The 42,446-nt window shown below is 39.0% G+C and carries 40 protein-coding genes; 17 read left to right on the top strand and 23 right to left on the bottom strand.

Features of this window, described 5'->3' with window-relative positions; genetic code table 11:
- Positions 1-116 precede the first annotated feature (116 nt).
- From RI561_RS09750 to RI561_RS09735, 4 genes are all read left to right on the top strand, one after another.
- Positions 117-494 carry a hypothetical protein gene (locus tag RI561_RS09750; protein ID WP_395080045.1) on the top strand — a complete coding sequence of 126 codons (378 nt, stop codon included), beginning with the start codon at positions 117-119 and terminating at the stop codon, positions 492-494.
- A 108-nt stretch (positions 495-602) separates the two neighbouring features.
- On the top strand, positions 603-1,172 hold the full coding sequence (msrB, locus tag RI561_RS09745; protein ID WP_395080044.1) for a peptide-methionine (R)-S-oxide reductase MsrB: 570 nt from the start codon (positions 603-605) through the stop codon (positions 1,170-1,172).
- A 93-nt stretch (positions 1,173-1,265) separates the two neighbouring features.
- Positions 1,266-1,796 carry a PH domain-containing protein gene (locus tag RI561_RS09740; protein ID WP_395080043.1) on the top strand — a complete coding sequence of 177 codons (531 nt, stop codon included), beginning with the start codon at positions 1,266-1,268 and terminating at the stop codon, positions 1,794-1,796.
- Between the two features lie 41 nt (positions 1,797-1,837).
- Positions 1,838-3,316 (top strand): phytoene desaturase family protein, encoded by a 1,479-nt coding sequence (locus tag RI561_RS09735; protein ID WP_395080042.1) that lies wholly within the window; start codon positions 1,838-1,840, stop codon positions 3,314-3,316.
- Positions 3,317-3,333: 17 nt separating this feature from the next.
- Here RI561_RS09735 and RI561_RS09730 read toward each other — a convergent pair whose 3' ends face one another.
- Positions 3,334-3,849 carry a metallophosphoesterase family protein gene (locus RI561_RS09730; RefSeq protein WP_395080041.1) on the bottom strand — a complete coding sequence of 172 codons (516 nt, stop codon included), beginning with the start codon at positions 3,847-3,849 and terminating at the stop codon, positions 3,334-3,336.
- Positions 3,850-3,936: 87 nt separating this feature from the next.
- Between RI561_RS09730 and RI561_RS09725 the strand changes: the two genes are divergently transcribed.
- On the top strand, positions 3,937-4,953 hold the full coding sequence (locus RI561_RS09725) for a glycosyltransferase family 2 protein (protein ID WP_395080040.1): 1,017 nt from the start codon (positions 3,937-3,939) through the stop codon (positions 4,951-4,953).
- 185 nt (positions 4,954-5,138) lie between these two features.
- On the opposite strand, the gene RI561_RS09720 is transcribed toward RI561_RS09725, so the two are convergent.
- Positions 5,139-7,100, bottom strand: a complete 1,962-nt coding sequence (locus RI561_RS09720) for an aconitate hydratase (RefSeq protein ID WP_395080039.1) — start codon at positions 7,098-7,100, stop codon at positions 5,139-5,141.
- 73 nt (positions 7,101-7,173) lie between these two features.
- On the opposite strand from RI561_RS09720, the gene RI561_RS09715 reads away from it, so the two are divergent.
- Together RI561_RS09715 and RI561_RS09710 are read left to right on the top strand one after the other, a co-directional pair.
- Positions 7,174-7,791, top strand: coding sequence for a hypothetical protein (locus RI561_RS09715; protein ID WP_395080038.1), 618 nt, complete (start codon positions 7,174-7,176; stop codon positions 7,789-7,791).
- 293 nt (positions 7,792-8,084) lie between these two features.
- Entirely contained in the window at positions 8,085-8,960 is an 876-nt protein-coding gene (locus RI561_RS09710; RefSeq protein ID WP_395080037.1) for a DUF58 domain-containing protein, read from the top strand.
- Between the two features lie 5 nt (positions 8,961-8,965).
- Here the strand turns inward: RI561_RS09710 and RI561_RS09705 are convergent, their stop codons facing one another.
- Entirely contained in the window at positions 8,966-10,255 is a 1,290-nt protein-coding gene (locus tag RI561_RS09705; RefSeq protein WP_395080036.1) for a peptidoglycan DD-metalloendopeptidase family protein, read from the bottom strand.
- Between the two features lie 147 nt (positions 10,256-10,402).
- On the opposite strand from RI561_RS09705, the gene RI561_RS09700 reads away from it, so the two are divergent.
- From RI561_RS09700 to RI561_RS09680, 5 genes are all read left to right on the top strand, one after another.
- The gene (locus tag RI561_RS09700) at positions 10,403-11,401 is read left to right on the top strand and encodes a hypothetical protein (RefSeq protein WP_395080035.1); all 999 of its coding nucleotides are present in this window, start codon (positions 10,403-10,405) and stop codon (positions 11,399-11,401) included.
- A complete protein-coding gene (locus RI561_RS09695; RefSeq protein WP_395080034.1) occupies positions 11,401-12,396 on the top strand; it encodes a VWA domain-containing protein in 996 nt (331 codons plus the stop codon). Before RI561_RS09700 ends, RI561_RS09695 begins: the two co-directional genes overlap by 1 nt.
- Positions 12,397-12,485: 89 nt before the next feature.
- Positions 12,486-15,827, top strand: a complete 3,342-nt coding sequence (mfd, locus tag RI561_RS09690) for a transcription-repair coupling factor (protein WP_395080033.1) — start codon at positions 12,486-12,488, stop codon at positions 15,825-15,827.
- Complete coding sequence (locus tag RI561_RS09685; protein WP_395080032.1) at positions 15,820-16,743, top strand: L-threonylcarbamoyladenylate synthase; 924 nt, start codon at positions 15,820-15,822, stop codon at positions 16,741-16,743. The genes mfd and RI561_RS09685 overlap by 8 nt, the downstream gene beginning before the upstream one ends.
- 185 nt (positions 16,744-16,928) lie before the next feature.
- Positions 16,929-19,043, top strand: a complete 2,115-nt coding sequence (locus tag RI561_RS09680) for a fasciclin domain-containing protein (protein ID WP_395080031.1) — start codon at positions 16,929-16,931, stop codon at positions 19,041-19,043.
- A 73-nt stretch (positions 19,044-19,116) separates the two neighbouring features.
- On the opposite strand, the gene RI561_RS09675 is transcribed toward RI561_RS09680, so the two are convergent.
- On the bottom strand, positions 19,117-20,199 hold the full coding sequence (locus tag RI561_RS09675; RefSeq protein WP_395080030.1) for a M20/M25/M40 family metallo-hydrolase: 1,083 nt from the start codon (positions 20,197-20,199) through the stop codon (positions 19,117-19,119).
- 120 nt (positions 20,200-20,319) lie between these two features.
- On the opposite strand from RI561_RS09675, the gene RI561_RS09670 reads away from it, so the two are divergent.
- Both RI561_RS09670 and RI561_RS09665 read left to right on the top strand, forming a co-directional pair.
- On the top strand, positions 20,320-20,760 hold the full coding sequence (locus tag RI561_RS09670) for an acyl-CoA thioesterase (RefSeq protein ID WP_395080029.1): 441 nt from the start codon (positions 20,320-20,322) through the stop codon (positions 20,758-20,760).
- Between the two features lie 138 nt (positions 20,761-20,898).
- Positions 20,899-22,149: an HD domain-containing protein gene (locus tag RI561_RS09665; protein WP_395080028.1), complete on the top strand. Its 1,251-nt coding sequence runs from the start codon at positions 20,899-20,901 to the stop codon at positions 22,147-22,149.
- On the opposite strand, the gene RI561_RS09660 is transcribed toward RI561_RS09665, so the two are convergent.
- From RI561_RS09660 to pfkA, 16 genes are all read right to left on the bottom strand, one after another.
- A complete protein-coding gene (locus RI561_RS09660; RefSeq protein ID WP_395080027.1) occupies positions 22,142-22,567 on the bottom strand; it encodes a response regulator in 426 nt (141 codons plus the stop codon). The two genes, RI561_RS09665 and RI561_RS09660, sit on opposite strands and share 8 nt — an antisense overlap.
- A gap of 157 nt (positions 22,568-22,724) precedes the next feature.
- Positions 22,725-23,195 carry a dihydrofolate reductase gene (locus RI561_RS09655; protein ID WP_395080026.1) on the bottom strand — a complete coding sequence of 157 codons (471 nt, stop codon included), beginning with the start codon at positions 23,193-23,195 and terminating at the stop codon, positions 22,725-22,727.
- Positions 23,192-24,040: a thymidylate synthase gene (locus RI561_RS09650; protein ID WP_395080025.1), complete on the bottom strand. Its 849-nt coding sequence runs from the start codon at positions 24,038-24,040 to the stop codon at positions 23,192-23,194. Before RI561_RS09650 ends, RI561_RS09655 begins: the two co-directional genes overlap by 4 nt.
- A 14-nt stretch (positions 24,041-24,054) precedes the next feature.
- Positions 24,055-25,437: a magnesium transporter gene (gene mgtE / locus RI561_RS09645; protein ID WP_395080024.1), complete on the bottom strand. Its 1,383-nt coding sequence runs from the start codon at positions 25,435-25,437 to the stop codon at positions 24,055-24,057.
- Positions 25,438-25,538: 101 nt separating this feature from the next.
- Positions 25,539-26,285: a ribonuclease III gene (rnc, locus tag RI561_RS09640; protein WP_395080023.1), complete on the bottom strand. Its 747-nt coding sequence runs from the start codon at positions 26,283-26,285 to the stop codon at positions 25,539-25,541.
- A 5-nt stretch (positions 26,286-26,290) separates the two neighbouring features.
- Entirely contained in the window at positions 26,291-27,535 is a 1,245-nt protein-coding gene (gene fabF / locus RI561_RS09635; protein ID WP_395080022.1) for a beta-ketoacyl-ACP synthase II, read from the bottom strand.
- A gap of 28 nt (positions 27,536-27,563) precedes the next feature.
- The gene (locus tag RI561_RS09630) at positions 27,564-27,803 is read right to left on the bottom strand and encodes an acyl carrier protein (RefSeq protein ID WP_290874718.1); all 240 of its coding nucleotides are present in this window, start codon (positions 27,801-27,803) and stop codon (positions 27,564-27,566) included.
- Positions 27,804-27,900: 97 nt separating this feature from the next.
- Positions 27,901-28,650: a 3-oxoacyl-[acyl-carrier-protein] reductase gene (gene fabG / locus RI561_RS09625; RefSeq protein ID WP_395080021.1), complete on the bottom strand. Its 750-nt coding sequence runs from the start codon at positions 28,648-28,650 to the stop codon at positions 27,901-27,903.
- Positions 28,651-28,660: 10 nt separating this feature from the next.
- The gene (gene fabD / locus RI561_RS09620) at positions 28,661-29,548 is read right to left on the bottom strand and encodes an ACP S-malonyltransferase (protein ID WP_395080020.1); all 888 of its coding nucleotides are present in this window, start codon (positions 29,546-29,548) and stop codon (positions 28,661-28,663) included.
- A 1-nt stretch (position 29,549) separates the two neighbouring features.
- Entirely contained in the window at positions 29,550-30,542 is a 993-nt protein-coding gene (locus RI561_RS09615; RefSeq protein WP_395080019.1) for a beta-ketoacyl-ACP synthase III, read from the bottom strand.
- Positions 30,543-30,558: 16 nt separating this feature from the next.
- Complete coding sequence (plsX, locus tag RI561_RS09610) at positions 30,559-31,542, bottom strand: phosphate acyltransferase PlsX (protein ID WP_395080018.1); 984 nt, start codon at positions 31,540-31,542, stop codon at positions 30,559-30,561.
- Between the two features lie 11 nt (positions 31,543-31,553).
- Positions 31,554-31,733, bottom strand: a complete 180-nt coding sequence (gene rpmF, locus RI561_RS09605; RefSeq protein ID WP_390300750.1) for a 50S ribosomal protein L32 — start codon at positions 31,731-31,733, stop codon at positions 31,554-31,556.
- An 18-nt stretch (positions 31,734-31,751) separates the two neighbouring features.
- Positions 31,752-32,255, bottom strand: a complete 504-nt coding sequence (locus RI561_RS09600; protein ID WP_395080017.1) for a YceD family protein — start codon at positions 32,253-32,255, stop codon at positions 31,752-31,754.
- 53 nt (positions 32,256-32,308) lie between these two features.
- Positions 32,309-32,947: a deoxynucleoside kinase gene (locus RI561_RS09595; protein ID WP_395080016.1), complete on the bottom strand. Its 639-nt coding sequence runs from the start codon at positions 32,945-32,947 to the stop codon at positions 32,309-32,311.
- A 16-nt stretch (positions 32,948-32,963) separates the two neighbouring features.
- Positions 32,964-34,250, bottom strand: coding sequence for a glucose-6-phosphate isomerase (locus tag RI561_RS09590; RefSeq protein ID WP_395080015.1), 1,287 nt, complete (start codon positions 34,248-34,250; stop codon positions 32,964-32,966).
- Positions 34,251-34,252: 2 nt separating this feature from the next.
- Positions 34,253-35,242: a 6-phosphofructokinase gene (pfkA, locus tag RI561_RS09585; RefSeq protein WP_395080014.1), complete on the bottom strand. Its 990-nt coding sequence runs from the start codon at positions 35,240-35,242 to the stop codon at positions 34,253-34,255.
- A 97-nt stretch (positions 35,243-35,339) separates the two neighbouring features.
- Here pfkA and RI561_RS09580 point away from each other — a divergent pair, with 97 nt between their 5' ends.
- From RI561_RS09580 to RI561_RS09570, 3 genes are read left to right on the top strand one after another with little or no spacing between them, the layout of a single operon-like run.
- The gene (locus tag RI561_RS09580; protein WP_395080013.1) at positions 35,340-36,359 is read left to right on the top strand and encodes a polyprenyl synthetase family protein; all 1,020 of its coding nucleotides are present in this window, start codon (positions 35,340-35,342) and stop codon (positions 36,357-36,359) included.
- A gap of 4 nt (positions 36,360-36,363) precedes the next feature.
- Entirely contained in the window at positions 36,364-37,137 is a 774-nt protein-coding gene (locus RI561_RS09575) for a UDP-2,3-diacylglucosamine diphosphatase (RefSeq protein WP_395080012.1), read from the top strand.
- Positions 37,138-37,142: 5 nt separating this feature from the next.
- Complete coding sequence (locus tag RI561_RS09570) at positions 37,143-39,482, top strand: penicillin-binding protein 1A (protein WP_395080011.1); 2,340 nt, start codon at positions 37,143-37,145, stop codon at positions 39,480-39,482.
- A 2-nt stretch (positions 39,483-39,484) separates the two neighbouring features.
- Here RI561_RS09570 and RI561_RS09565 read toward each other — a convergent pair whose 3' ends face one another.
- The 3 genes from RI561_RS09565 to RI561_RS09555 form a co-directional block, all read right to left on the bottom strand.
- On the bottom strand, positions 39,485-40,396 hold the full coding sequence (locus tag RI561_RS09565) for a hypothetical protein (RefSeq protein WP_395080010.1): 912 nt from the start codon (positions 40,394-40,396) through the stop codon (positions 39,485-39,487).
- A gap of 96 nt (positions 40,397-40,492) precedes the next feature.
- Complete coding sequence (locus RI561_RS09560) at positions 40,493-41,524, bottom strand: 6-bladed beta-propeller (RefSeq protein ID WP_395080009.1); 1,032 nt, start codon at positions 41,522-41,524, stop codon at positions 40,493-40,495.
- 12 nt (positions 41,525-41,536) lie between these two features.
- The gene (locus tag RI561_RS09555; RefSeq protein WP_395080008.1) at positions 41,537-42,058 is read right to left on the bottom strand and encodes a hypothetical protein; all 522 of its coding nucleotides are present in this window, start codon (positions 42,056-42,058) and stop codon (positions 41,537-41,539) included.
- Between the last annotated feature and the right edge of the window lie 388 nt (positions 42,059-42,446).

The following is a 42,446-nucleotide window of genomic DNA, read 5'->3' as shown; positions in this document are numbered from 1 at the left end:
CAATCATAACTTATATCACATATTGCTTAAACGACTCAGAGACGATCCGCTTTGACTCGTTTGCTTCATAAGACCCTACCTTATTAGATCGTGATGTATATCGTGTTGGCTTGGCTGTGGGACTTGAAAAAAACATCCAGGATTCGTTCAGAAATTGGAAAGATGAATCTATGTTTGTGAATCAGGAGTTTGCCGTGACGCATCAATTTGAAAATGAATGGTCTAAAGATCTAAACCTTATTTATAACTATAAATTTTTACTTGGAAAAAGATTAGCAAATGGATTTTCGATTTATGGTGGTCCCTCCTTCAATATGCAAGTATCGCGGGTAAACGGAGCTGAGGATTATTCATGGTACAGCTTATGGTCTCCGGAAAGAAAAGGACGAGAATATCAGTTTTGGGTTGGCTTCACAGCAGGAATACGATTATTTAAACAGAAAGCCCCGGCCCGATTTAAAGATGAGTTCAATAATTGGGATATAGACTGGTAATGTTTTAAAATACTGTGGATTATTTGGTCACAATCTAAACTATAATTGAATTCGTACTGTTTAGTGATGTGATTGTATTAATTGTCAAAATATCGAACATTACTAATTATGAAATACGCAGCCATATTTGGGATTTTATTCCTTACCACAGTACTTGTTATAGCGATTAATAAGCCCGATGATTCCATCAAAAAAGTCCCGGGAGTTCCTATTCATGCTACAGCGGTTAACATTGCAGATAATGACACACTTCCGGAAGGTGGAGGAGATTTTACTTTTAAAAGATCCGATACCGAGTGGAAAGAGATTTTAACTTCAAAAGAATATCGAATCTTAAGAGGCGGAGGCACTGAACTCCCTTATGTGAATGAATATGACAACAATAAGGAGAAAGGGATCTACGTATGTGCCGGATGTGGACAAAAACTATACAGCTCTGAGCATAAATATGACAGTGGAACCGGTTGGCCCAGTTATTGGCGTCCTATTGCAGATTCACTGGTGGAAGAGCGTATAGACAAAAGTTTCTTCATGACACGAATTGAGATCGTTTGTTCTAATTGTGGTGGACATCTTGGCCATGTTTTTGACGACGGCCCTCAGCCAACCGGACTTCGGTATTGCATGAATTCAGCCGCAATGGATTTCATTAAAGCTGAAGATGAACGTTCTAACTAAATTTTGTACGTATTGACAGATATTTTTAGCTAATGGATGATTTAGTAATAATGAAGTCTTTTTAAAATAAACTTATAACATATATCTGAACGAATGGAATCAAAGACAAGAGTACTTCAAAAGGCTGAATTCAATCCCAAAATCAAGACCTATATTCTTTGGTACGGAAGCTTAATTTGTCTGCTATCTATCTTTCTGATCCCGATCATTCCTTTCTGGTTGATTTTCGGTAAACTATACCTTAATCGCTATTTTGAGTTACTTGAATGTGAGTTAACCACTCGATCCCTTCGATTTAAAAAAGGATATCTGTTTCAAACGGAACGAACCATTCCACTTGACAAAATTCAGGATCTAACCTTTAAAGAAGGCCCGTTGCTGAAATATTTTGGTTTGAGTATTCTTAAAATTGAAACAGCAGGAAATACAGGACAGACTTCATCAGACTTATCTTTAATAGGTATAATTGATGCCTCTGAGTTCCGCAATAAAGTGTTTACTCAAAGAGATATTGTAACGGATATTCAATCTCCTGCAGCAGAATCAAGTGAATCTACTTCTGATCTTTTGGAACAAATCAGAAATTCATTAAAAAAGATTGAAAATAAAATCTTAGAAGAATAATAAATGGGGTTCCCTTCACTATTTAGAGTTTTAGGCTATCTATGAAAATTTCTGTAATTGGAGCCGGATTAGGGGGATTGGCTGTTTCATGTCTTATGGCTGCCAAAGGACACAAAGTCACTGTTTTTGAAAAGAACGAACAAGTGGGCGGTAAGATGAACCAAGTAACCTCAGGTCCCTTTCGTTTTGATACCGGCCCAAGCCTGCTGACTATGCCTTTCATACTTGAGAAATTGTTTCAGGAATGTGATGCCAACATGCATGATTATCTTGATTTAATGCCCCTTGAACCGATTTGCAGGTATTTTTACCCCGATGGTACTGTTTTCAATAATTACGATGAACTTTCCAGAACACTTCAAGAAATAAAAGGCTTTGCCCCGCAAGATTCCGAAGCATATATCGAATTTCTAAAATATGCTGAGAACCTATACGATAAAACAGCAGATGCATTTATTTTCAATCCTCTTTATGAATTTCAAGATCTAAAAGAACTTGATTTATTAAGTTTTTTCGGAATTGATGCTTTTTCCACCGTCAGCCAAAGAGTAGAAGAAAGGTTTCAGTCGTCCTACCTGCGCAAATTCTTTAAGCGTTTCACAACTTATAACGGCTCCTCCCCTTATCAAGCACCTGCAACACTGAATGTTATCCCGCATGTTGAAATTAATCAGGGTGGGTTTTACGTGAAAGGCGGATTATACAAAGTAGCCGAAGCATTACAGAAACTTGCAGAATCGTTGGGTGTTAAATTTGAATTTCAGTCTGAAATTAATTCAATATCAGTAAACAATAAAAAGGCAGCCGGAATAGAACTTTCGAACGGCTCTTGTATAAACTCAGATATCATTATTTCTAACAGCGATGCTACTGAAACCATTACGCATTTAATACCTCAAGAATTTCTCAGTTCACGGAAATTAAATAAAGCAAAGTCTATTGAACCCTCCTGCTCCGGTTTTGTTTTACTCTTGGGTATCAATAGAAGCTACGATAAGCTGGTACATCACAACATCTTTTTCTCAGATGATTATAGGAAAGAGTTTAGGCAAATTTTTGAAGAGAAGGTGATGCCGGATGATCCAACAATCTATATTGCCAATACCTCCTATTCTGATCCGGATCATGCACCCGAGAATGGTTCTAATTTATTCATCTTGATAAATGCTCCCTATTTATCAGAACAGTATAACTGGGATGAGAACGAACATTCTTATGGTGATAAAATAATAAAAGAGCTTGAAAAAAGAGGTTTAACAAATCTATCAAACCACATAGTGTACAGATCTTCCATTACACCTGTTGAATTTTATACTAAGTACCGTTCAAATAAAGGCAGCATTTATGGAACTTCATCAAATAGTAAAATTTCAGCATTTATTAGGCCTCGAAACAAGTCCGGGGAAATTGAACATCTATATTTTGTGGGAGGTTCAACCCATCCGGGGGGCGGAATTCCATTGGTAATACAATCAGCTTTTAATGCTATTACGTTAATCGAGAGGCACGAGGATAGATAGCAAAAGGTAAGTATTAACTATTCAGCAGCTTCTTCCTGTTCCACATCCAGGTTTATCACTTCAACATTGTGAATTTTCCCTTCAATTATTTCGAATCTTATTATAGTACGCTGCTTTTGAAACCCCTGTTTACCCGCTGCTCCGGGATTCATATATAACATCTTATCCAACTCCTGATCTCTCGATATTCTTAGTATATGAGAGTGCCCGCAAATAAAAAGTTGGGGCGGATTCTCTTCTAATTCTTTGCGAATTGGGATACAATAGCGTCCCGGTATGCCCCCAATATGAGTCATCCACACCGAAAGCCCTTCTCTTTCAAACCGCTGGTGCAGCGGATATTCTGACCTGATATCTTCTCCATCAATATTGCCATACACTCCAATCACAGGAGCTATTTCTTCTAACTTTTCAGCAATTTCCAAGCTTCCAAAATCTCCGGCATGCCAAATTTCGTCCCGATCTTTGAAATATTCAAAAACCTGTGGGTCAAGATAATTATGGGTATCTGAAATAAGCCCTATTTTGATCATACTTTTTGTATCATCTTAGACTGAAGGCAGCTATGAAAAACTACCAATTTATTAGCTAACAAATATTCACAAAACTTTATTCATTCGTTGAAAGGCTTTAGCATCATCATCGTAACCTGGAATGCACTCAATCATCTCAAGAATTACCTTCCGTCTGTAGTTGAAACTGAGTATCCTGATTTTGAAATCATCATTGCTGATAATGCATCTGATGACGGCTCCAAACAGTGGATCAAGTCAACCTATCCTGATGTTAAAATAGCAACCTTTGACCGAAATTACGGCTATTGTGGCGGAAATAACAGAGCTGTTCCTTTTACTGAAAAAGAAATTTTACTGTTTTTAAATAATGATGTACGCGTTGACAAAAACTGGCTTCATGGCATCAATAAGGCTTTTAAAGATGATATGACAGCAGCTGTTCAACCCAAAATGTTAAGTGATAAGGAACCTGAAAAGTTCGAATATGCCGGTGCAGCAGGTGGATTTATTGACAAGTATGGGTATCCATTTTGTCGGGGACGTATTTTTGAAGAAGTCGAAAAAGATGAAGGACAATATGACAACAATAGGAATCTATTCTGGGCATCGGGGGCAGCCTTAGCCATTCGTAAAGACTTATTCCGGGAAACCGGCGGTTTTGATGAAGATTTTGAATTCCATATGGAAGAAATTGACCTCTGTTGGAGGTTGCAAAACCTTGGATATCAAATTGGGTATGCCCCTGACAGCGTTGTGTATCATCTTGGAGGAGGTTCACTACCCATGGGTTCTCCACGTAAAGTGTATTATAATTTCCGAAATAGTCTCTTTATGCTTTGGAAGAATTATTCCTCTTTTAGTCTCAGAAAACGATTTGGTATTCGAATTCTTCTTGATATTGTAGCAGCCTGGAAAGCATTAGCCCAAGGAAAACCTAAAGAATGGTGGGCAGTTGCCAAAGCGCATCTTCATTTTCTGAAAGATCTCGGAAAAGTCAGCCGCAAAAGAGCTTATCTGCAAAAACAAAGGGTAAATAAAGATGACCCTGATGCAATGCTAAATTTCAGCATTATTTGGCAGCATTTTTTAAAGGCAGTTAAGAAATTCAAAAATCTTCCGTAACAACTCCGCCTCGCTCCTGACGCTCAGCGTCGGAGCGTATAAAGTTTTTTCAATCCATACGTGCCGACGCAGAGCGTCTGCACGAGTTGTTAGACGAGAATCCAATAAATCCATCACCCCGCCAGGAATCTTTTCCAAATCCCCAAACTTCTATTACAGGCAGAAAGATGGATTTCATAGATATATCAAGAAGCTTTCTTTTTTTTGAAGGTATTGATTACGCCACCATCCAGTAAAGCCTCACGCTGTCGGTCACTTAGCTGATGCCTCACAGTATATTCATTCCCCTTAGTCACGTTAATGAGTTTAGCAGTATCACCGCTTTCAATACTGGCTCGGATGTTTTGCGTTTTTAGAATGTCACCCTTATCTATGTCTTCGTAATCTTCGTCATTGATAAACTCAAATGGAGGAATTCCAAAATTCACTAAATTCTGCCAGCCAATACGTGCATAACTTTTAGCAATTACAGCTCGCTGACCTAAATAACGGGGTGCAATGGCTGCGTGCTCTCGGCTTGAGCCTTGTGCGTAATTCTCGCCGGCAACAACTACATGACCACCGTGGTCATCTTTAGCTTTTAGAGCTCGTTCGTGGAAGTTTTTGTCAACTACATCCAGTGTAAATTTACTTATTTCCGGGATATTGCTTCGAAAGGGTAACACTTCCGCGCCTGCTCTTAGTATTTCATCCGTAGATATATCATCATCCATCTTCAACAAAACGGGAACTTCAAAATCGCTTAATTCATCAAAATCCGGCATGGTTGAGATATTTGGTCCTTTCTTGATTTCGCCCCTTTCTTGCATTGGAACCGGCTCCGTTAACATTTCTGTATTAACGATCGGATTCTCAAGCTCTTCAAACTGAGGATATTCCATACCATAGAGTTCCTCCAGATCAGTTGGATCGGTTATCTTGCCTGTCAAAGCTGAAGCGGCAGCCGTTTCAGGACTTACCAGAAAAACTGAATCTTCTTTGGTACCTGATCTGTCTGGAAAATTTCGTGGAACAGTTCGCAAACTGTTTTGTCCTGAAGCTGGTGCTTGTCCCATACCAATGCAACCGTTACAACCTGCCTGATGTATTCTGGCTCCGGATTGTACAAGGTTAAACATCACATCATTCTTCACCATATTTTCGATAATCTGACGGGAAGTTGGATTGATATCCCAAGATACATTCTGATCTACAGTTCTACCCTTCACAATTTCAGAAGCCATCCAAAAATCTCTGTAACCGGGATTGGCTGATGATCCTACATATGCTTGGTAAATCGGTTTGCCTTCTACCTCCCGCACCGGAACTACGTTACCGGGACTGCTTGGGAGGGCAATTAATGGTTCTACATCATCCAGGATTAACTCTTCGTATTTATCATACTCAGCACCTTTATCGGCAATTAGCTCTACAAATTCATCGCCCCGACCTTGGGAAGTCATAAACCGCTTAATTTCCTCATCAGCTGGGAAAACAGTAGTTGTAGCGCCCATTTCTGTACCCATATTCGCAATCACATGTCGATCCATGGTGGATAAATTTTTCAGGCCTTCCCCGTAATATTCTATCACATAGCCGGTGGCTCCATCAACATCATAACGGCGAAGCATTTCAAGGACTACATCCTTGGCACTTACCCAATCAGGTAAATTTCCTTTCAATTCAACCCCCAATACTTTCGGCATTTTGATATGCATAGGCTCACCTGCTATCGCAAAGGCAACATCCAGTCCACCGGCTCCAAGGGCTAACATTCCCATACAACCTGAAGCGGGAGTATGACTGTCAGACCCGGCAAGCGTTTTTCCCGGAATGGCAAATCGTTCTGTTTCAATCGGGTGACTAACTCCATTACCCGGACGTGAAAACCACATACCGAAACGCTCAGCTGCAGATTTAAGAAATAAATGATCATCGGGATTTTTGAAATCAGTTTGCAGGAGATTATGATCTACATATTGGCACGAAAGCTCTGTCTTTGCATCATCCAGCTCCATAGCCTCAAGCTCCAACATCACCAAAGTACCCGTTGCATCTTGGGTTAGAGTTTGATCAATTCGAAGTCCAATTTCTTCTCCGGGAATCATTTCCCCTTCTACCAAATGATCTTTTATTAGTTTTTGCGTTACGTTAAGTGGTTTGCTCATGGTTACTAAGTATTTTATATCTTTTTAATTCTTAACATTACAACTCAATGGAAGCCCAAATGGTTCAGTTATTTTGAATTTTGATGTAGAAAAACAATTTCTTAAAGCATTGCCCCACATTAAGAAGTGGTGGTTTTCAGTAGTATGCATTCCCTTTTGCTGGGTATTAGCCGATCAGTTCTGGATGACCCTACAATGGGATATTACTTTCGCCTGGCTTTATGATTATCCTTCTTTACTCACTCCCTTCTTTTTTCTGATCGATAATTTTTTACTGATTGTTCACGAGGCCGGTCACACTTTCTTTGGTATCTTCGGCTCTCGTTTTATCGGAATTTTAGGGGGAACCTTATTTGAAATACTGCTTCCATTCTTGATTTTCATTTACGGATGGTGGAATTACAATCGAATAATTGCTCAATTGGGATTATTGCTAACTGCCTTTGCCTGGACCGAATCTTCTGCTTATGCCGCTGATGCTGTAGCCAGAAGAATGCCCCTTATTGGAAATCTTCCAAAATCAGCTCATGACTTTTATAATATGTTTACCATGAAGGGCGTCCTCGATGATCATATGTTTTATGCATGGAGTATGTACTGGATTGGAATTATTGTGCTTTTGGCATTTCTGAGCTATCCGGTATGGGAACCTAAGAAGTATAAATCTGCTGATATTGATATAGATTTATAATCCTATTTAGCTATTTGATTGCTATATAATACTATTAATTCATCTCGCTCCTGACGCTCCGCGTCGGAGCGTACTTTCAGTCCTCTTCATACGTCCAAACGGGACGCTTGAACGAGTTCCACAGATATATAAAACGACGTAGGGCAGATTTGCTATACCATAAGAATAAGGGTTTAATTCGAAATCAAAAGCCTATCCATCATGCCTCTAAATAATTTTCCCAAATATTTACGATTCCGGTTCTGTATTAAAAATCCCATTTCTTATCTTCGGTTGCACATAAAACAAACGCTATGATTCCTAAGGAAATACTTAAAAAAATTCGGAAGCTTGAAATTCAAACTAAAGGTATAGTCAATACCTTGTTTGGGGGCGAATATCAGTCGGCTTTTAAAGGCCGCGGGATGGAGTTTTCTGAAGTTCGTGCATACACTTACGGTGACGATATCCGGCAAATCGACTGGAATGTTACTGCTCGTACCGGAGATCCTTTTATTAAAGTATTTGAGGAAGAACGCGAACAAACATTGATGCTCTGCATCGACATCTCCCAAAGCGGAACCTTTGGAAGTCAGAGACAAAGTAAGATGGATTTAGCCATTGAGCTTTGTGCTGTATTAGCTTTTAGCGCCATTAAAAACAGTGATAAGGTTGGATTGGTATTATTTAGCGATCATATTGAAAAGGTAGTTCCTCCTAAGAAAGGCCGTACCCACGTACTTCGACTTATACGTGAATTATTTACCACCAAACCAACCGGCACAGGAACAGACATCGCTGATGCTCTCTCCTACATAAATCGCCTGTTAGACCGAAGAGCTATTGTAGTTTTGGCATCAGATTTTCAGGATGATAATTTTGAAAAACAGCTGCAAATTACCAATCAAAAGCACGATTTAGTAAGTATCATTATAAACGATAAGCTTGAAGATAAGTTACCTAATGTAGGATTGGTTAAAATCCGGGATGCGGAAACGGGGGCAGAGAAAATGATTGACACCTCAAGTAAAAAAGTTCGAAAAGCTTATAAAATTCGACGTATGGAACAGAAAGCTTACATCCACGACCTAATGCTCAAAAAGAAAGTGGATGCCATAGAAGTGCAAACCAATGAATCTTACGTTAAACCACTTATGAACTTCTTTACCCGCCGAAGTTCCAGATATTGATATCCCTACCTCTCTAAAGTAGCTACTGATTCTTCATTTTCAGCTTGATCCAACATCTCAATATATTGTTGGATGTGATCCTTAAATGGTTTCAGCTCTTGACTTTCCAGCCCCTCAGATGAAGGTAATTCAATAGTAAGTGGATTCACAGGTTGGCCATTTCTATACATTGTGTAATGCAGATGGACTCCTGTAACTCGTCCTGTTCTTCCAACATATCCAATAACCTGACCTTGCTTCACTTTTACTCCTCGTTTGATACCTGGCCCAAATCCATTTAAATGCAGATATGCAGTGGTATATGTGTCATTATGCCTAATTTTGACGATATTTCCGTTCGCACCTCGGTATTGAGATTCTACAATTTGGCCATCACCTACCGAAAGTACAGGCGTTCCAAGTGGCGCGGCATAATCGACCCCATAATGAGGACGACCCTCCTTTAAAACGGGGTGAAAACGATTATAAGAAAAGCCTGAACTAATACGATGTGAAAATTTAAACGGAGCTTTTAATAAAGCTTTCTGAACACCATTGCCTTCTGCATCATAAAACCCAAATTTCTCATCGGTTTCATAATAGAAAGCATCGTATGTCTGATTTCTGCTGGTGAATTCTGCAGCATGTATTTGTCCAACCCGAAATGGTTTTCCATCCACGAATTCTCTTTCATAGATTACCTTATAACTGTCGCCCGGATATAGCCTAAAGAAATCAATTTGCCAGGCAAATATTTCACTCAACCGAAGCCCTATCATCGTACTTCTGCCCTGCTTTATCAAAGACTCATAAAGAGAAGAATTAATAGTACCGGTAACAGTAACCAACTCTGATTCAATGGATTTCTGCTCTTTTCTAACAGTAATTTCATCTCCCCACTCAAAGACAAAATAGTTAAGAAGGTCCGTTTTTAGTACCAGTTTATTATAGGTTCCGGATTCTAAATCTTTGTATGCATAGTATGTTTGTCCCGGCTTAATATCTTTGTAACTGAATGTGCTCTTAGCCGTTTGGTTGATTTCATGAATGGTCAAAGGATCAAGTCCCAATGAACTCAGGATGATATAAAGGCTCTCATTTCTGCTGACTTTACCCTGTTTCCGTTCTGCGTTTAAAACATCAATGCCGAATTCATCTAAGTTTACATCTTCCTTAATCTCTTCAGTGTTTGATTCCGTGATAAGCAGAGGTTTAGGGTCTTCAGTTGATTGTCCGTCTGTGCTGTAGGCTATATAAAGCAGGAAAACAATCGAAAATAGTGCTAAGCTTATTAGGCTCGTTTTATTCTTGAACATATGACGTTTATAGATTTAGAATCGCAAAATGATAAGAAAATATGCCCTGTTTTCATAAAATGAAGATGCTTAGTTTTGCAAAATATTTACATCTCATTGTTATATTTTCAGTCTGTAATTTTAACCCAACCCATTTTCCAGAAATTAATGAAAATAAGCCTGTTAAAGCGTAGCGCTTTACATTTGTACATACTGTTATTTTCTTTTGTCTTCTCAGCAGACCTGTATAGTCAATCAGTTAGCACAAACGTAAACACCGATTCCCTTAAAATCGGGGATACATTTGAATATGCCCTAACGTTACAAACTGATCAGGTCTACGAAAATATAGTATTTCCTGACACCACTTCTTTTCCTTTAAGCATTGATTTAATTGACCGTCAGCAATATAAGTTATCAGAATTCAAAGATAGTTTGGTATATAATTTGCAGTTTTTCGGGAATGAAGATCTGCAAATTGATGAGCTTCCGATTGCATTGCTCTCGGAGGAAGATACTTCCACCATTTACACTGACCCTGTTCTTATAGGGTTTAAATCTGTAGTTGCGGCCGGCGATTCTACCCTGAAGCCCATGAAACCAATTTATAGCTTTCCAAGGGCATGGTGGCCTTGGATTTTAGTCTTGCTGATTTTGGCAGCATTTCTACTGTGGTGGTTTAAGTTCAGAGAACAACCTTCAGAAGAAACTGCTGAACCCGAACCGGAAATTGAACCTTTCTATCACCCCATTAAAGAACTTGAGAAAAAGCTTTATGGTATTAAAGAAGAATCTGATATTGCAGAAACCAAAGATTTCAAAGGATTTTACAGTGAAGTTGGGGATGCTATCCGTACTTATTTCGAAGTCCTATATAAAATCCCCGCTTTGGAATCTACGTCTACAGAATTAATTCGGTATTTAGATGCATATGGGGTTGATGACCTAATGATTGACAAAACAAGAACTGTATTACGAAAAGCGGATCTCGTTAAATTTGCCAAGTTCACCCCCACCCTTGACGATGCCTGGAAAACTTTTGAGGAAGCCGAAGAGTTTTTACAGAAGGCCAAGAAAGTGGATGCAGCAAGAGTTCGACGTTTAAAGAAAAAATACGATGATCAGTTCAAGCCAAAACCCTCAGATGTTAAAAAGGAGGACTCGTAATGGAATATGCTAATCCGGCCTGGTTTTGGGCGCTGCTAATACTGCCAATCATAATTGGACTCTACCTATACCGATACTTTGCGCATAAGGAAGCTACCTTCCTTTTTTCATCCATCGATCTTTTACAAGATGTGCCGGGCAACTGGAAAGCCCATTTGCATTGGGTACAAGCACTATTTATGTGGGGTGGTATTGTACTTTTAATAGTAGCTCTCGCTCGGCCCCAGGAACGACTTACAACCGTAGAACAAAACGCTGAGGGAATTGATATCGTCATGGTATTGGACATGTCAACCTCAATGCGAGCCGAAGATTTAAAGCCAAATCGGTTTGAAGCAGCCCGCGAAGTGGCTAAGGATTTTGTGGATCAAAGAAATACCGATCGCATCGGGTTGGTTACATTTGCTATGAAGAGCTTTACCGTGGTACCTCCTACCCTTGATTATCGCTTGCTTAAAGACCTCATTGATGATTTAGAAATGGGTGTCATTGAGGATGGAACGGCAATAGGAATGGGTATTGCCACTGCTGTGAACCGATTGAAAGAAAGTGAGGCAGAAAGCAAAGTCATAATTCTACTAACTGATGGACAAAATAATGCCGGTGAAATTGACCCGGTAACAGCTGCAGATTTAGCATTAACGTACGACATCAAAATATATACAATCGGAGCCGGTACCCGTGGAACTGCCCCTTACCCTATTCAAGATCCTATTTTTGGACGCCGTTATCAAAATGTACAAGTAAACATAGATGAAGAAATGCTTACAAGCGTAGCTGAATTAACGGGAGGCCAATATTTCAGAGCTACCGATACGGAGCAGTTAGAAAACATCTATGATGAAATCGACGAATTGGAAAAGACCGAAGTTGAAGAACTTATCTACACTGATTATGAAGATTTATATTCAAGATACCTCGCTTTGTCTTTAGTACTTTTATTTGCTGGGTTCTTAATTCAGAAGACCATTTTGAATGGAATTCAGAATACATAATCTCTGTTTTCCGATTCGAGGTATAATATCATCCCTTCTATAATCTGCGTATCTTAAAAGTCTGCATCAAAAAATATTCTTAGCTATTCATGAGCATTTCTTTTGTTAAAGAACAATTACAAAATTCAGGTCGCTTCGAGGAAGTCCGAAACCGACTCCAAAAGAGTAATAAACTTACCTTAAAGAAAAGCATTGGGGCTTTAAACAGTTTTCTCTTAGATGGCTTAGGAAGTCACTACAGCGATGTTTTGGTTATTTCTGAAAGTGATGAAGGCGCTCGGTTTTTAAAAGCTGATTTAGATGTTATATCCCAGGAAAAAGTCATTCTATTTCCTCCCTCGAACTCTAAACCATATGATCGACAACAGCTTACGGATACGGCCCTTTTAGTTCAGCGCTCTGAAGCTCTGCAAGCTATCACCGACCACGACTCAAAAATTGTAGTTACTTCGGTTGAAGCCTTGAGTAATAAAATTGCTCCACCGGAGGCTTTAAACGAGGTCAGCATCATCCTAAACAAAGGCGATGATGTGGACCTTGATGAGTTCAAAAAACAGTTAGCGGAACAAGGGTATAATCCCGTTAAATTTGTGGATGAACCCGGTGAATATGCCGTACGAGGTGGAATTTTAGATGTATTTCCCTATTCAGGTGAATACCCACTCAGGTTAGAATTCTTTGGTGACGAATTGGATACCATCCGCGAATTTGATACCGGTTCACAACGATCCATTTCATTTTTAAATCAGGCTCGGATCATTCCGGATCTTACAAATCTTCCTGAAAAACAAAAATCAGACTTCCTTACCTACTTTGATGAAAACACATTGCTAATCACTTCAAATCGTGATTTAGTAGTTAGTAAAGTTGGTGAATTATTTGAGCAAGCTGAAAAAGCATATGAAAGTCACGATAAAGCGGAGGAATTACTCACACCAGACGAACTTTATGTATCTGAACAAAAATTTGATAAAGAATTACAGAAGTTCAACCATCAAATTTATGTTGCCAATGTTGGAGCTTCTGATAATGACGAAGATACCTTTTCTTTTGAGGCTAAACCTCAACCGGATTTCCATGGTAATTTTAAACTCCTCAGAGAGCAGATCACTAAGAACTCTTCAGAAAATTTAACCACTGTTATTTTCTGTGATAATGAGGGACAGCGAGAGCGCTTTGAGGAATTATTGGGGGAAGCCAGCCAAGATTTTAAATACCGATTGGTGGTGCAATCTTTACATGAGGGATTTACTTTTAATCCCGCAGGAATTGCCCTTTATACCGACCACCAGATTTTTAACCGATATCATCGTCCTAAAACCAAGAGAAGACGATTTCATGGTGGGATTTCCTTCAAAGAACTGAAAGATCTAAGCATTGGTGATTATGTAGTTCATGTGGATTATGGAATTGGGAAATTCAGGGGCTTTAAGAAAATAAATGTTAAGAATACTGAACAAGAAGTTGTAGTACTTGAGTACAAGGAAAATTCAACGCTGTATGTGAATGTCACCAGCTTGCATAAGCTGCAAAAGTACTCTGGCAAGGAAGGAACAGCTCCGAGAATTACGAAGCTCGGATCAGGCTCATGGGCTCGCAAAAAGGCTCAGACAAAGAAAAAAGTAAAAGATATAGCAAGAGATCTAATTAAGCTATACGCCAAAAGGAAAGCACAGAAAGCCTACGAGTTTTCACCCGATAATGAGTGGCAAATTGAGTTAGAAGCCAATTTTGAGTTTGAAGAAACCCCCGATCAATATGAGGCCATAAAAGCTGTTAAAGCCGATATGGAAAGTGAGACCCCCATGGACCGTTTAGTTTGTGGAGATGTTGGATTTGGAAAAACAGAGGTGGCCGTACGTGCAGCTTTTAAAGCAGTATTAGACCATAAACAAGTGGCCGTGCTTGTGCCTACAACTATTTTGGCGGAACAGCATGCCAAGACATTCATTAAAAGAATGGAGAAATTTCCGGTTCGTATAGAAGCCCTCTCCCGTTTCAGAAGTACTAAGGAACAAAAAGAGGTAATTAAGAAGTTAGAAAATGGAGAGGTTGATATAGTTATAGGGACACACCGTCTCCTTTCCAAAGATGTCAAATTTAAAGACCTTGGCTTGATTGTAGTGGATGAAGAACAACGATTTGGGGTCTCAGCTAAGGAAAAGCTCAAGAATTTCCGTGCCTCAGTGGATGTTCTAACCCTCACAGCAACTCCTATTCCCAGAACGCTTCAATTCTCCTTGATGGGCGCCAGGGATTTAAGTGTAATTAACACCCCACCTCCTAACCGACAACCCGTTTACACTGAAATTCACAGCTTTGATGAAGAGTTAATTCGCGATGCGATTCTGCAAGAAATATCTCGTGGTGGACAGGTATTCTTCATTCATAACCGGGTAAAGAATATCGAGGAAATTGCAGAAATGATTCGCAAGCTGGTTCCTGATATCAGGGTTCGATTTGGGCATGGACAGATGTCAGGTTCGCAGCTCGAAAAAATTATAGGCGACTTCTATCTCCACAAATTTGATGTCCTTGTTTCAACAAATATTGTTGAAAATGGAATCGATATTGGAAATGCCAACACCATCATAATCAATCATGCTAACCATTTTGGGCTGGCAGAGTTACACCAATTACGTGGGCGTGTTGGAAGGTCGAACCGTAAGGCTTTTTGCTATCTTATCACCAATCCAATTCAAACGCTTAGTCCCGAAGCAAGAAAGCGCTTGATGGCTCTTGAGGAGTTTTCAGATTTGGGGTCTGGATTCAATATTGCTATGCGCGATCTTGACATCCGTGGAGCCGGTGATATACTTGGTGCAGAACAAAGTGGTTTTATCAATGATATTGGCTTCGACTTGTATACCAAGATTTTAAATGACGCTGTTAAGGAGCTTAAAGAGTCTGAATTCAGTGATCTGTTCGATAAGGTAGAGACTGAAGTTGAATACCCTGAAACAAATGTTGAGTTTGATCAAACAGCCCTCCTCCCTCAAAGTTATATATCTGACAGTGTAGAAAGACTTAACCTGTACCGTAAGCTATCAGAAGCCAAAACACCGGAAGAAATAGATGACTGGGAAGAAGAAATTGAAGATCGTTTTGGTCCTGCCCCTCAAGAAGCTCAATATTTGATCTTGGCAAGCAAAATTAAGCTTTTTGCTTCCCGAAACTTCTTTACTAAAGTTACCATCAGGGCAGACCGAATGTGGCTGGTGTGCCCTAAACAAGATTCTGAGTTAGGTGAGCAGTTTTTCGATTCCGGAAAATTTCAGGAGGTACTCGAAAAAATTGAAACTGAAAAACAGGATAATTTCCAGGTCATTCAGAAAAAAGATACCGTGCGTTTTGTAATTCAAGAAATCCCCGACATGCGAGCAGCACTTGAGTTTTTAAAAGTCTTAGTGTTGAGTGAGATTCATGCTTGATTTAAATCCGTATATCAGATTAATCAAATCAGGGGAAATAGTGGCCTTCCCTACTGAAACAGTGTATGGTTTAGGGGCTGATGCATGGAATCCTTCTGCAATTAAGAAAATCTTTGATGCTAAAGGCCGCCCTTCCGATAATCCACTTATCGTACATGTATCAAAAAAGGATCAGGTAAAAGAATTCACTACAAATATCCCAGAGTATGCAGAAATATTGATCAACAAATTTTGGCCTGGGCCCATAACACTTGTTCTAAATAAAAAACCTCATGTATTAGATGCTTTAACTGCAGGCTTAGATACTGTTGCCTTGCGGATGCCTGACCATACAATTGCTCTTGATTTCATAGAGCACACAGGTCCATTGGTTGCCCCAAGTGCTAATAAGTCAGGACGGCCGAGTCCCACAAAAGCAGAACATGTGAAAACAGATTTTGGAGAAGAATTCCTGGTAATAGACGGGGGTTCAACAGAGATTGGATTAGAATCTACAGTTTTAGATTTGACTTCTAAACACCCTGTGATATTACGACCCGGTAAAATTGGAAAAGATGAAATTGAACAAGTTTTGGGTACTGAGGTATATGTTAGTTCTTCAGATATTAAAAGCCCAAAAAGTCCGGGCCAAAAATATACTCACTACAAGCCACAGGCATCTGTTTTTTTAGGTGAAATTGACTCTTTAGAAGATAACACGCTGTACTTAACTCAGAATAAATATGCTAACTCCGGAAATTGTATTAATTATGCCGGGGACCTTCCTCTTCTCTCAAAAGAATTATATGATCGTTTTCGCCAAGCTGATATTGAAAAATATGAAGCTGTTTTCATCGAAGAATTTTCAGATTGGAAAAAAGATTATCCCTCTCTTTATGAGGCTCTGATCAATAGAATTCGAAAAGCATTATCTTAAATTTTCACATGTAAGCTTATCTACCGCAAAAGTTTAGGTTATTTAACATCCTTTATTAATTAACCTAACAAGATTATTTGTCTTCTTTATTTCTCCCCTTTTAGAAATCTAATAACAAATTTTAGGTACACAATAGAGTCTTTTTGAATTATGAATACGTCAATTATAATTAAAAATGACTATTCATGAAGACTTATAACTATTCATCAAGACTGACGTTATTTCTGTCTCTTCTGTTAATTTCTTCGCTTACATTTATCTCTTGCGGTAACGATAGCGACGATAATTCTAATGGAGTTGACGGTGAACTTAATATCGTAGAAACAGCTCAGGAAAGTGAGGACTTCACTATTCTTGCGCAATCAATCGAATCTGCAGGCTTAACTGCTGCATTAGAAGGAACAGGTCCATTTACTGTATTCGCTCCAACCGATGCTGCTTTTGAAGCTTTACCTGAAGGTACTTTATACAATTTAACCGATGATCAGCTGGCAGAAATATTACAATTTCACGTAGTTGAAGGCGCTGTAGCATCCGGGGATTTAGAGGCTTCTCAAGATGTTCAAACATTACTCGGAGAAGAAATACTGGTTGAATCCGAAGGTGGAGTAACCATTAATGGGTATTCCAATGTAGCTACCGCTGATATTGAAGCTACAAACGGAATCATTCATGCTGTAGATGCGGTATTACTTCCTGAAGGATACAGAGAAGCTAATATCATAGATCAAGCCAATGAGTTGGGTAATTTCACAACACTGACTTCAGCAGTAGAACAAACCGGTTTAACCTCGACATTAAAATATAAGGGAGATTTCACTTTATTCGCCCCCACTGATGATGCTTTTTCATCATTACCTGAAGGTTTACTGCAAAGCTTAAGTGACGAGCAACTAACCGAAATTCTGACTTATCATGTATTAAATGGCGAGATTTTTGCCGGTGATCTTAGCGCTGAACAAGCTGTAGGTTCCCTTGCAGGAGGTGAGGTTTTTGTTACTGCAAATAACGGAAACGTAACTATAAATGGTTCATCAGCCGTAGTTACTGCAGATGTGGATGTCTCGAATGGAGTAATTCATGCCATTGATGAAGTAATTCTACCCGATGCTTATGGTACAGTGGTAGATGCTGCTTCGAAGAGGTACTTTTTTGAAACATTAGTCAGCGCCGTTGTTGATGCCGGATTAGCTGATGCACTGTCAAATACAGATGCTTCATTCACCGTATTTGCTCCTACTGATGCAGCATTTGAAGCCCTTCCCGATGGACTTCTTGCAAGTTTAACGACGGAGCAACTGGCTCAAATTTTACAGTATCATGTGTTACCGGCTGAAGTTGGTTCCGGTGATCTTGCTGAGGCGCAAGCTCCGGCCTCTCTCACAGAAGAAAACGTGTATGTGACGGTCTCGGATGGTGAGGTTTCAGTGAATGGTTCAGCAACAGTAACAGCAGCCGATGTATTCACTAATAATGGTGTCGTTCACGCTATAGACCAAGTAATTTTGCCCAATAATTTTCAGAATGTTGTGCAAATTGCATCTAAAAATTATAACCTTAGTACGTTAGTTAATTTGGTTGCAGATGCAGGACTCGTATCAACATTAGAAGGCGACGGTCCATTTACAGTATTTGCACCATCGAACGAAGCCTTCGATGCAGTAAGCAGTACTTTAGAGGGTTTGAGTTCGGAACAGGTGTCTGAAGTCTTAACGTATCACGTGGCAGCGGCCGAGGCACTTTCCGGTGACTTACAGGATGGCATGACTGTTTCTACTGTTCAGGGCGAAGATATTACGGTAAATATTGATGGCGACGGTAATGTAACCCTAAACGAATCTGTAAATATTACCACCGTAGATTTACAGGGAACAAATGGTGTCGTTCACATAATTGATGGCGTATTATTACCTCCAAGTTATACAAGCTCCTCTTCTAACAACCAAATCACTCTAAACAATGTTGGAGCAAGTGCCTGGGAAGTAACTGACATACAAGGTGATGGTGCAGATGCTCCACTAGATACGGAAAACACGGAAATCAGTTTGACGGTTGGACAGGAGTACACATTTGTAAATAATGGAGGAAGCTCCCATCCTCTGGAGTTTAGAAACAGCAATGGCGATGTTTTACTTTCCGAAGGCGGTTCAGATGGGACTTTTGAATCTGATTCTGAAATAAACTTCCAGGTAAACGGAAATGAAGTAAGTTTTACTCTTACGGAATCATTAGCTAATGAGTTGGCCTCCTATTTCTGTGGTAACCATTCTTCCATGAATGGCTCCATATCAATTCAGTAATTATATTTGAAAAAATAAAACCCCTGCTTCAAGTATCAAGCAGGGGTTTTTTAATTATAAAGCTGAAATGTTATCAATCTTCAAATACACCAAATGTTTGATCGGGTCGCATAGCCATTACCGTTTCAACCATGATATCTATCAGAGTATCCACATCCTTCATGGAAACTACTTCAACCGGAGAGTGCATATACCGCAACGGGGTTGAAAGCAACGCACTCGGAATACCGGTTTGCTGATAAAATATACTGTCGGTATCTGTTCCGGTTCGTACACTTGTCGCTTCATGTTGTATATCAATTTTTTGCGAACTACATACTTCCTCAATGAATTCCACTACTTTCGGATGATTAGCTCCTCCATGTTGCACAGTAGGACCTTTCCCTAATTCGACGGTTCCATGCTCTTTCTGATCAATTCCGGGAGTATCTGTAGCATGTGTTACATCGGTGACCAAAGTAACATCCGGCATAAAACGATAGCTCATCATGCGGGCACCAAATCCGCCTACTTCTTCTTGTACGGAGTTGAGGGCAATAACATTAACTTTAAGGTTTTTCTTTCTTTCCCTGATCTTTTTTAAGGCTTCTGCAATTACATATCCGCCTATTCGGTTATCCAGAGCACGGGCAGATAACATATCGTCATTTAAAATCTCAGTATCTGTGGCATAAGTTATCGGATCTCCTATTTGAACAAGTTCCAATGCCTCTTCTTTACTAGACACTCCGATGTCCACATAAATATCTTTCCATGCAGGCTGCTTACCGCCACCGTTCTTTTTATCCTGAAGGTGGATGGCAGTATTTCCTGTTACTCCTACTACACGCCCTCGTTTATTATGAATAAATACCTTTTTGGCTTTTGCAATTGTAGAATCACTCCCACCTAATTTATTTATATACACAAATCCTTGCTCGTTAATGTGCTGAACTACCATCCCAATTTCATCGCAATGGGCTTCAAGCATAACGGTAGCCACATCGCCACTCATATTTATCTTGGCAGCACAAGATCCGTAGGCATCAGTTACTACTTCATCTGCAAACTGATCCACGTAATTTTTCCATACTTTGACGCCTTCTTTTTCGTAGCCCGTGGGACTTGGAGTAATCAATAATTCTTCCAGAAACTTTCTACTATTTTGCTCTGTCATTAATAAACTTTTGAATTTGAATTTGTTTGCTCCAAATATAAGAAATATACATGGCAGAGTTAGGTTTTAGATTTGTCATTTCCACATATGAAGCGCATCTTCCCTTAAAAATTTACTTCTATGATCAGACCCGAATATAATTCAGACTTCTTTTATCACTGGACCAAGATCCCGGTTCGTTTCAGAGATTTGGACCCACTTAACCATGTTAATAACGCTTTGTTCAATACGTATTTGGAGGAAGCAAGAATTAGTTTTTTGGGAGAAGTAGGCCAAATGCAAAGTCAATTTACAGATGGCAAGACTTTTGTATTGGTAAAATGTACCATTGAGTATTTAAAGCAAATTACTTTCCCGGCCAATATATTGGTTGGTACGGGTGTCAGTGAGGTTGGGAATTCAAGTATCACTGCTTTCCAGGGACTTTACGATGAAGATTCAAAAGATTTGCTTGGCGTTGCCGAATCAACCGGGGTTTGGTTTGATATAAATAAACAACGACCTACCCGTCTCCCTGAAATCAAAAATTTAGAGGATATGATAATTGAAAAAGATGAATAATTACGATGTATAACAAACAGATTATAGGCCTTACCGGATTCATTTTCTCTCCTGATTTAGCAGAGCAACCTTAATAACACTTTTCTAATTTTGAATATCTTAACTCAGCTTTAAAAACTAATTCGATTCATACCATAAATGGATAAAAGTACCCGCTATAAAATTTTTAATGATCCTATTCATGGTTTTATAACCGTGCCAAAAGGAAATATTTTAAGATTAATCGATCACCCCTATGTTCAAAGACTTAGAAGAATAAGACAACTTGGATTGGGATATCTTGTTTTTCCTGCGGCTGAACATTCTCGTTTTTCGCATGCAATTGGGGCATTAGAACTTGCTCAAAGGGTTTTAAATAATCTGAGGGAAAAAGATACTACTATAAGTCAACCTGAATACGACGGCACACTCATGGCTATACTGTTACACGATGTAGGTCATGGCCCGCTTTCCCACACTCTGGAATATTCCTTAATTAAAGACTTTAACCATGAGATGATGAGTCTTGCCATCATGAGAAAGCTAAACCAAGAATTTGATGGAGAGCTTGATACAGCAATATCAATCTTTACCAATCAGCATAAAAAGAAATTTTTGCACCAGTTAATCTCATCTCAGCTGGATTTAGATCGTCTGGATTATTTAAGGAGAGACAGCTTTTTCACCGGGGTATCGGAAGGGACTGTTGGGATCAATAGAATTTTGAAAACCATGCGGGTTTTTAAAGGCAATATTGTAATTGAAAAGAAAGGAATTTATGCCGTTGAAAACTACATCATTGCTCGCCGGCTTATGTACATGCAAGTGTATCAGCACAAAACGGTACTCAGTGCAGATTGTCTTCTCCGGAGTATTTTTGGCAGAGTTCGAGACCTCATTGATAATGGAAATAGACCTGAATTTCCATCTGATTCTTTAAAATATTTTATGATTGAGCAGCCTTCAGCAAAGAAAATGATTTCTCCAAAAACGATGGATCATTATACAAATCTTGACGACCATGACATATATTTATCTATAAAACAGTGGGCGAAATCTGAAGACAAAGTTTTAGCTGATTTAAGTTTTCGTTTTTTGAATCGGGGACTCTTTAGAACTACCTTTTTGGATAAAAAACCAACAGAGAAATTTAAAAATGAAATTTTCAAAAAAACCCAAAAAGCGTTAAAGAAACTCAAGCTTCCTGATGATGAAAATTCTGTCAAATATTATTTAAACTTTGAACAAAGCTATTCAGAAGCTTATAAATACAAAAATGAAAGTATTTGGATTTTGGAAGATGAAAAGGCCATTGAGTTTTCAAAAGCAGCTGAAACTAAAAATATAATCGCATTAACTGAACCTGTAGTAAAACCTTATTGTGTACATTTAAAAGAAGTTACTATTTAGCCCCAGTAAATGTAGCACTGGAAATATCAGTTTTTAATTCTGAAATGGGATAGAAAATTGAAATTTTATCAAATAACTCTTCTGATTGATACGGTTTCTTCAAATATTCTGAAAACCCTTTTCGAATAAGCTCCGGTTTTGAATCTCTATGCTCCCCTGAAGTAAAAGCGATAATAGGTACCTTTCTTCCATTTTTTGCCTTGCCCCGAATAGCCTGCATAGCTTCAACTCCATCTTTTACCGGCATGCATAGATCCATAAAAACAACATCAGGATTGTGCTTTTCGAAATGCCTGATAGCTTCTTCCCCATTTTCAGCTTCGTAGATGCTTATGTTACCCATTTCTAAAATAACTCTGGCAAGCATTCTATTTTCTTTAACATCATCAACTATCAAGACTTTGGGAGCCTTTGACATTTTAGCTTTTTTATTTTTGCTTTTTTCTTTGTTCATAGAAGTATTGCCATTGTACTGACAGACTCCTTAAACTATAAAAGCTTTTCCAATTATCAGGTTAATCTTTTTTAATCTATTTTAGATTAATCTTTCTTAATTAATTATTATAAAATTTAATTTATAATCGCTTATAAGCAATAAATGATAGTTCCCCTTGATCTTCTCTTGATATTTCCTGCCAGGTATTACCTATCTTATCCCGGTATTCAGGGAAAAAAGTATCCCCTTCGTATTCCTTGTGTATCTCGGTAATTATCATTTTATCTGCTATTTCTATAGACTCCCTGTACAATATTCCCCCGCCTATAATAAATACTTCGTCTTCATCTTTGCATGCATCTAAGGCTTCATCTAAGGAGGTATAAGTTTCTACCTGATCATATTCTTTTGTGGTCGATAAAACGATATTCCTACGTCCCGGCAATGGGATTTCGTTGAGCTCTTCAAATACGCCCCGTCCCATTATTATGGTATGATCTATGGTAGTATTCTTGAAGTGTTTCAAATCTTCAGGATATCTCCAGGGTAGCCCCCCTTCTTTGCCAATTACAAGGTTAGGATCATGAGCTGCAACAAGCGTTATTGTCATACTGCAACCTCAAATTTAATGGAAGGATCAGGGTCATATCCTTTCAATGTGAAATCATCAAAGGTAAGTTGATCTACCGGTTTATTTGCGATCTCTAAGGTTGGAAGTGGTTTGGGCTTGCGTGTTAGCTGCTCTTTAAGCCCATCTACATGATTTACATAAATGTGCGCATCTACAATAGTATGGGCGAATGTCCCCGGTTCTAAGCCCACTTCCTGAGCTATAGCCATTGTAAGAGCTGAATAGCAGGCCAAATTGAATGGAATTCCCAGAGCTATATCACCTGAACGCTGTGTTAAATGACAATTTAATTTTCCATCAGATACATTAAAAATGTACATGATGTGGCAAGGTGGTAATGCCATTTCCTCCAATAATCCCGGATGCCAGGCACTGACCACAATTCTTCGGCTGTTAGGATTATTTTTCAACATATCAATTGCACGCTGAACCTGGTCAAACTCTTTTTGTACCCAACACTCTTTATCAATTGCAGAGCCATTGCCTTCAAACCGCACCGACTCTTTTTCAAAGTATGGAAAACGTCTCCATAAAGTGGGGTAAATGGGACCTACGTGGCCATCATCATCAGCCCAGGCATCCCAAATATGGCAATCATTTTCATCACGTAACCACCGAATATGATCTTCCCCCCTCAAATACCATAACATTTCTAATATTACGGAGCGAAAATAAACTTTCTTAGTTGTCAACAAAGGAAACCCATTGGACATATCCACTTTATAGAATTCCGAAAAGTTAGATATCGTATCTGTCCCGGTTCGATTTTCTTTTCTTACACCGTTTTCAAGTACACTTTCGACGAGGTCGTGATATTGTTTCATAGATCAAATAAAGCTTAAAGTAACGTTCCGCTTAAAAGTACAATTGCAATGGTAAAATAGATAATGATTCCACTTACATCCACTATTGTTGCAACAAAAGGAGCTGAAGAAACAGCCGGGTCTAAATTCATTTTTGAAAGTACAAATGGTAACATGGCACCCGTAAAATTTCCAAATAGTACAATGGTAAACAAGCTCAACCCAATAACTGCAGCCGTAAGAAAAACTGTCGCTGAGAGCATTTCACCTGCTAAGAGATCCCATCCAACCAGTGTAACAAATCCAAGAAGACCTATAAGACCACCTAACATAAGACCGGATGAAAATTCTCTTTTGAATACCTTTTTCCAGTCTTCGGGTTTAATATCATCTGTTGCCAAAGCACGAATTATCAACGTTGCGGCCTGGGAGCCAGAGTTACCACCACTTGAAATGATCAGTGGTACAAAAAATGAGAGGGCTACTACTTTTTGTAATATCTCTTCATACCCGCCCATTGCTATGGCTGTTAAAATTTGACCGACAAATAATATAATTAGCCACCAAAGTCGTTTTTTAACTATATCGAAAATGGAAGATTGGGAATAATAATCGTCCAAAGCATCCATACCGGCCATTTTCTGCATATCCTCGGTAGTTTCTTCTTCAGCCACATCAATAACATCATCAGCAGTTACTATCCCTACCAAAACACCATCAGAATCAACTACAGGTAGGGCAACTCGGTCATATTTAGCCAGCATTTTAACGGCTTCTTCCTGATCATCATAAACAGAGAGAGCTTCAAAAGAACGATCCATTAATGTTTCAATTTGATCATCCTGATTAGCCAAAATTAAATGCGTAATGCGCAGATCATCAATTAGATGCTCTTTGTCGTCCACAACATAAATTACGTTAATGGTCTCCGCAGTTTCCCCAAAATTACGGATGTGGTTCATGCTTCTGGAAATAGTCCAGTTTGATTTCACCTTCACATATCGAGGTGTCATTAAGCGACCAACACTTTCCTCCGGATATCCAAGCAATTTTTTGAGTTGTTTCTGATCTTCCCGGTCTATGGAATTCATCACTCTTTGAGTAAGATGTCCGGGTAGTTCCTCCAAAATGGAAACTTGCTCATCAGGCTCCAGATTACCCATTACATCACTGAGTTGCTGCTTATTGAAAAGTTCTAACAACTCAACACCTTTTGAAGTAGGCAGCTCTGCAAAAACATCAGCTGCAATCGGTTTCTTCAATAACCTAAATACGACAATAGCTATTTCTCCACGAAGTTCTAACAGTAAATCAGCGATATCTGCGGGAGGCACATCATTTAAAACCTCTTTCAATGCAACCCAGTCCTTGGCTGCAATGAGCTCTTCAAATTCAGGTTTTATGAGTTGAACAAACATCGTTATTTATGTTAAATATGCCGATTGTGGTGAGGCTAAGAATCGGAGTAAATAGTACAAAAAACAAGTCAAACAGAGAATGATTACAAGATAATAATTTATCAGGATTTCAATATTTTTAAAGCTTTTTTTGCCGCTTTCTGTTCTGCTTTCTTCTTACTTTTTCCTTTGCCTTTCCCAAATTCTTTATCCCCAATTAATACTTTTACTTCAAAGGTTCTATCGTGCCCCGGACCGGTTTCATTGACAAGCTTGTAGTACGGAATAGTCATTTTTTCTGCCTGTGCATATTCCAAAAGCGCACTTTTATAATTATCTACTGTATTAATTAAGTCTTCAACAACCAAATTTTCTTCGATCACCTTGTCTACAAACTGATAAGAGTGTTGGTATCCTTTAGTGATATAAATAGCTGCAATAATGGACTCAAAAGCATCCGCTAAAATATTTTTGGAGATATTTCCTCCCCCATTTTTCTCCCCTAACTCCATTAGTTCTTCGATCCCCAGTTTCTGTGAAAAAATAGAAAGTGTATCCCCACGTACTAATTTTGCTCTTACTTTGGTGAGAAAACCTTCATCCTTCTCAGGATAATTATTAAAAAGAATTTCTGAAGCTATAAGATCTAATACGGCGTCCCCTAAAAACTCGAGACGTTCATAGGAATCATAAACCTCGTATTGATCTTGGGAAAGCGTGGATCGGTGTCGAAGAGCTTTTAGAAATAAAGAAGGATCGTCGATTTGAAAACCAACGATCCCTTCTAATTTCTCAATTCTGCTTTTAAGCTCAGGGCTAAGATCTGACTTCTTTTTTTTACTAAAAAGTGATCTAAACCATTCCGGCATATACCTTAGTCCTTATATTTTTTAAATACTAAGGTTGAATTATGTCCGCCAAAACCAAAAGCATTATTCAGTGCATACTCAACATCACGTACAATTGCTTCATTAGCAGTGTAATTAAGATCACATTCAGGATCTTGATTCTCGATGTTTATAGTTGGTGGTACCATACCATGGTAAATTGATAGCAGGGTTGCTATCGATTCAACAGCCCCAGCTGCACCAAGAGTATGACCGTGCATACTTTTTGTTGAATTTAAGTTTATACCCTTCGCATGCTCACCAAATACTTTTTTGATGGTGTTGGTCTCAGCAACATCACCTAATGGTGTAGAGGTACCATGCATATTGATATGATCAACATCTTCAGGTTTAATACCTGCCGCTTCCATAGCTCTGGTCATTGCCAATATAACCCCATTTCCATCAGGATCAGGGGCTGTGATATGATAAGCGTCGGCAGAAAACCCATACCCTTTAATTTCACCATAAATGCGAGCGCCTCGTTCAAGGGCAGATTCCAGCTCTTCAAGCATAAAAATACCGGCACCTTCACCTAAAACAAAACCATCCCGGTCTTTATCAAAAGGACGAGAAGCTGTTTCAGGAGAATCATTACGGGTAGACATTGCCTTCATACTGTTAAAACCTGAGATACCAATTCGGGTAACCGGTGCTTCGGTACCTCCCGCCACAGCATAATCTGCCTGACCGTTTTTAATGGCATCGTACGCCAGTCCAATATTATGTGAACCGGTAGCACAAGCTGACACAGCACAGAAGTTAGGACCTCTGAAACCATGACGAATTGATATCTGCCCGGATACAATATCCGGAATTAACATAGGTATGAAGAAGGGAGATACACCCCGAGGGCCATGCTCATGAAAAGACACCGATTGTTCGTAAAATGTTTCCATTCCACCAATTCCGGTTCCTACTAAAACAGCAACATTATCTTTATTGATTTTTTCAAGATCAAGTTTACTGTCTTCTATCGCTTCATCAGAGGCGATAAGGGCATATTGTGCGACCTTATCTAATCTCCTGGCTTCTTTACGATCGAAATAATCAGTAGGCTCATAATCTTCAATCAGAGCGGCGAATTTTGTGGCAAAGTTTTCCGTATCGAAGTGTTCAATTAATTGAACACCATTTTTACCTGAAACTAAACCGTTCCAGAAATCCGGTGCACTTTTGCCAATGGGGGTGAATGCCCCAATACCCGTAATTACTACTCTCCGAGTGCTCATAGATGAAATTTGTAAGGATTAATAGGACTTAAGATAGTTTTCCTGAAAGATAAGTTACTGCATCTCCAACAGTAGCAATATTTTCTGCATCTTCGTCTGGAATACTAAGATCGAACTCTTTCTCGAATTCCATGATTAATTCAACAGTATCCAATGAATCGGCACCAAGGTCGTTGGTAAAATTTGCATCAGCAGCAACTTCTGATTCATCAACACCAAGTTTATCTACAATGATAGCTTTTACTTTTGATTCTACGTCTTGTGACATTTTGTATCCTTTTTCAGTGATTAGTTGGTAGTTTTAATTTAGATAAAATACGTTATTTCAACATAAAAATTCAGGTCGGTATCTGCAATATGTACAATTACATTGCCATTCCACCATCAACCCGTATAATTTCTCCGGTAATGTAAGAACTCATATCAGATGATAGAAATACAACAGCATCAGCTACTTCCTCAGCTTTGCCTGCTCTTCCAAGCGGTGTTTCTGATTTTATTCCTTCTAAAACTTTCTCATCAAGTTCGCCAGTCATATCGGTTAAAATATATCCCGGAGCAATAACATTAGCCCGAATATTTCGAGAGGCGAGTTCTTTTGCATATGATTTCGTGAAACCTATAATTCCTGCTTTTGATGCAGCATAATTACTTTGCCCAGCATTCCCTGAAATACCTACTACAGAGCTTATGTTGATAATTGATCCGCCCCGGTTCCTCATCATTGGTTTTGCGGCTGCTTTAGAGTAATTAAATACACTTTTCAGGTTAGTAGTTATGACATCATCCCATTGTTCTTCACTCATTCTGAGAATGAGATTGTCTTTAGTGATACCTGCGTTATTAACTATAACATCTAACTTGCCCCAGTCTTCAACAAGTTCATTAATAACTTCTTCGGCACGGGCATAGTTGACGGCATCAGCTTGTAAAGCCTTACTTTTACGACCTTTTTGTTCGATTTCTTTTTTTACTTCTTCAGCAGCATCTGCTGAACGTGCATATGTTACGGCTACATCGGCGCCAAAATCAGCTAGCTTAAGGGCAATAGCCTTTCCGATGCCACGGCTCCCGCCGGTAACTAAACATGTTTTTCCTTCTAATGATAAACTCATATTCTTTCCTTTAGTGATGTCCTGAAATATTAACGTCTTTCAGTGTTCTTTTTACTAAACCCTGCAATACCTTACCGGGACCGATTTCTACAAAATCCTCAACTCCGTCATTGTGCATATTATAGAGTGTCTGGGTCCAACGAACCGGGTTCAACAACTGATTTAGAAGATTTAATCGAATTTCGTCCGGATCCGTAGTCGGTTCTGCATTATAATTGCTGTAAATTGGACATCCAGGCTCTGAGATTTCGAGTTCTTCAAGTTGTGCTTTTAAACCATCAAATGCAGGCTGCATCAACGTAGAATGAAAAGCTCCGCTTACAGGCAATAATTTGGCTAAGCGCGCGCCATTATCCTTAGCAATTTCTACAGCCTTCTCAACGGCTTCCTTATATCCTGAAATAACTAATTGTCCCGGACAATTGTAATTAGCAGCAATTACTTCTTTTCCGGTTTGTTCTGTAGCTTTTGCACAAACTTTTTCTACCGCTTCATCGTCCATACCTATAATAGCAGCCATTGTGCCCGGATTATCAGTACCGGCTTGCTGCATTAATTCTCCACGGCGTCGGACTATTTTGAGTGCATCTTCAAATGAAATGGCACCACATGCAACCAAAGCTGAAAATTCTCCAAGGCTATGCCCTGCTACCATATCCGGTGTGGCATCTAATGTTTTAAAAAGAGCAACAGAGTGTAGAAAAATGGCAGGTTGTGTGAACTCAGTTTGTTTAAGTTTTTCCTCCGGTCCTTCAAACATTATTTCTTTCAAATCAAAACCTAAAAGATCATTCGCTTTATCGAAATAAGCAGCGGCATCAGGGTTGGAATCGTATAACTCCTTACCCATGCCAACAAATTGAGATCCTTGTCCCGGAAATAAATAAGCCGTAATCATATTACTTCATTCCCCATTTTAAGTAAATAGCGCCCCAGGTGAAGCCTCCACCAAAAGCCGCTAATATTAAGTTATCACCATAATCTAATTGTTCTTGCCAATCATACAAACAAAGTGGAATAGTTGCGGCCGTGGTATTTCCATATTTGTTGATATTGATCATAACTTTTTCACTTGAAACTCCCATTCGGCGAGCAGTGGCATCAATAATTCTCAGATTTGCCTGATGTGGCACAAGCCAGGCCACATCTTCCGGTTCAAGATTGTTTCGATCCATAACTTCAAGCGAAACATCGGCCATTCCCATAGTCGCTTTTTTAAATACAGCACGACCATCTTGTTGTAAGTAATGTAAACGTTCTTTGACGGTCTCTTCATTTGCAGGATTCAAACTGCCCCCGGCAGGTTGGTATAAACTGCATTCAGAGTCTCCTTCTACGTAATGCTTTTGATCTATGATTCCGGTGCCATCATCCGATTCTTCAAGTAAAACGGCTCCCGCTCCATCTCCAAATAATATACAAGTAGTCCGGTCGGTATAGTCAAGGATAGAACTCATCTTATCAGTTCCTATAACCAATACTTTTTGGGCTCGTCCAGACTCGATATACATCGCTCCTGTACTCAAGGCATATAAAAATCCGGAACAAGCTGCGGATAAATCGAAAGCAAATGCATTTTTTGCTCCTATATTCTTTTGTACCAGACAAGCAGTTGCAGGAAAGAAATAATCGGGAGTAACAGTTGCCAGAATAATTAAATCAATTTCTTCAGGTGAGATGTCTCTATTCTTTAGAACTTCTTTAGCAGCCTGAGTTCCCATAAAAGCAGTAGCTTTATCGGGATCTTTTAAAATTCTGCGTTCCTCAATCCCGGTTCGGGTTCGGATCCATTCGTCATTGGTATCTACCAGCTTTTCAAGATCTTTGTTAGTCATTCGATCTTCAGGCAGGTAATGCCCTACCGCTGTAATTTTGGCTCTTTTAACTTCCATGTACTAAGAGATTAGCTCAATTTAGAGATGCTACGATTTTACCGTTAACGTCATTTTCGACAGTTTGAACGGCACTTTTGATCATATTTTTTATTGCCATTGGCGAGCTTCCACCGTGGCCCACTACACTGACTCCATTAACCCCCAAGAAAGGGATTCCACCTACATTTTCATAATTAAATGAGGCCAAAGCAGTTTCTAATACTTTATGAATATTTTGGATATCTTTTTTTCCTAAGTTCATTTCTTTGACAGCATTCCCAATCATTTGCTGAAGTGCATCAGGGATCGATTCACCAAACTTCAACACTATATTACCTACCAAGCCATCACATAAATAAACATCAGCTTTACCTGGTAGAATATCCTTGCCTTCAACATTTCCAATAAAATTGGGTTGTTCTTTCAGATACGCATAGATATCCTTTAATAACTCGGTTCCTTTCCCCTCTTCTTCACCTACGTTTAGAAGAGCAATTTTTGGGGAGTCAATATTTAGGATTTGTTTGCAGTAAATCTCCCCCATTTTAGCAAATTGAGATGCAATTTCAGGCTTAATTTCAAGATTAGCCCCTGCATCTACCAGTAACCTAAAACCTTTTAATGTTGGAAAATAGGATGCAATTGTTGGTCGGATTACACCTTCAAGTTTACCCAAAATAAACATGGATGCTGCGAGTAAAGCCCCGGTATTTCCGGCACTTACAAACGCATCACACTTTCCGGCTTTGTGTAACCCAATTCCAACTACAATAGATGATTGCTGCTTTGTTTTTACAGCTTGAGCCGGCGATTCTTCCATACCAATAATTTCCGGGGCATCATGAATCAAGACCCGCTTTTCATCATAAGTATGATGAGCAAGTTCATCTTTGATGGCACCTTCAGGACCAACCAGAAGCACAGTAAGTTCACTGTTTTCTTTGGTAGCTTGAATAGCCCCTTCTACTGGATTTTCAGGATGGAAATCTCCACCGGCTGCATCAACTGCAACAATCATAAATCAGTTTTTTAATTAGCTGCTTTCATTACCTGTCTGCCTCTGTAATACCCACATTCGGCGCAGGCATGGTGGTAACGGTGCAGCGCTCCACAGTTAGAGCATTTTGCTAACGTAACATCAGAAATAGCATGGTGAGCACGTCTTTTATTTTTACGTGCATTCGAAGTTCTTCGTTTTGGATGTGCCATTAATTTACCTTCTTATCGTTATTCTTTTAAATCTTTTAATTTTTCCCATCTTGGATCAATTCTTTCTTCATCTTCATCAGGAATATCACCAAACTGTTCGTTTAGCACTTCCTTAGGATTTCCGTCTTCATCCAAAAAACGGGGATGTAATTTTTTTGTTGGGAGATTCAATAATATAGTGTCACGTACGTCTTGCTCCAGGTCAATTTGCTTAGAAGCATGATCGTAATTACGCACAGCACCATTTTCATCTGCTGATTCTTCGACCTCTTCTGCTTTAAAAAGGACTTCATAGTCTTGTTGAACATCATAATCGTAGGCATCCAGAGAACGATCACAAATCAATTCTAAAGTTGCATCTACGGTAAATTGTGTTCGAACAAAATGTTCAGTGCGGTAGAATTCAACATCTACACTACCGCCTTTAAAAGTGTAGTCTCCCAAATCAAATTCGTCTGAACTTAATTCGACAGTACTTTCACTTTGTCCTTCAGGTATTTCAAAGATCTTAAATTTCAACATAGGACATCTCCTCAATAGCTACCTAAAATAAGCATTATACTTCTGTGGTTCAATCAATTAAATAACCCAAACATTCGCTGGTCAATTAGGTCAATTACTTTGCCCAAATCTTCTTGCTCATTCACAAAATCAAGGTCATCGGTATCAATAATGAGCTTTTCGTGAGGATAGCGATCGATCCAGTCTTCATATAGTTTATTGAGACGTTCAAGGTATTCGATCCGAATGGTGTTTTCATAATCTCTGCCCCGCTGCTGAATCTGCTTAACAAGTGTGGGAACTTGTGCTCTTAAATAAATGAGAAGATCGGGAGGACGAAGGTAATGACTCATCTCTCTGAAAAGAGCCTCATAGTTGGTGAAATCTCTGTCGCTCATCAAATTCATTTCATGCAAATTCTTAGCAAAGATCTCAACATCCTCATAAATCGTCCGGTCTTGAATCAGGTTTATATCATCATTAAGCATTTCTTTTTGATGACGAAACCTACTTGAGAGAAAGTAAATCTGCAGGTTAAAACTCCAGCGACGCATATCTTCGTAGAAGTCCTGAAGGTAAGGATTGTCATCTACCGACTCATAAAAAGCTTCCCAGTTATAGTGTTTAGCTAATAACCCCGTAAGTGATGACTTTCCGGCTCCAATATTCCCTGCTACCGCTATATATTTCGATTTTCTTTTTTCCTGATCCATAAATTAATTTATGTGGTTATTTACCAAGTAGACGATACATGGCTTTTTTATAATCTTCTACTCCGGGTTGATTAAAAGGATTAACTCCAAGGCTATACACAAATATTCCGGTCAAAAGTTCAAAGAAATATATGAGATTACCTAAACTTTCTGCATTTAAGGCTTTTATTGAAATTTGAACAACCGGAACATTGCCTTCTACATGCGCCTCAATTGTTCCTTCTCTTGCTTTCGTGTTAATTTCATGGAATGATTTACCGGACAAATAATTCAGATTATCGTTGTCTTTTGGTAACTGATTAACCTTTAAATTAGAAAACGGTTTTTCAACTATAATAAAGGTTTCCATTAAGCTGCGCTTCCCTTGTTGGATAAATTGACCCAAACTGTGTAAATCCGTTGAATAGGTAGCAACAGTTGGGAATATCCCCTTCCCTTCCTTGCCCTCACTTTCACCTAATAACTGTTGAATCCATCCACCCAAAGAAGTAAGCTCAGGTTCAAAAGTTGCAAAAACATCAATTGTTTTACCCGACTTGTGTACAGCATGTCTCAAAGCAGCATAATCTAATATACTCTCAGCATCTTCTTCATACGTATTGAATGCTGAAACAGCACCATAAAATAAAGTTCTGATATCAACCCCGGCTACAGCAATAGGGACCAATCCAACTGGAGTTAAAACTGAATATCTTCCACCTACATCATCAGGAATAATGAACTTTTGATAGCCTTTTTCTTTAATAAGTTCATTTAGGATTCCACCTTCTTCTCCTGTAGTACAAATTATATGCTCCTTAGCTTCTTCTGAGTATAAATCTTCGAGTACTTCCCGAATCATTCTAAAGGATAAAGCCGTTTCGAGCGTACTTCCTGATTTTGAGATCACATTCAGATAAATATTTTTTGGTGTACCATCCTCTTTTGGAGCTTTGAGATAATCCAGCAACTGCTCAAGATAATGCCCGCCCATATGATGCCCGGCATATAGAATCTCAGGTCCTTTTCCGTTAAAATGAGGACTCAAAGCTTCAATAATGGCTTTTGCGCCTAAATAAGATCCCCCAATTCCACACACAACAAAAATGTCAGCTTCATCTCTAATGCGCGCTGCCAGGGAGCTTATTTGTTCCAGTTCGGCATCATTGGGATCGACTAAAATATCCCGCCATCCCAACCATTCTGAACCCGGGCCTGTTCTTGATTTTAATTGTTGAAGAGCCTGCTCTGCTTTGGTTCTCGAATTTTGAAATTCATCTTCATCTATAAATGTGCGGGCATTCTCAATATTACAATCAACCATTCTTACCTCAATAATTTTGCTAATTCAACCAACGTATGATCAATTTCTTTTTTCTTTGAAATCGCCACTCGCATTGGGGTGATTTTGATCGAGTTGTTAACAACCCCTACCATCACATCTGTATGGCCTTCTCGCAATACTTTAACAGCACTGGCTCCAAGTCGACTTGCCAAGACCCTGTCTCGGGCCGTTGGAGCTCCCCCCCTTTGTATATGACCCAAAATACAAACCCGCATATCATATTGGGAAAAATCATCCTTAATCCTTTCAGCAAGTTTGATTGCTCCTCCTGTTTCATCTCCTTCCGCAACTACAACCAAACTACTCCGCCTTTGCTCTTTTAACATAGTCTGAAGTTGTTTTTTCACCTCATCAACATGAGTTAATTCTTCAGGAAGTAATGCTATTTCTGCACCACTTGCTATACTGGTTTCGAGCGCAATAAAACCGGTATCTCGCCCCATCACTTCTACCAGGAACATTCTTTCATGAGCATCAGCAGTATCTCTGATTTTATCAATCGCGTCTAAAGCTGTATTTAAAGCAGAGTCATAACCAATAGTTTCATCAGTCCCAATAATATCATTATCAATAGTCGCGGGAATACCAACTACATTTATATCATGTTCTTCGCTGAGTTTATGCGCCCCGGCAAATGTTCCGTCACCACCAATAACAACAAGGGCATCCATATTATACTTCTTTAAATTTTCGGCTGCTTTCGTTCGCCCTTCTTTTGTTCTGAATTCTTCAGAACGGGCAGTTTTAAGCATAGTTCCGCCGCGCTGTATAATATTAGATACTGAGTGTGTATCGAGTTTATCAATTTCTTCATTTATCAAGCCAAAATAACCGTGTCGTATTCCAAAAACATTAATGTTTGAGCGAGAAGCCGTACGTACTACGGCCCTTACTGCTGCATTCATGCCCGGAGAGTCTCCTCCGCTTGTCAAAACTCCAATAGTTTCGACATCAATTAAATGTTGTGCCATAATTTATAGTGTGAGTGAGTGATTGAGAGTAAATAATTGTTCCGTATTATCAGTAAATTATTCAACGGACAAGTTTAAGAAAATTTCAACACAATTGATGATTGATAACCAAGAGTTAGAACAGATAAATTCAGAAACCGTAAACCGAAAAACGCTAAAAGAAATAACAGCCCCAGTTTCTGAAAACTTGTCTGAATTTCGGAGTTTTTTTAAAGAAACCATCAGCTCTGATGTATTCTTATTAGATCAAATCATTAATTATCTGCTACGGCAAAAGGGAAAAGAACTTCGCCCCACTTTAGTATTTATGACGGCCAATCTTTTCGGAGATATAAAAAAGCGCAGTTACATTGCTGCAACAATGATTGAGTTACTTCATACAGCCACATTGATTCACGATGATGTTGTAGATGAAGCTGATAGTCGCAGAGGCTTTGTAAGTATCAATAAAATATGGAAGAACAAAGCCGGTGTATTGCTGGGCGATTATTTACTATCGAAAGGATTGTTGATTGCGCTCGAAAATAAAGAGCACCAGTTACTTGAGGTACAATCACGGGCTGTTCAAAAAATGAGCGAAGGTGAGCTTCGTCAGCTTAAAACCGCCGGACTCTTTAACATGACCGAAGATCGCTATTTTCAAATTATATCCGAAAAAACAGCCAGTCTTATTTCAACCTGTTGTGAATGTGGAGCGGTATCTGTTACAGATGATGAAAAAACTCATAAACTAATGAAGGAAATTGGAATGAATATCGGAATTGCTTTCCAAATCCGGGATGATTTATTTGATTTTGGAATTCATGACATCGGCAAACCTACCCGAAACGATATACAGGAACGGAAAGTTACCCTTCCCCTCATCAAAGCATTGGAACATGCCCCAAAAAGGAAAGCAGCTCATGTCAGAGCTTTAATGAAAAAGCGAAAGAAATCTTCTGGTAATGTAGATGATATTGTAGAATTCGTTCACGAGAATGGTGGAATGGAGTATGCTAAACAAACCATGTATGACTATGCCAATAAGGCGATTACTAAATTAGATGAAGTACCCGCATCACCAGCAAAACAAGATTTTGCTGATTTAATCCATTTTGTTATTACCCGCAGAAAATAAAGCTATGCAGTTTCAGCGATATATTTTTCTCTCAGATGTTCATATTGGGGCTTTCTCTCAAAAAACTAATGCAAAGATAGAGCAAGATCTCATTTCACTCATTAATTATTGCATTGATGAGAATATTCACATTAATATACTGGGAGATTTATTTGATTACTGGATGGAGTATCCTGAAAAAGGGTTTATACCAAAATTAGGCAAACAAATTCTTGATGCTTTTGAGGCCTATAACAAAACCATTGCCCCTGCCCTTTTCATTACCGGTAACCACGATAATTGGACCTTTGGCCATTTTAAAGAACGAGGTTTTGATATTGAACCGAATTTTCGGCTTAAAGAAATTAGAGATAAACGCCTTTTATTAATGCATGGAGATGGAGTAGCAGCAAATAAAATTGATTTCCCAAGAGCTGCTTTTCATCAACTATTAAGGAACGACAAGTTTGTGAACACCTACCAAAAAATTCTTCCTCCTGAACAGGGACTTAAAATGATGAAGTTATTCTCCTCTGTTACCAGAAGAAAAAACAATCATAACCCTGAACCGCTAAACCGACAAGCAAAAAAAATATTTAACCGGCACAATCTCGATTACATAATTACAGGACATGACCACGTACCCCGGGTGGAAACATTTACGAGTGGAACCTATATAAACCTGGGAACATTTTTTAAGCACCGGACTATGGCTTTATATAACAAAGGGACTGTTGAACTCGTTAGATGGAGTGCGGATGCAAAAAAATTTATACCTTACAGTAAGGCAAAACAATAGATATTATGAGTGACGGCAAAAAAGAGCCTTTCGATAAAGAAAAGTATTTTAACGATCCTAAATACCGAAGAAAAATATTAGCTGATCGTAATCAAGATCAAGAGGAATTTGAGAAGTCAATTTCAACAAATAATAATGGGCGTTTCAGAAAACTAAAATTAGCTTTAGGCAGTGTAGCTGCTTTATTTCTTCTCCTGGTAGCCGGTTACGTAATTTATTTATTTCAGGGACTCCCTTCTGCTGATGAATTTGAAAATCCTGAGACAGCTATAGCTTCCGAGGTTAGAAGCAGGGATGGTGTAACACTTGATAAATATTTTACCGAAAACAGAAAATGGGTGCGCTACGAAAATATTTCGCCCCACGTTATTGATGCTTTAGTAGCAACTGAGGATCACCGTTTCTATAACCATTGGGGTATGGATATGTTCAGAACGCTTGCAATTCCCTGGCATCTGATTAACGGAAGATGGCAAGGGGCATCCACAATAAGTCAACAGCTGGCGAGAAATTTATATAAGAAAATTGGACAGGAATTCTCTGTTACCCGAAAATTTCGGGAAATGATTACAGCTATTCAGCTGGAACGACGTTATACCAAAAGAGAAATTGCCGAGATGTACCTAAATACCGTTGAGTTTCCAAATTCAACGTTTGGGATTGAAGCCGCTGCCCAGGCCCATTTTGGGAAACCGGCCAAGGAGCTTAATATTCCGGAAGCAGCCACTTTAATTGCTTCTTTAAAAGCTATTTATACATACAATCCTCGCCTTCACCCTGAACCATCAAAGGAACGAAGAGATTTAGTATTGAGCCTCATGGAGCAACGTGGTTTTATCACTAATACTGAATTAGCGGCACTTACTGAATTAGATATTGAACTGGATTATCATCCTCCCTTTAAAGCCGGCCGACAAAGCAGATATTTTGGTGAGTATGTAAGACAACAAATTCAACCCTGGGTAGAAGAAAACGGATATGATCTCTACAAAGATGGGTTGGTTATCTACACCACTATTGATTCGAGGTTACAGCGGCATGCGGAAAGAGCCGTCAAGACAAAGATAGATTCCCTGCAGAATATATTTGAAGATGAATGGACATCACCCGGAAGTGACGAATACATGGATATCTTCTGGAGAGAAAACCCAACATTTTTAAAAGAATATATCCGTGAAACTGATCGCTATAAAAATGGTTTTGCTAAATATGACACCAGAATTGAACAAGTTGTTTTTGATTCATTAATGACCGATTCGGCTTTCGTAGATTCTGTAAAAAGAGACGGCACCCGACTTGAAGCCGGTTTTGTAGCTATTGAACCAACCAATGGAAATATTCTTGCCTGGGTGGGCGGTACCGATTATGGAAATGTCCAATTTGATCATGTTTATCAATCCAGAAGACAAGCGGGTTCTACATTTAAGCCATTCGTTTACACGGTTGCCATTGATAACGGATACAAGCCCTATCACAAGTTTTCGAAATTTCCCGTTATATTTAGAGACCGGCAAGGCGATACCTGGAGCCCCAAAGATCAGAAAATAGCAGAAGGCCCAACAATGGTACCACTGCGGCAAGGATTGGCCAGAAGTTTGAATAACGTAACGGTTAGATTACTCCCTGAAATCGCCGGAGCCCCGGGCACCAATAAACTTTGGGAGTTAGACCCCGCTGCAAGGAAGATTAAAGAAATGGCTTCCAATCTCGGTATAGATATGAGTAATACCAGGGCCTTCCCTTCTATTGCTTTGGGGACGGCTAATGTTTCTCTGCTTGAACTTACCAGTGCTTACACTACTTTTGTAAATGCCGGGGTGCATATTGAGCCCATTGCCATCACTCGAATTGAAGATAAAGAAGGAAATATTCTTCAGGAATTTCACCCCAATTATACCAAAGAAGTCATTAGTCCTGAGACAGCCTACATCATCACCGATATGCTTCGGGGAGTCATTCGTGGCGGTGAAGATTATAATGGAACAGGTGTAAGACTTAGAAATACTTATAATGTGCAACAAGATGTGGCCGGTAAAACAGGTACTACGAACAATGCTTCTGATAACTGGTTTATCGGTATGATGCCCCATATTGTAATGGGTGCCTGGGTTGGCGGCGAGGATTTAAAACTTCGTTTTCGAAATGTATCTTGGAGTATTGGTCAAGGTGCGCGTTCTGCCCTTCCAATTGTTGGTCAATTTATAAACTATGCCACTGCTGATCCCGACGCCTATTGGAAATACGACGCTTTTGAGCCCCCACCGGGATTTGTACCTCCTGAAGATCCTAATGAGAGTGACAGCGAAATGCTTAAAGACGAGAATAAAGGAAACATTGGTTGGTAACCTCATTTTTCGTCAAGCCAGTGCATAACATTCAAAAGAAATCGGATATTTTGCGGGGCTAAATCTTTGTTATTTAGTCCCACTTTAAATTCATTATTTCCGGATGTTATTATTTGAGCTGTAAACATAGCAGCCTCACCAAATACGGCAATCCTGCCCTCTCCTCTTTCTAACAATAATCCTTGCGCATAATCAGCTATTTCTACTGTTTTAGTGTCGTCTTCAAACTGCCAAGCCACTTCCGGCTCAAGGCTAAAATCCCCTTGAGTGAATGTCATTACCGGGATAGCTTCATCCGGATACGTAAAAGCAGATCCGGTGAAGGAAGTTACCGTAGTTACTCCTGCATTAGAACCTGAAATGGGACTTTCTTTTAATCGACCATTTTCGATAGTAAATAAGTCAGGCTGATTTTCCGGTTTCTCAAGAGTTGCAAACCCATTGGAAAAATGTATACCAAAAGACTTCCCAAGTTCAGAAGCAGCCCCTGCAAAAGGCATATGGTCTGCAATCAAAAATAAGTTGCCACCCTGACTAATCCATTGTTCAATGGCTTCAATTTCTTGGGGTGTGAAAGCCGACGGATTGGGAAGCGTCCAATTTCCGATGTTACTTTCATGTAAGGGATTGGCTACCAGGTATATGCTACACTCAGATAAATCTTTAGCAGTTTTAATTAGATTGGGGAAATCTATGGGATTATATCCATCTTTTCTAATCACCCGTGCGAATGGGGCAAAACCACCGTCAATAGTATGGAAATTATTGTGTGCTGCATCAATGCATACCACCGGTCCTTCGCCTTCCACATATTTTGGCTGGTTTATATTGATGGTAAAGGAAGTGTCAGGACGCTGCTGTGCTGTAACGTCAAGTGAGAAAAAAAGTACTATGAACAGGTAAAAATATTTCATGTTTCAGTGTAGAAAAAATTCACGACATAAAAAAAGCCGATGTTTCCATCGGCTCAAACATATACAGTAAAACAGATCTAAATTATGACCTTTTATCTAATTCTTTGATTTTGTCACCGTATATTTTTCTACACTCGGAACTGGATCGTCAACAGCAAAATAAATATTATTGTTTTGATCGAAGAAGACGTCATTAGCCCATTTCATAGGCAGTTCAATAGTCTCAATATGTTTTCCAGTTTCCTCAAATATTTCTAATCTAAATAGGCCTAATTCGGGCAACCCGTTCACTAAATTCATCTCTCTCCAAACTATTCCTATTTTGTCTTCAAATAATCCACCTACTCCCATTGTAGCTCCCGGACCTACCGGAATATTATCCTTACTAAGTACAGCCTCTTTTTCTGGCAACAAATCTTCACCAAACATGATGAACTCGTCCTGTACTTTTTTATACCATATTCCCGGTATAAGTGATGCCACAATTAACTGATTCTTACTGTCAATGCCCAATTTAGCAACACTTCCACTAGCATTAAATGCCAAGTCACGCTCGGTTACGGGAATGTCATATTTTAATGAACCTTCTATAGGCCCTTTGCTTGCTACCTTGTTTTTTCGTGAAGCCAATAAAGAAAACCAAATTTCATTACCTGATACAAAAATTGATTTACTGGATATATTCGCCGGCATGGTAGTTAATACTTCTCCGGTAGGTTTAAAAACAGTAATCCTTCTAAGATTGTAATCATAGGCATATACTTTTTCATGATCATCCACTGCAATTTCTCGGGGAAATTCAAATTCTCCGGGCCCTCTGCCATAACCACCTCTTATTTTGTGCAGAAAATTACCAAGGCTGTCAAAAACGAAAATTTCTTTATAATCTGCATCAAGTAAGTAAACATTCCCAGTACTGTCAGAAGCAGCTACACTAAGAACTCGAGAAAACGGTTCTTCTGATGGCTGATCGTTTCCCTTAGTTGGACTCACAAATCCGGTAAATTCTATTTTTTTTTCTACAGAATAGTGATGCTTTTCATTATCTATCGGTGATTGCTTTTCGTTTCCGCATCCACAAAAAGTCAATACCAACAATAAAATGGAGTATGTTATGAATTTTAACATGGTTCTTATTATTTATATGTTATAAGATAAATAGGAAATCAAGCTATCAGTTGATGCACCGCCTTCATATTTGAAAAGAAGATTACTATTTCCGTCAAGCCCTAATATAGTCGGCCAATCATTTATCTGAATTTTATTCGCATTGTGTTGGTCAATCAGTCTGTGCTCAAAATCTAAACCACTTGAACGGATAAATGATCTCACCGCTTCCCTGTCAGAGGAATAGGCCAACCCTAAAAAATTAACTACATCTTTTGTTGATGAGTAAATTTCTGACCATGTATCAGCCTTGGAAATACAGCTATTGCAGCCCAGCGTGTAAATAATGATTACATTGATTGTATCTAAACTAAGATCCTCAGATAAATTAACTGCTTCCGAAGCCAAATTAAAAACCGTTATTGACGGAAGAGTATGAGATCTTGATTGAGCAACCTTAAATTCCGGATTTTCCGTTATAAAAAATATTTTAGCGGTAATGACACCGGCAACTAAACAGCATATCATTAAACCTATAAGTTTTAGCTTTTGCATAGATTATAGATTCTTATCAAAAAAATATGGCTGAATAAACAGCCATATTTCCATGATGTTTAGGTAAAAAGTGTTATAAAATAGGCTAGAATTAAGATCACTCTGGATCTACAGAATAGAAACAGTGCTCGCCAGGCATACCACTTTGACCATTAGGACAGTCCTACCAAGTATAATAAGTACGCTGACATCCGACTCCTTCCCCACAACCACTGGGAACAGAATAGCATTCAGTTCCAGTACCGCATCCTGCTAATGCACTAGTAGCTTCGGCATTCTGTATAATTGTCAATGAAAATCCCATAAAAAACAAGGGTCTTATGAAGTATAGCATGTTATGATTGTTTGTAACATATTGCTATACAATGGTTAACAAGTATTATAAACG

The sequence above is a fragment of the Gracilimonas sp. genome (assembly GCF_031581265.1).
GTDB lineage: Bacteria > Bacteroidota > Rhodothermia > Balneolales > Balneolaceae > Gracilimonas.
This window is presented reverse-complemented; position numbering and strand designations above follow the sequence as displayed.

What these genes read in the sequence shown, in the direction of transcription:
- RI561_RS09655 (WP_395080026.1), bottom strand. Translation starts at nt 23,195, where the DNA reads ATGACAATAACGCTTGTTGCAGCTCATGATCCTAACCTTGTAATTGGC.
- RI561_RS09670 (WP_395080029.1), top strand. Translation starts at nt 20,320, where the DNA reads ATGATCAGACCCGAATATAATTCAGACTTCTTTTATCACTGGACCAAG.
- RI561_RS09580 (WP_395080013.1), top strand. Translation starts at nt 35,340, where the DNA reads ATGATTGATAACCAAGAGTTAGAACAGATAAATTCAGAAACCGTAAAC.
- RI561_RS09740 (WP_395080043.1), top strand. Translation starts at nt 1,266, where the DNA reads ATGGAATCAAAGACAAGAGTACTTCAAAAGGCTGAATTCAATCCCAAA.
- RI561_RS09680 (WP_395080031.1), top strand. Translation starts at nt 16,929, where the DNA reads ATGAAGACTTATAACTATTCATCAAGACTGACGTTATTTCTGTCTCTT.
- plsX (WP_395080018.1), bottom strand. Translation starts at nt 31,542, where the DNA reads ATGATTGTTGCAGTTGATGCAGCCGGTGGAGATTTCCATCCTGAAAAT.
- RI561_RS09660 (WP_395080027.1), bottom strand. Translation starts at nt 22,567, where the DNA reads ATGTCAAAGGCTCCCAAAGTCTTGATAGTTGATGATGTTAAAGAAAAT.
- msrB (WP_395080044.1), top strand. Translation starts at nt 603, where the DNA reads ATGAAATACGCAGCCATATTTGGGATTTTATTCCTTACCACAGTACTT.
- RI561_RS09675 (WP_395080030.1), bottom strand. Translation starts at nt 20,199, where the DNA reads ATGACAGAGCAAAATAGTAGAAAGTTTCTGGAAGAATTATTGATTACT.
- RI561_RS09665 (WP_395080028.1), top strand. Translation starts at nt 20,899, where the DNA reads ATGGATAAAAGTACCCGCTATAAAATTTTTAATGATCCTATTCATGGT.
- RI561_RS09685 (WP_395080032.1), top strand. Translation starts at nt 15,820, where the DNA reads ATGCTTGATTTAAATCCGTATATCAGATTAATCAAATCAGGGGAAATA.
- fabG (WP_395080021.1), bottom strand. Translation starts at nt 28,650, where the DNA reads ATGAGTTTATCATTAGAAGGAAAAACATGTTTAGTTACCGGCGGGAGC.
- RI561_RS09720 (WP_395080039.1), bottom strand. Translation starts at nt 7,100, where the DNA reads ATGAGCAAACCACTTAACGTAACGCAAAAACTAATAAAAGATCATTTG.
- RI561_RS09705 (WP_395080036.1), bottom strand. Translation starts at nt 10,255, where the DNA reads ATGTTCAAGAATAAAACGAGCCTAATAAGCTTAGCACTATTTTCGATT.
- RI561_RS09555 (WP_395080008.1), bottom strand. Translation starts at nt 42,058, where the DNA reads ATGCAAAAGCTAAAACTTATAGGTTTAATGATATGCTGTTTAGTTGCC.
- RI561_RS09700 (WP_395080035.1), top strand. Translation starts at nt 10,403, where the DNA reads ATGAAAATAAGCCTGTTAAAGCGTAGCGCTTTACATTTGTACATACTG.
- RI561_RS09615 (WP_395080019.1), bottom strand. Translation starts at nt 30,542, where the DNA reads ATGGAAGTTAAAAGAGCCAAAATTACAGCGGTAGGGCATTACCTGCCT.
- RI561_RS09730 (WP_395080041.1), bottom strand. Translation starts at nt 3,849, where the DNA reads ATGATCAAAATAGGGCTTATTTCAGATACCCATAATTATCTTGACCCA.
- fabF (WP_395080022.1), bottom strand. Translation starts at nt 27,535, where the DNA reads ATGAGCACTCGGAGAGTAGTAATTACGGGTATTGGGGCATTCACCCCC.
- mgtE (WP_395080024.1), bottom strand. Translation starts at nt 25,437, where the DNA reads ATGTTTGTTCAACTCATAAAACCTGAATTTGAAGAGCTCATTGCAGCC.
- fabD (WP_395080020.1), bottom strand. Translation starts at nt 29,548, where the DNA reads ATGATTACGGCTTATTTATTTCCGGGACAAGGATCTCAATTTGTTGGC.
- RI561_RS09565 (WP_395080010.1), bottom strand. Translation starts at nt 40,396, where the DNA reads ATGAAATATTTTTACCTGTTCATAGTACTTTTTTTCTCACTTGACGTT.
- pfkA (WP_395080014.1), bottom strand. Translation starts at nt 35,242, where the DNA reads ATGGCACAACATTTAATTGATGTCGAAACTATTGGAGTTTTGACAAGC.
- RI561_RS09600 (WP_395080017.1), bottom strand. Translation starts at nt 32,255, where the DNA reads ATGTTGAAATTTAAGATCTTTGAAATACCTGAAGGACAAAGTGAAAGT.
- RI561_RS09650 (WP_395080025.1), bottom strand. Translation starts at nt 24,040, where the DNA reads ATGAAACAATATCACGACCTCGTCGAAAGTGTACTTGAAAACGGTGTA.
- RI561_RS09735 (WP_395080042.1), top strand. Translation starts at nt 1,838, where the DNA reads ATGAAAATTTCTGTAATTGGAGCCGGATTAGGGGGATTGGCTGTTTCA.
- RI561_RS09560 (WP_395080009.1), bottom strand. Translation starts at nt 41,524, where the DNA reads ATGTTAAAATTCATAACATACTCCATTTTATTGTTGGTATTGACTTTT.
- rpmF (WP_390300750.1), bottom strand. Translation starts at nt 31,733, where the DNA reads ATGGCACATCCAAAACGAAGAACTTCGAATGCACGTAAAAATAAAAGA.
- rnc (WP_395080023.1), bottom strand. Translation starts at nt 26,285, where the DNA reads ATGCCGGAATGGTTTAGATCACTTTTTAGTAAAAAAAAGAAGTCAGAT.
- RI561_RS09695 (WP_395080034.1), top strand. Translation starts at nt 11,401, where the DNA reads ATGGAATATGCTAATCCGGCCTGGTTTTGGGCGCTGCTAATACTGCCA.
- mfd (WP_395080033.1), top strand. Translation starts at nt 12,486, where the DNA reads ATGAGCATTTCTTTTGTTAAAGAACAATTACAAAATTCAGGTCGCTTC.
- RI561_RS09575 (WP_395080012.1), top strand. Translation starts at nt 36,364, where the DNA reads ATGCAGTTTCAGCGATATATTTTTCTCTCAGATGTTCATATTGGGGCT.
- RI561_RS09630 (WP_290874718.1), bottom strand. Translation starts at nt 27,803, where the DNA reads ATGTCACAAGACGTAGAATCAAAAGTAAAAGCTATCATTGTAGATAAA.
- RI561_RS09590 (WP_395080015.1), bottom strand. Translation starts at nt 34,250, where the DNA reads ATGGTTGATTGTAATATTGAGAATGCCCGCACATTTATAGATGAAGAT.
- RI561_RS09570 (WP_395080011.1), top strand. Translation starts at nt 37,143, where the DNA reads ATGAGTGACGGCAAAAAAGAGCCTTTCGATAAAGAAAAGTATTTTAAC.
- RI561_RS09710 (WP_395080037.1), top strand. Translation starts at nt 8,085, where the DNA reads ATGATTCCTAAGGAAATACTTAAAAAAATTCGGAAGCTTGAAATTCAA.
- RI561_RS09595 (WP_395080016.1), bottom strand. Translation starts at nt 32,947, where the DNA reads ATGGATCAGGAAAAAAGAAAATCGAAATATATAGCGGTAGCAGGGAAT.